47 protein-coding genes, 1 tRNA gene and 1 pseudogene are annotated in these 50,112 nt (G+C 53.8%); 36 read left to right on the forward strand and 13 right to left on the reverse strand.

Going from position 1 to position 50,112, the window contains the following annotated elements:
- Positions 1-19 precede the first annotated feature (19 nt).
- Positions 20-105: transfer RNA gene (locus tag GKAS_RS08225), tRNA-Leu, on the forward strand.
- Positions 106-143: 38 nt separating this feature from the next.
- Here GKAS_RS08225 and GKAS_RS24805 read toward each other — a convergent pair.
- Positions 144-383, reverse strand: a complete 240-nt coding sequence (locus GKAS_RS24805; RefSeq protein ID WP_035893408.1) for a DUF1435 domain-containing protein — start codon at positions 381-383, stop codon at positions 144-146.
- 230 nt (positions 384-613) lie between these two features.
- Here GKAS_RS24805 and GKAS_RS08235 point away from each other — a divergent pair, with 230 nt between their 5' ends.
- Positions 614-1,678, forward strand: a complete 1,065-nt coding sequence (locus GKAS_RS08235) for a GGDEF domain-containing protein (RefSeq protein WP_035893333.1) — start codon at positions 614-616, stop codon at positions 1,676-1,678.
- A 101-nt stretch (positions 1,679-1,779) separates the two neighbouring features.
- The gene (gene fhuF, locus GKAS_RS08240; protein WP_035893335.1) at positions 1,780-2,568 is read left to right on the forward strand and encodes a siderophore-iron reductase FhuF; all 789 of its coding nucleotides are present in this window, start codon (positions 1,780-1,782) and stop codon (positions 2,566-2,568) included.
- Between the two features lie 36 nt (positions 2,569-2,604).
- On the opposite strand, the gene GKAS_RS08245 is transcribed toward fhuF, so the two are convergent.
- Positions 2,605-3,948: a PTS sugar transporter subunit IIC gene (locus GKAS_RS08245; RefSeq protein ID WP_035893337.1), complete on the reverse strand. Its 1,344-nt coding sequence runs from the start codon at positions 3,946-3,948 to the stop codon at positions 2,605-2,607.
- Positions 3,949-4,288: 340 nt separating this feature from the next.
- Here GKAS_RS08245 and GKAS_RS08250 point away from each other — a divergent pair, with 340 nt between their 5' ends.
- Positions 4,289-4,747 (forward strand): YbaK/EbsC family protein, encoded by a 459-nt coding sequence (locus tag GKAS_RS08250; protein WP_035893338.1) that lies wholly within the window; start codon positions 4,289-4,291, stop codon positions 4,745-4,747.
- On the opposite strand, the gene bglJ is transcribed toward GKAS_RS08250, so the two are convergent.
- From bglJ to pobA, 4 genes are all read right to left on the reverse strand, one after another.
- Entirely contained in the window at positions 4,744-5,418 is a 675-nt protein-coding gene (gene bglJ, locus GKAS_RS08255) for a DNA-binding transcriptional activator BglJ (protein ID WP_072011370.1), read from the reverse strand. The two genes, GKAS_RS08250 and bglJ, sit on opposite strands and share 4 nt — an antisense overlap.
- On the reverse strand, positions 5,379-6,107 hold the full coding sequence (locus GKAS_RS08260) for a helix-turn-helix transcriptional regulator (protein ID WP_035893340.1): 729 nt from the start codon (positions 6,105-6,107) through the stop codon (positions 5,379-5,381). The genes bglJ and GKAS_RS08260 overlap by 40 nt, the downstream gene beginning before the upstream one ends.
- Before the next feature lie 286 nt (positions 6,108-6,393).
- Positions 6,394-7,293 (reverse strand): helix-turn-helix domain-containing protein, encoded by a 900-nt coding sequence (locus GKAS_RS08265; RefSeq protein WP_051910736.1) that lies wholly within the window; start codon positions 7,291-7,293, stop codon positions 6,394-6,396.
- Between the two features lie 3 nt (positions 7,294-7,296).
- Positions 7,297-8,481, reverse strand: a complete 1,185-nt coding sequence (gene pobA / locus GKAS_RS08270; RefSeq protein WP_035893342.1) for a 4-hydroxybenzoate 3-monooxygenase — start codon at positions 8,479-8,481, stop codon at positions 7,297-7,299.
- A gap of 278 nt (positions 8,482-8,759) precedes the next feature.
- Between pobA and GKAS_RS08275 the strand changes: the two genes are divergently transcribed.
- The 15 genes from GKAS_RS08275 (at position 8,760) to GKAS_RS08345 (ending at position 22,294) form a co-directional block, all read left to right on the forward strand.
- Positions 8,760-9,536: a threonine/serine exporter family protein gene (locus GKAS_RS08275; RefSeq protein ID WP_035893344.1), complete on the forward strand. Its 777-nt coding sequence runs from the start codon at positions 8,760-8,762 to the stop codon at positions 9,534-9,536.
- On the forward strand, positions 9,527-10,000 hold the full coding sequence (locus GKAS_RS08280) for a threonine/serine exporter (protein ID WP_035893345.1): 474 nt from the start codon (positions 9,527-9,529) through the stop codon (positions 9,998-10,000). Before GKAS_RS08275 ends, GKAS_RS08280 begins: the two co-directional genes overlap by 10 nt.
- A 114-nt stretch (positions 10,001-10,114) precedes the next feature.
- Positions 10,115-10,654, forward strand: a complete 540-nt coding sequence (gene dnaT / locus GKAS_RS08285) for a primosomal protein DnaT (protein ID WP_035893347.1) — start codon at positions 10,115-10,117, stop codon at positions 10,652-10,654.
- Between the two features lie 2 nt (positions 10,655-10,656).
- Complete coding sequence (gene dnaC / locus GKAS_RS08290; protein WP_035893348.1) at positions 10,657-11,394, forward strand: replicative helicase loader DnaC; 738 nt, start codon at positions 10,657-10,659, stop codon at positions 11,392-11,394.
- A gap of 68 nt (positions 11,395-11,462) precedes the next feature.
- On the forward strand, positions 11,463-11,954 hold the full coding sequence (locus tag GKAS_RS08295; protein WP_035893349.1) for a YjjA family protein: 492 nt from the start codon (positions 11,463-11,465) through the stop codon (positions 11,952-11,954).
- A gap of 185 nt (positions 11,955-12,139) precedes the next feature.
- Complete coding sequence (gene opgB / locus GKAS_RS08300; RefSeq protein WP_035893351.1) at positions 12,140-14,434, forward strand: phosphatidylglycerol--membrane-oligosaccharide glycerophosphotransferase; 2,295 nt, start codon at positions 12,140-12,142, stop codon at positions 14,432-14,434.
- 181 nt (positions 14,435-14,615) lie between these two features.
- The gene (locus GKAS_RS08305; protein ID WP_035893353.1) at positions 14,616-15,257 is read left to right on the forward strand and encodes an EAL domain-containing protein; all 642 of its coding nucleotides are present in this window, start codon (positions 14,616-14,618) and stop codon (positions 15,255-15,257) included.
- Positions 15,254-15,790, forward strand: a complete 537-nt coding sequence (locus tag GKAS_RS08310; RefSeq protein WP_035893355.1) for a helix-turn-helix transcriptional regulator — start codon at positions 15,254-15,256, stop codon at positions 15,788-15,790. Before GKAS_RS08305 ends, GKAS_RS08310 begins: the two co-directional genes overlap by 4 nt.
- 228 nt (positions 15,791-16,018) lie before the next feature.
- A complete protein-coding gene (locus tag GKAS_RS08315; protein WP_035893357.1) occupies positions 16,019-16,513 on the forward strand; it encodes a Csu type fimbrial protein in 495 nt (164 codons plus the stop codon).
- A 2-nt stretch (positions 16,514-16,515) separates the two neighbouring features.
- Entirely contained in the window at positions 16,516-17,271 is a 756-nt protein-coding gene (locus GKAS_RS08320) for a fimbrial biogenesis chaperone (RefSeq protein ID WP_035893358.1), read from the forward strand.
- Entirely contained in the window at positions 17,255-19,468 is a 2,214-nt protein-coding gene (locus GKAS_RS08325; RefSeq protein ID WP_035893360.1) for a fimbria/pilus outer membrane usher protein, read from the forward strand. The genes GKAS_RS08320 and GKAS_RS08325 overlap by 17 nt, the downstream gene beginning before the upstream one ends.
- Positions 19,459-20,427, forward strand: coding sequence for a Csu type fimbrial protein (locus GKAS_RS08330; protein WP_035893362.1), 969 nt, complete (start codon positions 19,459-19,461; stop codon positions 20,425-20,427). Before GKAS_RS08325 ends, GKAS_RS08330 begins: the two co-directional genes overlap by 10 nt.
- Before the next feature lie 107 nt (positions 20,428-20,534).
- Positions 20,535-21,284, forward strand: coding sequence for a winged helix-turn-helix domain-containing protein (locus GKAS_RS08335; protein ID WP_035893363.1), 750 nt, complete (start codon positions 20,535-20,537; stop codon positions 21,282-21,284).
- A complete protein-coding gene (locus GKAS_RS08340) occupies positions 21,281-21,757 on the forward strand; it encodes a hypothetical protein (RefSeq protein WP_035893364.1) in 477 nt (158 codons plus the stop codon). Before GKAS_RS08335 ends, GKAS_RS08340 begins: the two co-directional genes overlap by 4 nt.
- Before the next feature lie 21 nt (positions 21,758-21,778).
- On the forward strand, positions 21,779-22,294 hold the full coding sequence (locus tag GKAS_RS08345; protein WP_035893366.1) for a GNAT family N-acetyltransferase: 516 nt from the start codon (positions 21,779-21,781) through the stop codon (positions 22,292-22,294).
- 27 nt (positions 22,295-22,321) lie between these two features.
- On the opposite strand, the gene tsr is transcribed toward GKAS_RS08345, so the two are convergent.
- Together tsr and GKAS_RS08355 are read right to left on the reverse strand one after the other, a co-directional pair.
- Entirely contained in the window at positions 22,322-23,989 is a 1,668-nt protein-coding gene (tsr, locus tag GKAS_RS08350) for a methyl-accepting chemotaxis protein (protein ID WP_035893368.1), read from the reverse strand.
- Between the two features lie 195 nt (positions 23,990-24,184).
- A complete protein-coding gene (locus tag GKAS_RS08355) occupies positions 24,185-25,195 on the reverse strand; it encodes an Ldh family oxidoreductase (RefSeq protein WP_035893369.1) in 1,011 nt (336 codons plus the stop codon).
- 297 nt (positions 25,196-25,492) lie between these two features.
- Between GKAS_RS08355 and btsT the strand changes: the two genes are divergently transcribed.
- From btsT to GKAS_RS08375, 4 genes are all read left to right on the forward strand, one after another.
- Complete coding sequence (gene btsT, locus GKAS_RS08360) at positions 25,493-27,643, forward strand: pyruvate/proton symporter BtsT (RefSeq protein WP_035893371.1); 2,151 nt, start codon at positions 25,493-25,495, stop codon at positions 27,641-27,643.
- A 108-nt stretch (positions 27,644-27,751) separates the two neighbouring features.
- Positions 27,752-27,955, forward strand: coding sequence for a YbdD/YjiX family protein (locus GKAS_RS08365; protein ID WP_035893372.1), 204 nt, complete (start codon positions 27,752-27,754; stop codon positions 27,953-27,955).
- 10 nt (positions 27,956-27,965) lie between these two features.
- Positions 27,966-28,919 (forward strand): GTPase, encoded by a 954-nt coding sequence (yjiA, locus tag GKAS_RS08370; protein WP_035893374.1) that lies wholly within the window; start codon positions 27,966-27,968, stop codon positions 28,917-28,919.
- Positions 28,920-29,280: 361 nt separating this feature from the next.
- Positions 29,281-29,826 (forward strand): YfaZ family outer membrane protein, encoded by a 546-nt coding sequence (locus tag GKAS_RS08375; protein ID WP_035893376.1) that lies wholly within the window; start codon positions 29,281-29,283, stop codon positions 29,824-29,826.
- A gap of 56 nt (positions 29,827-29,882) precedes the next feature.
- Here GKAS_RS08375 and GKAS_RS08380 read toward each other — a convergent pair whose 3' ends face one another.
- Together GKAS_RS08380 and GKAS_RS08385 are read right to left on the reverse strand one after the other, a co-directional pair.
- Entirely contained in the window at positions 29,883-31,253 is a 1,371-nt protein-coding gene (locus GKAS_RS08380; RefSeq protein WP_035893378.1) for an NAD-dependent succinate-semialdehyde dehydrogenase, read from the reverse strand.
- Between the two features lie 137 nt (positions 31,254-31,390).
- Positions 31,391-33,931, reverse strand: coding sequence for a penicillin G acylase (locus GKAS_RS08385; RefSeq protein WP_035893380.1), 2,541 nt, complete (start codon positions 33,929-33,931; stop codon positions 31,391-31,393).
- A 222-nt stretch (positions 33,932-34,153) separates the two neighbouring features.
- Between GKAS_RS08385 and GKAS_RS08390 the strand changes: the two genes are divergently transcribed.
- Complete coding sequence (locus GKAS_RS08390) at positions 34,154-34,897, forward strand: helix-turn-helix transcriptional regulator (RefSeq protein WP_035893383.1); 744 nt, start codon at positions 34,154-34,156, stop codon at positions 34,895-34,897.
- A 47-nt stretch (positions 34,898-34,944) separates the two neighbouring features.
- Entirely contained in the window at positions 34,945-35,586 is a 642-nt protein-coding gene (locus GKAS_RS08395; protein ID WP_035893385.1) for a LysE family translocator, read from the forward strand.
- A gap of 40 nt (positions 35,587-35,626) precedes the next feature.
- On the opposite strand, the gene GKAS_RS23795 is transcribed toward GKAS_RS08395, so the two are convergent.
- Positions 35,627-35,791 carry a DUF1127 domain-containing protein gene (locus GKAS_RS23795; protein WP_072011371.1) on the reverse strand — a complete coding sequence of 55 codons (165 nt, stop codon included), beginning with the start codon at positions 35,789-35,791 and terminating at the stop codon, positions 35,627-35,629.
- Positions 35,792-35,969: 178 nt separating this feature from the next.
- Between GKAS_RS23795 and GKAS_RS08400 the strand changes: the two genes are divergently transcribed.
- Positions 35,970-37,382 (forward strand): aminotransferase-like domain-containing protein, encoded by a 1,413-nt coding sequence (locus GKAS_RS08400; RefSeq protein WP_035893387.1) that lies wholly within the window; start codon positions 35,970-35,972, stop codon positions 37,380-37,382.
- Positions 37,383-37,472: 90 nt separating this feature from the next.
- Here the strand turns inward: GKAS_RS08400 and GKAS_RS08405 are convergent, their stop codons facing one another.
- Entirely contained in the window at positions 37,473-38,402 is a 930-nt protein-coding gene (locus GKAS_RS08405; protein ID WP_035893389.1) for a 5'-nucleotidase, read from the reverse strand.
- 221 nt (positions 38,403-38,623) lie between these two features.
- Between GKAS_RS08405 and hsdR the strand changes: the two are divergent.
- The 5 genes and pseudogenes from hsdR (at position 38,624) to GKAS_RS08430 (ending at position 45,928) form a co-directional block, all read left to right on the forward strand.
- Positions 38,624-41,054 (forward strand): annotated as a pseudogene (hsdR, locus tag GKAS_RS08410) (EcoAI/FtnUII family type I restriction enzme subunit R).
- 74 nt (positions 41,055-41,128) lie between these two features.
- A complete protein-coding gene (locus tag GKAS_RS08415) occupies positions 41,129-42,598 on the forward strand; it encodes an N-6 DNA methylase (RefSeq protein WP_035893391.1) in 1,470 nt (489 codons plus the stop codon).
- Positions 42,598-44,328 carry a restriction endonuclease subunit S gene (locus tag GKAS_RS08420; protein WP_035893392.1) on the forward strand — a complete coding sequence of 577 codons (1,731 nt, stop codon included), beginning with the start codon at positions 42,598-42,600 and terminating at the stop codon, positions 44,326-44,328. Before GKAS_RS08415 ends, GKAS_RS08420 begins: the two co-directional genes overlap by 1 nt.
- A 214-nt stretch (positions 44,329-44,542) precedes the next feature.
- Positions 44,543-44,881 (forward strand): endoribonuclease SymE, encoded by a 339-nt coding sequence (symE, locus tag GKAS_RS08425; RefSeq protein WP_035893394.1) that lies wholly within the window; start codon positions 44,543-44,545, stop codon positions 44,879-44,881.
- A 126-nt stretch (positions 44,882-45,007) separates the two neighbouring features.
- Positions 45,008-45,928 (forward strand): DUF5655 domain-containing protein, encoded by a 921-nt coding sequence (locus tag GKAS_RS08430; RefSeq protein ID WP_035893396.1) that lies wholly within the window; start codon positions 45,008-45,010, stop codon positions 45,926-45,928.
- Between the two features lie 52 nt (positions 45,929-45,980).
- On the opposite strand, the gene GKAS_RS08435 is transcribed toward GKAS_RS08430, so the two are convergent.
- Positions 45,981-46,925, reverse strand: a complete 945-nt coding sequence (locus GKAS_RS08435) for a TauD/TfdA dioxygenase family protein (protein ID WP_035893398.1) — start codon at positions 46,923-46,925, stop codon at positions 45,981-45,983.
- Between the two features lie 144 nt (positions 46,926-47,069).
- On the opposite strand from GKAS_RS08435, the gene GKAS_RS08440 reads away from it, so the two are divergent.
- The 5 genes from GKAS_RS08440 (at position 47,070) to GKAS_RS08460 (ending at position 50,026) form a co-directional block, all read left to right on the forward strand.
- On the forward strand, positions 47,070-47,312 hold the full coding sequence (locus GKAS_RS08440) for a DUF2164 domain-containing protein (protein ID WP_035893400.1): 243 nt from the start codon (positions 47,070-47,072) through the stop codon (positions 47,310-47,312).
- The gene (locus GKAS_RS08445; protein WP_035893402.1) at positions 47,309-47,779 is read left to right on the forward strand and encodes a GNAT family N-acetyltransferase; all 471 of its coding nucleotides are present in this window, start codon (positions 47,309-47,311) and stop codon (positions 47,777-47,779) included. Before GKAS_RS08440 ends, GKAS_RS08445 begins: the two co-directional genes overlap by 4 nt.
- A gap of 77 nt (positions 47,780-47,856) precedes the next feature.
- Positions 47,857-49,008, forward strand: a complete 1,152-nt coding sequence (locus GKAS_RS08450) for a double-cubane-cluster-containing anaerobic reductase (protein ID WP_035893403.1) — start codon at positions 47,857-47,859, stop codon at positions 49,006-49,008.
- Between the two features lie 8 nt (positions 49,009-49,016).
- Complete coding sequence (gene yjiL, locus GKAS_RS08455) at positions 49,017-49,778, forward strand: putative 2-hydroxyacyl-CoA dehydratase activator YjiL (protein ID WP_035893405.1); 762 nt, start codon at positions 49,017-49,019, stop codon at positions 49,776-49,778.
- Entirely contained in the window at positions 49,775-50,026 is a 252-nt protein-coding gene (locus GKAS_RS08460) for a putative Se/S carrier protein (RefSeq protein WP_035893406.1), read from the forward strand. Before yjiL ends, GKAS_RS08460 begins: the two co-directional genes overlap by 4 nt.
- Positions 50,027-50,112: the final 86 nt, after the last annotated feature.

A 50,112-nucleotide genomic window follows, 5' to 3' on the forward strand; every position in this document is an offset into this window, starting at 1 on the left:
AAGAAACGAGATAATCTGTGCGAAGGTGGCGGAATTGGTAGACGCGCTAGCTTCAGGTGTTAGTGTCCTTAGGATGTGGGGGTTCGAGTCCCCCCCCTCGCACCAGACTCCTCGTTCCCTCTCTGATTTTCCCTTTCCTGCATTCATCCCATTAGCTTTAAATTCATCGTAATCAATACAAGACCGCCAACAAATGCAATGCATGATGGCAGTAGTACAAAATGTCGCAAACGACGATGCCAGATCATCGCTCCGCTCAGCAGCAGCCCACACACGATCATCCCACGCCATACATCGACGGATAGCCCCATCGTACTGAGAATGGCGATAGCTCCCCCAGAAATCAGTCCTCCCCAGCCACTGCCTAGCGTTCTTTGCAACATGATTGCGCCCACATAAATGATAATGATTACCAATATCATATGACATTTTTTGTTATTTGTCTGCTTATAAGCTAAGGTTTCATAATCATTAATGACATGTATATTGTATGGTGATAACGTGTACAAAAATATCATGTCTAATATAAAGAATTTGCGCGCTTTTACTCATGCTTTATTCTTGTTTTTGATGCACTTACTTATATATTAAAGGCTGACTACAACATTCAACAATGACTGTACAATCCTGGCGCACCCTGCGTGCGCAAAAATATCAGCTAACGTTCCGGCTATTTTTGTTTTTGAATCTGGTCTCGTCGACGCTCTCTGTCTTCAGCCCGATTTATGACGTTAATATTTTTCCTCTACCCGCAATGCTGATAGCGGTGGGCAGCTGCGTGCTGCTAGTGTGGAATTGGCGATATGCCAGTATCCGGCCGAATCTACCAATAATTTCGGCTGTATTCGGCTGCCTGTGGGGCTGGCATATTTTAAGTAAAACTTTGGTACTCGCTTTACCAAATGACAATTTTCAAATGATTGCGCTATTTAGCGTGATATTTGTCGGAACAATTGCGTTTTCAAATAATATCGTTGCTTTCACCCTACATTCGTTGCCAACATTTATTGTTTGCCTGATAACAAGCCCAACAAATGAGTGGTGGAGGATGGCTTACTGTATGGCGCTACCATTAATAGGTATTGCTATTCAGCACGTCATTCAGCGACGAAACGATAAGTTTGCTCAAGGATTGATGTATAAACTGCTGGAAGAGCGGGAGACCCTGAATGGTCTGAGCATGCTCGACCCGCTTACTGGGCTCTATAACCGTCGTGGGTTTCAGTTCCGCCTGGACTCGCTGATGTCTATCGGGGAGGCACGGCACTCCGTCCTGCTGCTGGATATCGACCATTTCAAGGCCTATAACGATCACTACGGCCATATGATGGGTGACCAGGCTCTGATGCGCGTTTCAGCGGCTATTCGTAACGCCGTTCGCTCAAGGGATATTGTGACGCGCTTTGGTGGTGAAGAGTTTATGGTGGTTCTACCGCATTGTGATGTTGATACCGCCATGCAAACCGCTGAGCGCATTCGTCAGCAGGTGTACGACCTCCGTATTCCACATATGTTTAACGCAAGCGTCGCCACACACGTCACCATCAGCATAGGGGTCGCGCCACTGGAAGATAGCAATATCGAACTGGCCATGCAGAGAGCGGATAAAGCGCTGTATGAGGCGAAGAACATGGGCCGCAACAACATCCTGACCTACGAGCAGGCTCCTGCCGTTTAAGTTCACAAAAAGCCAGCGCAAGAGACAAACTTCTTGCGCTAACTTTTATCTATAGCTAGGATTGCTAATCATTATCATTTAGATTTATAACTAGCTTATCTATGGCCTATCGCTCCGCACCGATTGCTGATGACCTTATCTGGCGCACACCGCTTCCTGCAAAGGAAAGCACGTTCGCTGAGTCGGTGCGTGCCAAGATAACTGAACTGCGCCCGCATTTGCTGGAACTGTTCCGCCTGGATGAAACGGCGCCTGATTGCGCCAAAACGCTCAATGAATGGGCTAAGCCAACGGAGTTAAGTTCGTTGCTGGCGGTGTATTCCGACCATATTTATCGAAATCAGCCCACTCAGCCACGAGAAAATAAACCGCTGATTTCCCTCTGGGCGCAGTGGTATATCGGCCTGCTGGTCCCCCCTTTAATGCTCGCGCTGCTGACGGAAAAATCAGCCCTGTCGCTTAGCTCTGATAACTTCCACGTTGAGTTTCACGAAACGGGCCGTGCAGCCTGCTTCTGGATTGACGTTGAACCCGACCTGCGCATCAGCCAGAAGCCCGCCATCGACCGCATGGATGACCTGGTCATTCAGGCATTAATGCCGGTGGTCCAGGCGCTGGAAGCCACGGGGGACATCAACGGCAAGCTCATCTGGAGCAATACCGGGTATCTGATTAACTGGTATCTCGGTGAAATGAAAACGTTGTTGGGTGAAGAGCAGGTTAACGAGCTACGCCAACGCTGCTTCTTCGCCAAAACGTTGGGTGATGGTCAGGACAACCCTTTATGGCGCACCGTCGTATTACGTGACGGGCTTCTGGTACGTCGTACCTGCTGTCAGCGTTACCGCCTCCCGGACGTTCAACAGTGCGGTGACTGCACGCTGAAATAAATAACGGGGCTTTCGCCCCGTTATTTATTTACTGTCTTAAGCAGCCTGCTCGCTCTCTTCAGCCGCACGCTGTGCTTCTTCATTCTCCTGTTCTAACAACTGTTTTTCATACACTTTGAAGAACGGATAGTAGATAACCGCGGAAACGCAGGCCAACAGCACAACCAGAATCGCTGCACGGAAGTCCCAGCCTAATGCCCATGCACCACCAATCGGTGCAGGAGCAGTCCACGGTACAACGGAAATCACACGACCAATCAGATCCAGCTTCATCGCCGCCCAGGCCAGAATGGCGTTGACCATCGGCGCCAGCAGGAACGGAATAAAGAACACCGGGTTCATCACGATTGGGGTACCAAAAATAACCGGTTCGTTAATGTTAAACAGGCTTGGCACCACGCTCAGACGGCCAATTGAACGCAGGTGTGCTGAACGGCTACGCAGATAGCAGAACACCAGCCCCATCGTTGCACCGGAGCCCCCGACCACGATAAAGAAGGTCCAGAATGCTTCCATGAAGATGTGCGGCAGCGGAGCTCCCTGTGCCAGCGCAGTCTGGTTCAGACCAAGGTTGGTCAGCCAGAACATTTGCAGCATACCAGAGACAATTGCCGCCCCGTGGATCCCTGCAAACCACAGCAGGTGACCAATCAGTACAGCCAGCAGAATGGCCGGTAAGGAGTCCGCAGCAGAAACCAGTGGTTTGAATACGGACATGATGGCCTGTGGAATCAGCATATCGAACTGGCTCTGGATAAACAGGCTCAGCGGATACAGCGTCAGTACCACGACCAGTACCGGAATCAAGAGATCGAAAGAGTTTTTGATCATCGGCGGCACCTGATCCGGCAGACGGATCCCGATGTTGCGAACTTTCAGAAAACGCATCATCTCCACGCAGTAGACAGCAACCAGGATCGCAGTAAAGATCCCCGTTCCGCCCAGGCTGTCGACCGGCAGATGGCCGCTAGTTTTTGGTGCCGCAACCAACAGGAATGCCATGATAGACAGCATTGAACACATGAACGGATCGAGCTGGTTGCTCTTTTCGTAGTGTTTGCCGAGGTTATAGGAGATAGCCGCACAGATATAGATAGACATAATGCCCATCGTCATGTCGAACGGCGTCAAAATACGGCCTTCAAACTCTTTAGCAAGATCTAACCACGCCCGGGCAAAGCCCCAGGTGGTGTCGGGAGAAAACGGCGGATAGGCGAAAACCAGCAAAAATGATCCTACAATCATGAATGGCATCGCAGAAATAAAGCCATCACGAATCGCCATAACGTGGCGCTGAGAGGAAATGCGTCCCGCAACCGGACTAACGTAATTTTCTACAAAGCGAAATATCAGATTAAATGCAGCGTGATTAGCAGACATAGCAGCCCTCCTGACAGGCTTTAGACGTAAGCACAGCAACAACGATTTTGCCGAAATACAACTGGGCATACTGTGAAGCATCAGGAGTTACGGGTCTGCGACCAGCAATGATGATGTTCGTATAGATACAGTTCATACACGGCTCTTATTATAGATACAAAGGAAGTTACCTCTGCAGTATCAATCGCCTGATGAAGAACAGCAACCGGTTACAGTAACCGGTTGCATTGATTGTGAAGGAGATCCAAAAAACAAACAATTTTTGCACAACTTCGTCCGTTTATTTACAACCAAGGTAGCTTTATGACAGAGTGACTCGCCGAATTTTGAGGAGAGCACCATGAGCCTGCAGTCTGTCAGAGATTTCTTTGCCGAGCATGCGCCCGACATCAACATCATCGAGCTTGAGCAAAGTACAGCGACCGTTGCGCTTGCCGCTGCTGCTCATCGCGTTGAGCCAGGACAAATTGCCAAAACGCTTTCTCTGAAGGTGAAAGATCGTGTGATTCTGGTCGTTGCTAAAGGTGATGCCCGCCTGGACAACAAGAAACTCAAAGAGACCTTTGGCGCAAAAGCACGCATGTTGAGCAGTGATGAGGTGGTTATCCTGACGGGTCACCCCGTCGGTGGCGTGTGCCCATTTGGTCTCGAAAACCCGCTGGATGTTTACTGCGATGTTTCCCTGCAACAATACGACGAGGTCCTCCCTGCCGCAGGTGCCATTCATAGCGCGGTACGTATCTCACCGGAAAGAATGGCCAGCCTTACCGCAGCAACATGGGTTGATGTGTGTCTTTAGCAAGCCGATGGCGTAACGGCAGTGTTGATATCGTGAAGAGAGACCAACAGATCGGCGGCGCTCAGTAGCTCAATATCAGAATTCACCCCCAGCTTACTCATCGCATTAAATTTATGCGCGCGGATAGTTTTGATATTCCGACCCAGCTGCTGAGAAATGTCCATCAACGAGTATCCATAGGTCATGTAACGCAGAATCAAATTCTCGGTTGGGCTAAGAACATGATTTCTGCGTATGGAAAAGTGCAGCTCGATGTCGTCAGAGGACTCTTCTTTTTCCATCAGTACTGCCAATATGCGTTGTTGCAGTTCACTCAACGTATCAGACTTGCTCAAAATACCGTGCATATAGGTTGGCGACAGGAGCTGAATAAGCGAGGCCTCCTCATTATCATCAGCCAGAATCAAGCGCTTCATTGCCGGATAATTCTGAGCAATATCCCCCATGGCCTGCAAACCTTCAATACGAAGCTCACGGGTTCCAGAAAGACAGCACATCACGGCATCAAACCTGTTTTGCTCTGCCGCCTGCTTAAATTCGGTAATAGTGCGAAAAAAATGGAAAATAATATGCTGTCTATGAGAAGACATTAATAGATGACGTAATCCGACTGCTGTCATAATGCACGGTTCTATGATAGCAATGCACTGCTTCCCGGCGCGCTTTTCCATTCGATTTGTTCCCCATACGCTGAATAGAGGTTGAGTTCCTTCATACCCTGATTGCTGTTGAGCCAGGCATACATTTCTGCGTTACTCCGTAAAGAAAGGCGACGCATCGCACTATTCTTTTGCGCACTCACTGTCTTATTACTCTTTTTCAGCAAAGTGGCGATCTGATTAATACCCCATCCCTTTGCGAGTAGACGCAGAACCTTTCGCTCAGAAAGCGTTAGCATGGCTAATCGGTTGCTATCGTCTTCGATATCGGCATCGTCCTGGCTTAGGATCAGCAGGGACTCACTCACGCCACCGGCATACAAACTGCCCTGCTGAATAGCTTTAATCACGCGCTCAACGGACTCTGAATCAGAAAGCAGCGTACTTTCCGGTCGCATTAAGAACTCAACGGCCAACGCGTAGTGTTGCCGGCTGATCATAAATATCCAATGAATATCACGGTATTGTGAGAGCAGCGTATAATATTGCTCATAGAGACTACGCGGATTGCCGATGTCTCCGGAGAAATCAACAATAACAACATCGGTACGACGAAGCTGAAGCAGCGTTAACTGCTCTAGTGATAGGCAAAAATTGAGTTCGTAATCAGGAAAATTCATTTGCATGATGCTTTTCAGCCCGGATTGCATAACCGGTATCTTGCTGATAATCACCGCAAACTTGCAGTACTCTGGCAACATATAACCTCCGTATCCTTTCGAAGATTCATTTCCTGAATATATTTTAATTTAAAACAAAAGATGTATTCATAGGAAATGAACGAATCCATTTCGATTTCCTGTAAATAGCGGCATACTGCTGATGGTAACGATCCGATGAATCATACCGCTGCATGATATTACTGATGTGAGATATTTTGCTAACTAACATGATTAGCTATATGAGTATAATCCTGCAATTCTAAACAAGTAACTTAGAAAATATTAACGTGCCTATAAGAAAAATTAAATAATCACGAGTATATGCCTATTTCGGCTGTACCATTCTCGTCTTAAATTCTTTAGGCGTCATCCCACCTCGTTTGCGGAAGAAACGAGAAAAATAAGTAACATCAGTAAAGCCTAAATAATCAGATACTTGAGTGATTGTCATGCTGGTGTACTGCAGGCTTCGTTTTGCTTCAAGCAATAGGCGTTGGTGTAAAACACTCAATGCGCTGGCTCCATGAAACTCGCGACATAAGCAGTTCAAATGCGTCGTGGAAATACGCAGCTTTTGCGCATATTCAGCTAACGATAAGTGCTCCCGATAGTGGCTCTCAATCAATCGACTGAACTGACGTAACACCTGTCGCTTTCGCTCGCTTTTATCCTCTGCCATTACGCCCAGCGTTCCCTGCCGATTAAGCCAGACCAGCAGAGCGCTTAAAAGCGAGTAGAGCATCATCTCACGTGCATCATGGTCCTGAATGTATTCATCTAAAAGCGTGGAGAACACGGAGCGAATATGATGGCTGGAGCGCTTAACGGGAACGCAGTCAGGTCGGCTCAGAATGTCCAGTTGTCGACCAAACTGTGCCTCCAGGCGGTTTAACAGCGGCAGTGCCAGAGAAAGTACGTAGCCTTGTGTTCCCGGCGAAAAACGAAAACCGTGCACACAAAGTGCGGGGATAACCTGGATAGAAGACTCATTAACCACTCGGCGAACGCCCTCTATCTCAATTTCAGCCTGTCCTTTATGTAGATAAAGCAGTTGCACCAGCTCAGCATGCTGATGCACGCGGATATGCCATTCATAAAGACTGCTACGTTTAAGAATTGACTCACAATGCAACAAATCAGGTGTCGGCCAGCCAATATGCTCACCATAAAGCTTAAAAACCGGCACTGCATCCGGCAGCTTTGCATCGACACCCGTTCGTTTCATTCTTTACTCCACCCGCTCATAAGGTAGACCGACATAATTTTCGGCAATGGTCGTCAGGCCGGCTCGCGAACCCAGGTAGTACTGACGATCGGCTTCCTGCATTTTTCTATCAAACGCACTCTTATCCTGAAAATCGTGCAGCAAATGCGTCATAAACCAGCTAAAGCGCTCGCCTTTCCATACCCGGTTCAACGCCAGTTGAGAGTAGCAGCTGAGCAGATCGGTACGCCCATGTTGATAGTACTGGCGCAAAATTCGCCACAGGTAATTGACATCTGAAACGGCAAGATTCAGCCCTTTTGCCCCGGTTGGCGGTACGATATGCGCCGCGTCGCCCACGAGGAACATTCGCCCATACTGCATAGGCTCCACAACATAGCTGCGCAGCGGGGCAATGCTTTTCTCAAGTGAGTGACCAGTCACTAACTTTTTCCCCAGTTCCTCCGGCAGGCGCCGCTTTAACTCCTCCCAGAAACGTTCATCAGACCATTGGTCAACGCTCTCGGTTAGCGGCACCTGCAGATAATAACGGCTTCTAGTTAGTGAGCGCTGACTACACAATACAAACCCGCGTTCGTGGTGCGCATAAATCAGCTCAGAATTAACCGGTGGGGTATCGGATAACAACCCCAACCAGCCAAACGGCCAGATGCTTTCGTATTCACGCAGGATGTCTCGCGGAATGCTTTGACGAGAAACACCGTGGAAACCATCGCAACCCGCCACAAAATCACAATCCAGACGGCAAAGCTCACCGTTTTTCACAAAGGTGACAAATGGCTTATCACTTTTAAGGTCATGTAATTCCACCTGCTCAACGCCATAAATCGTCTGCGCTCCGCTGGCCTGTCGCGCTTCCATCAAATCGCGCGTGACCTCCGTCTGCCCATAAACCATCACGCTCTTGCCGCCGGTCAGCTCACTCAGCGGTACCGGAATACGCTGTCCCGCAAACAGGAACTCGACGCCATGATGGACCAACCCTTCGGTATCCATACGGCGGGAAACGCCCGCTTCACGCAGTAGCTCAACGGTACCGTTCTCCAGAATCCCGGCACGAATGCGACCCAATACGTATTCAGGCGTCTGACGTTCCAGGATAACGGTTTTTATACCGGCGTTATGTAACAGTTGACCTAACAGCAGCCCTGAAGGCCCAGCACCGATAATGGCAACTTGCGTGTTCATGGGAGACCTCACATTCTGGTTAATTATTTGTTTATTTTGTGTATCAATAAAGTTTCAGAATGCATTTTTGATAAGTCAGTGCGGAAAAAGAAGGCCATAATCCGTTCAAAAATTGCACTTTTGAACAGTTTTACGAAAGTGTGGGCAATATCAACTCTCAGACAAAAGCGGTGTGCCGCTGAATTTTTGCACATTACTTGATCCTGACCGGATAGCCCTCCCGCGCTCTTCGGGTAAAAGTAGGTCATGACACAGGCGTACTCGATACCAGGGCCATTATGGAAGTAGATCAGTCAGAACAACGCATCGTTACGCGGCTATGCATTCAATGCGGTCTTTTTTTATTGCAGCATGGGGCGGAAAGCGCCCTGGTCGAAGAGCTATCAACGCGCCTGGGACGCGCACTTGGTATGGACAGCGTCGAAAGCGCAATCTCGTCGAACGCCATCGTGCTGACGACGATTAAAGACGGGCTATGTCTGACCTCTACGCGCAAAAATAGCGACCGCGGCATCAACATGCACGTGGTAACCGAAGTGCAGCACATCGTTATTATGGCCGAGCACAAATTGCTGGACCATAAAGATGTCGGCAAGCGCTTTGCGCAGATTAAGCCGCTGCGCTACCCGCGCTGGCTGGTTGTACTGATGGTTGGCCTCTCCTGCGCCTGCTTCTGCAAGCTCAACAACGGCGGCTGGGACGGCGCGTTCATCACCTTCTGCGCCAGCACCATCGCCATGTATATTCGCCAGCTACTCACGCACCGTTCGATGCATCCCCAGATTAACTTTGGCTTGACCGCCTTTGTGGCCACCACGGTATCGGGGCTTATGCTGCAACTCCCCGCATTCCACCAGACCTCAACGGTTGCCATGGCGGCGAGCGTGCTGCTGCTGGTGCCGGGTTTTCCGTTGATTAACGCCGTCGCCGACATGTTCAAAGGCCACATCAACACCGGTCTGGCCCGCTGGGCGATTGCGAGCTTACTCACGCTCGCCACCTGCGTTGGCGTGGTGATGGCCATGACCTTATGGGGGCTTCGCGGATGGGTGTGATTCATTTTATTTACTTGCTGGCGCAGGATGCGTTGCTGTCAGCCATTCCTGCCGTCGGGTTTGCGATGGTCTTTAACGTCCCGCAGCGCGCTCTGCGCTGGTGTGCGCTACTTGGGGCTATCGGCCATACCTCGAGATTTGCCATGATGACCGCCGGGTTTAATATCGAATGGGCCACCTTCCTGGCGGCGATGCTGGTAGGCAGCATCGGCATTCAGTGGTCACGCTGGTATCTGGCGCATCCGAAAATCTTTACCGTCGCTGCCGTCATCCCCATGTTCCCGGGGATATCGGCCTATACCGCGATGATTTCTGCTGTAAAAATCAGCCACTTTGGCTATTCCGAAGATCTGATGATCATGCTGCTGAGCAACTTCCTTAAGGCATCATCCATCGTCGGCGCGCTCTCCATCGGGCTATCCATTCCAGGGCTGTGGCTCTACCGCAAGCGTCCGCGGGTGTAAGGAAAACGGCGGTACGGGAAGTGCCGCCCATCGCGTACCTTGTGCTACTATGTGCAGTATTACGGCGGTTATCCCGCCCCCTTCCCGTTGTTTTTTCAGTATTGAGATTGTGTTATGTCTTCTCGTATTTTAACGCCTAACGTGATCGGAATTGACGCTTTCGTCGCCGATCCTGCAGCGATTCTTGCGCAAACACAGGGCGGCGCGCTCGCCGTGTTTGCCAATAATCAGCCTGCGTTCTATGCCATTACGCAGGAACGTCTGGCGCAACTCCTGGCGCTGGAAGAAAAGCTATCCCGACCGGGTAGCGACGTGACGCTGGACGCACAATTTTTTGAAGAGCCGACGCCAACCCCGATTGCGGTTCCAATGGGGAAATTTGCGATGTACGCAGGCTGGCAGCCCGATGCCGAGTTCCTGCGCCTTTCCGCGCTGTGGGGTATCGCTTTAAGCGAGCCCGTTACGCCGGAAGAGCTGGCCGCTTTCGTCGCCTACTGGCAGGCTGAAGGGAAAGTGTTCCATCATGTACAATGGCAGCAAAAGCTGGCGCGCAGCGTACAGATGGGCCGAGCCAATAATAACGGCCAGACGCGCCGTGATATCAACACCGTCAGCGAGCCTGACAGTCATATTCCACCGGGTTTCAGAGGTTGAGCATGAAAGACGTTGGTGAATTAATGAAGCGCCTGCAGAAAATGATGCCGGCGCATATCGAACCGGCATTTAAAACCGGCGAAGAACTATTGGCCTGGCAAAAAGAGCAGGGCGAAATCCGCGCCGCAGCGCTGGCGCGTGAGAACCGCGCCATGAAAATGCAGCGCACTTTTAACCGCTCTGGTATTCGTCCGCTGCATCAGAACTGTTCATTTGATAACTACCGTGTTGAAAATGAAGGCCAGATGAACGCGCTGGCAAAAGCGCGACAGTACGTGGAGGAGTTCGACGGTAATATCGCGAGCTTTATCTTCTCTGGCAAACCGGGAACCGGAAAAAACCATCTTGCCGCAGCCATCTGTAATGAGCTGCTGCTGCGTGGAAAATCGGTGCTGATCATCACCGTTGCCGACATTATGTCGGCGATGAAAGAAACCTTCGGCAATCGGGAAACCAGCGAAGAGCAGCTGCTAAGCGATCTCAGCAATGTCGATCTGTTGGTGATCGATGAGATCGGCATGCAAACCGAATCGCGGTATGAAAAAGTGATCATCAATCAGATTGTCGATCGACGCTCTTCGTCTAAACGCCCGACCGGCATGCTGACGAACAGCAACCTTGATGAAATGAATAAGATGCTGGGCGAGCGTGTGATGGACCGCATGCGTCTTGGTAACAGCCTGTGGGTCATTTTCAACTGGGACAGTTATCGCAGCCGCGTCACTGGCAAAGAGTATTAAGATAAATCCGGCGAATGATAGGCGTATACTCATCACGCCAACTTTTAATAGCACACACGAGTACACCCATGAAATCAGTAAAATCGATGCTTTGCCGAGTTATTATTGCCAGCGCGTTTGTTTCAACCGCTGCGGGCGCCGTATCGTTAAATGATCTGAGCAGCGCGGCTACCCAGCTTACCGGCGGTAGCAGCACGTCGCAGACTGGCGGCACGTCTCTCTCTTCGCTCACCAGCCTGCTTAACGGCGGTAGCCAGTCTCTGAGCTCCAGCAGCATGAACAATGCCGCCGGGATCATGGGCTACTGCGCGAAAGAAAAACTGGCTTCCGTGACCAACGTGGACAACGTGAAAAACCAGGTACTGGATAAACTGGGCCTCAACACGCAGGCAGAACAGAAACAGGATACCGGCTATATGGACGGTATTCAGGGTCTGCTGAACGCGAAAGATGGCCAGAAACTGGACCTTGATAGCCTGGGCAACACCGAACTGGGCAAAAAAGTGAAAGCAAAAGCCTGTGATTTTGTACTGAAACAAGGTGTTAGCTTCATTTCTTAATATTATCTCTGCGGCGAGCGCCCGCTCGCCGCAAAATTACCTGCACAAAAAACGCTCATTTCTAAACCAATTCCGAATAACAGCACACTTTCGCTACGATAGAATTGCAGACAGATGACGGCACAATTACATTGTGAAGTTAATTTCTGTTCAGCCAGCACATCTGGCGCAGTTGAGGACGTGTAGTGTCAGAGTTGTTATCCCTCGTACTTTTTCTTGCTTCCATTGCAATCTATGCGTGGAAAGCGGGACGAAATAAATGGTGGTTTGCCGCTACCTTAACGGTACTGGGCCTGTTTGTGGTCCTGAATATCACCCTGTACGCCAGTGACTATTTCACCGGTGATGGGATTAATGACGCCGTTCTCTACACATTAACAAACAGCCTGACGGGCGCTGGCGTTGGGAAATATATCCTGCCGGGTGTTGGCCTTGTAGTTGGGCTTGTCGCTGTCTTCAGCGCGCTCGGTTGGGTGCTTCGCCGTCGTCGACATCATCCTCACCATTTTGGCTACAGCCTGATAGCGCTGGTTCTGGCCGTCGGCTCGGTGGATGCCAGCCCGGCGTTTCGCCAGATTAGCGAACTGGTGAAATCCCAATCACGCGACGGCGACCCTGACTTCTCGGCCTACTACAAAGAGCCATCGAAAACGATTCCTAAGCCGAAGCTGAATCTGGTTTATATCTACGGCGAAAGCCTGGAGCGAACCTACTTCGACGATGAAGCCTTCCCCAACCTGACGCCTGAGCTGGGTGCGCTAAAAAATGCGAGCCTCGATTTTAGCCACACCATGCAGTTGCCCGGAACCGACTACACCATCGCCGGTATGGTCGCTTCACAGTGTGGCATTCCGCTGTTTGCACCGTTCGAAGGCAACGCCTCCGCCTCGCTGTCGAGCTTCTTCCCGCAGAATATCTGCCTTGGCGATATCCTGAAAAACTCCGGCTACGAAAACTACTTCGTGCAGGGTGCCAACCTGCGCTTTGCCGGAAAAGATGTGTTCCTGAAGTCGCACGGCTTTGACTATCTGTATGGCGCAGAAGAGCTGAAAACCACCGTCGCCGACCCGAGCTATAAGAACGACTGGGGCTATTACGATGACACCGTGCTGGATGAAGCATGGAAGAAATTCGAATCGCTCTCCCGTGAAGGCAAGCGCTTCTCTCTGTTTACCCTGACCGTGGATACCCACCACCCGGACGGCTTTATCTCACGCACCTGCAACCGTAAAAAATATGAGATCGGCGGCAAAGCGAACCAGTCGTTCAGCGCAGTAACCTGTAGCCAGGAAAACATCGCGGAATTCATCAATAAGATCAAAGCGTCGCCGTATTTTAAGAACACCATTATCGTCGTCTCTTCTGACCATCTGGCGATGAAAAATACCGCCTGGGATTACCTCAACAAGCAGGACCGTAGCAACCTGTTCTTTGTAATTCGCAGCGACCAGCCGGACGAGCAGGACGTGCTGGCAATGAAGCGCAATACCATGGATAACGGCGCGACGGTGCTGGATCTGCTCGGCGGCGATAACTTTATCGGCCTTGGCCGCAGCAGCCTTTCTGGGCAGTCGCTCTCGGAAGTATTCCTCAATATGAAAGAAAAGGTGCTGGCCTGGAAGCCGGACGTTATTCGCCTGTGGAACTTCCCGAAAGAGATCAAAAATTTCTCTATCGATACCCAGAAAAACATGATTGCGTTCTCCGGCAGCCATTTCCGTCTGCCGCTGCTGCTACGCGTTTCGGATAACCGCGTTGAGCCGTTGCCGGAAAGTGAGTATTCCGCACCGCTGCGCTATCAGTTGGCAGATTTCGCCCCGCGCGATAACTTCGTCTGGGTCGACCGTTGCTACAAAATGGGCCAACTGTGGTCGCAAAACCTGTCGCTCTCTACCGACTGGTGCGTATCTCAGGGTCAGCTTGGCGGCGAGCAGAAAGTGCAGCACGTTGATAAAACGCAGTGGAAAGGCAAAACCGAGTTTAAAGACACGGTGATCGACATGGTGCGCTACAAAGGTAACGTCGACTCGCTCAAAACCGTCGATAACGATATTCGCTATAAAGCAGACAGCTTTATCTTCAACGTCGCGGGCGCACCGGAAGAGGTGAAAACCTTCAGCGGGATTTCTCGCCCTGAATCATGGGGGCGCTGGTCTAACGCCCAGCTTGGCCAGGAAGTGAAGATTGAATACCAGCACCCGCTGCCGAAGCGTTTCGACCTGGTTATTACCGCCAAAGCTTTCGGTCCAAATGCCGATAAGCCTATCCCGGTCCGCGTCGGTAACAGCGAGCAAACGCTGACGCTGGGCCACGACGTCACCACCACCACCCTGCACTTTGATAACCCTGCTGACGCCAACACGCTGGTGATTGTGCCGCCCGACCCGCAGTCAACCAATGAGGGGAATATCCTCGGCCATTCACCACGTCAGTTGGGGATTGGCATGGTCGAGATTAAGGTGATTAACGCCGAAGGGTAAAATCAGTGCACTTTCATAGGGGGCATACCGCCCCTTATGAAAGCATATAAAGCTTTATATCATTTATATACCAGTTCAAATAACCATATAAATTCAATTTATATTTATAAATATACCAACAAAATAAGATTATCTAGCATTTACCAACACACAAATTATTGGTAAACATTGCTGCGTAATCATGCTCACAGGGTATAAATTCGAATCCATTCGCTTCTTAGATGATGAAAATATCGTCGCCTGGGAAGTCCTTTCCACCGCACCGTCGCAAATTAACCTTGAGCATTTTTTCAGCACAATGGCGCTGGAAGCCAGGATCACGCTTTTCTTTGCCCAACTGAAGCACGTGCTCAGCACTCCCGCTTCTGGCAAGTACTACCTGAATGCCAATGCCGATGTTCTGCTTACGCCCGATTTTTTACAGCGCCTCAGCGAACAGCGCAGCACGCTCGAGAACATTGCAATTGAGCTGACTGACCTGGAGCAACTGCCCCAGCTTTCACCGGCTGAAAGCCAGCAGCTCCGCATGCGTATTGCCGCACTGCGAGAAATGGGTATCGCGGTCTGGGCTGATGATGTTCATGACGACATTCTGCCCTGCCTGGTCGAACAGGATTATCGCTTCTCTGGGGCCAAAATCGATAAACATGCGTTCTGGACAAGTCGCGAATGCAAAGAGCCGTTTCTCAAACTTGCCCGGTTATGCAAAAACATAGCCGATGAAGTCCTTGTCGAGGGAATTGAAACCCTTGCCGACTATCAATTAGCCCGAGATTCACATGCTAATTATGGCCAGGGATTTTTATGGAATAAATCGTCATGATGTACCCACCGTATCAACTGGTTATCTTGAGCAACAACTATTTCCTCTGGCTTGGTTTAAAGCATGCCCTGCCTTTTATGATTAACCCTGCCCCAACGCCCCAATGGTTTAATCTAGAGAACGATGACAGCGTATTTAAATTACGCGAGAAGATCCTCAACGATAATAGCGAATCAAAATGGCTGATCGTGACCGAGCACAATCGGGTAGAGGAAGTTCAACAATGTCTACCGCCGGAACGGGCTTGCGTCTTCAGCGACAAGCTCTCGCTAAAAATGATGAGCCAGCAGCTTAAAAAACCGGAGTTTCGCCGAACGCTACGCAGAGAAGCACCGCTAACGCACGCTGAAATCCACGTTTGCTTGTTGATAATCATGGGATATTCACCCTCAGACATTGCCAATATGCTGCATAAATCACCGAAGACAATTTATACCCATCGCCGCAATGCGATGACGAAATTTCACTGTAATTCGCTGGCTGAATTACATCGAAAAATTCGCATAATGAATAACAGTTCACTGCATCAGTAATGACTTAAAGAAATCATAAGCAATGAGAAGTAAAGATTACCACGGCGTTTCCCGACGGAAATAAACCGGAAACGTGCAATGAACATTTTAATTACATTATTCGGAATAGGCTGAGATTTAACGGATAAAAGTATCCTTCTGTAGGGGCTGATTTTAGTATCTGCGCGAATACCATTCAGAAATATGCTTATTCCATGACTGCATCAATTTATCTATTGGAGCTTATCTATGAAAAAGATGCCTATCGTCATTTTCAGCTTGTTTTGCATTATTCCGCACGCCGCGCTGGCAGACAGCCCTGCTACCGCAACCATGCATGTTTCGCTGGAAGTATTGAAGTCCTGTACGCTGCAGACCAACGATCTGAATTTCGCCAGTCACGGTTCTGACGAATCCAGTGAAATCAATACCTCCACCCAGCTTAGCGTGCTGTGCACCAACGGTACGCCGTTTACCCTTTCAGCGGCAAGCAGCGATAGCGAAAGCGACGGTACCTTCTGGCTGAAACCTGAAGACAGCAGCGTTGGGGCACAAAACATCGCCTATAAACTTTATGCTGACGAAAGTAAGAAAACGCCGGTGAACGCCAGCGGAGGAATTGAAGGCACCGGCACTGGGCAAACACAATCCGAAACCATTGTCGGCGTTATTGAGGCGGGCGCACTGACCAACGCCAAAGCCGGGTTGTACAGCGATGATGTCACCCTGAATCTGGTGTATTAAACATGCGCCGTTTCTCTCTCTTTGCCCTATTCTGGCTGGCCATTCTTTCCTTGTTCACCCACTACGCGCACTGCGCCACCCTACAGGTAGCGCCGGTGATGCTGAATCTTACGGCCTCCCAACGCGCCGGCGCGCTGTATCTCACCAATACCGGGGACCAGGCTATTCATGCGCAAATTCGTGTCTACGACTGGACGCAGTCCTCAGGAAAAGATGTCCTGACGCTGACCAATGAAATCGTCAGTAGCCCAGCGGTGACGTCGTTAGCGCCTGGGCAGCGCCAGTTGGTACGCATTGTAGTTCTCAATCCCGTTGCCCATCCTCAAGAGCAGAGCTTTCGCCTGCTGGTTGATGAGCTTCCCCGCGACCACCTCAACGCCCTCAGTCAAAACGGCGTCCATTTCCTTTTGCGTTACTCCATACCGCTCTTTATCGCTCCACAGGAACCCACCAAAGTAGACGAAACGGCGCAACTCTCCTGCCAACAGGAAAACCAGGGCGTGTGGTGTCAGAACACGGGCAATAGCCATATCCGTATGAGCAACGTCCAGGCCATTGCCGATAACGGGCAGGTCGTCGATACGCTCTCAGGTCTGGCAGGGTATGTGCTTCCAGGAAAACAGTTTGCGCTGCCGTTCAAACGCAGCCACCGCGATTCGCTCTCCTCTCTGCGCGCTTATCTGAATGAACATACTCAAGCCAGTCAGCTCAGCGTGCATCCTGCTGCTGTGGTTAATCGCAATGCCGCTCCACGCTGAGCCGCCCGCTGAATCCACGCAGTATCTCTCCATTACCGTTAACCGCTATCTGTACGACGGGCTATGGCCCGTCCGTGTAGACAACGGCGCGTTGTGGATGAGCGCTGAGGATGCCGTCAGGCTGGGAATATCAGCGCCGAAAGCGAACGCGTCGTGGATTAATCTTTCGACGGCAAAGCACATTCATGTCAACTACGATAGCCTACAACAACAGCTAGCCCTGACGCTTCCCGAAAGCGAACTCACCCATGTCCAGCACCTGGACGCACAGCCAAATCATGCCCGCGATGCGCTCCCTCAGGCCGAGGAGATGGGCAATCTCACGCTGGATTACTCGCTCTATTCCAGTGAAACCGCCACGCTCAAGCAAACCAGCTTACAGAGCCAGCTCCAGACCTCCGGTTGGCTTCCGGGTCAGCTCAGCAACAGCACAAATAGCCGTTTTCAACGCGGAGACAATGCAGAGGCAGCCACGCATACCCGGCTCATGACAACCTGGCAGTATGATTTCCCCACCTGGCTCGCCAGCATAGCCATTGGCGATAGCGTGACGACAGGGGTGAGCTGGAGTCGTCAGGTGCGATTTGGCGGGCTGCATCTGGCACGAAATTTTCAACTCGATCCGCAGCTGAATACCGCGCCACGCACGGCGTTCAGCGATAGCGTCGCGCTACCGTCTACGGTCGATTTGTATATTGATGGGCTGCAACAAAGCCATCAGCAGGTGACGCCTGGGAACTACATACTCAATACGCTCCCTACCTTCTCAGGTAGCGGCCAGGCTCAGGTGGTGATCACCGATATAAACGGTCAGCGCCGGGAAGTTACGCTCGATTTATATGGTGCGCCAAATATGCTGGCACAGGGTATCAGCAGCAGTTCGCTGGATATCGGTTGGCTGCGTCAACGCTATGCCGAGCGTTCAAACGACTACGCCGCCTCACCCATGCTGGATGCGGGCTGGCGCTACGGCCTCAACAACAGTCTGACCCTCAGCGCCCACACCGAACAACACCGTGACGTACATAATCTGGGCGCGTCGGGAGACTGGCTGCTCTCTCCACTCGCGGGCATTGTCAGCAGTCATCTTGCGGGCAGCCAAAGCCCGCAGGGAGAAGGCGTAAAGTGGGGGTTCGGCTACCAGTGGAACGGACAAGGGCTAGGGCTTGCCGCCAGCACCAGCCGCAGCAGCGAGCAATGGACGGATATTGCGCGTCTTTCCGGTAGCCTGCCGGTGAGGCGCACTGACAACATTTGGCTCAGCCAGACGCTGTCAGGTTGGGGAACGCTAGGAGCAGGATGGGTGCGACAGGATAGCGCACGTTACCTGAATGCCAGTTGGTCAAAATCCTTTAACAACCGCGTCTCCACCACGTTCGCTTTTACGCATGCGCTGAGCTCTGGCGACAAAACGATTCAACTGATGCTATCGGTTCCGCTTGGCCGTAAAGACACGGTTTCACTGCAGATGAGCAATCAATCAACGCGCGCGGACTATCGCCATCAGCCGGATTATCAGTCAGGCGGCTGGTCATGGCAGGTCAGCCAGAATAACGCCAGCACCCGACAGCAGCACGCTGACCTTGGCTATCTGAGCCAATACGGCGAGTGGCATGTGGGTATGGACCGCGATAATCAAAGCAATAATCGCTACCTCAGCGGAGAAGGTTCCTTCATATTGCTGGACTCACACCCCTACGCCTTACGCTACAACCGCCAGGGAATTGCGCTCATCACCACCGATGGCATCAGCGGTGTCCCCATTGCGGTCGAAAACCGTCCGGCTGGCAAAACGGATGACAACGGCTTCTTACTGCTGACGGATTTGCCCCGTTATCAAAAGAGTAAAATTTCGCTCGACCCGCTGGATTTGCCGCCTGAAGTCGTCACGCCGCTGACGGAAATGCGCGCAACGCCCGGGCAGAGTGAAGCCGTAAAAGTCGATTTTCAGGTTCATCGCTCATCTCTGGTCAGTGCCCAGGTTGTGGATCAACAGCACAGGCCACTGCCCGTCGGCAGCCTCGTCACCTTTGGCGATCACCAATCCATCGTCGGTCGCGACGGCTTTATCTGGCTGGAAAGCCCACCGATGCCTGGCGCACTGCAAATCCAAACCCCATCAGGGCGCTGTGAAGTCGCCCTCCCCGCGGTAGAGGGCAGAACAACAATCAATCTGGGAACCTTGCTGTGTCATTAAAAATCCCCCTCGCCTTAGTCCTTCTCCTTTGCGCGGGTTTTCTGTGCCGCCCCGCTCACGCCTCAAATTGCTGGATAACCCAGGGGGAAACCTCCGCATTTGGCACGCTGGTCACCGGCAGCGGCAGCACGACGCACGCGAACGTTAAATTCAGCTGTTATGCCGATTATGGCGAAACGCGTTACTTTAAGGTCTGCCTGAGCAGCCTAGATACCTCGCCGTTTAAAATGACCTCAAACGGCGATGAAGAAGGTAAGCAATACACGATACTGTTTCGCCTCTACAGCGCGCTTGATACCAGCCAGGAACTGACCTCACAGGCATCGGGACGCGCGCTACAAACCTCGCTGACGGCGGAGGGAAACCAGGTCGTCAGCGGGACGTTTCCACTGCTGGCGTCCATACCGGCCGGGCAGAGCAACCTGCCGGTACGCAGCTATTTTAACTATACGATGGGCTTGAGACTGACCTGGAACAGCGCAACGAGCACAGCTTCGCTGCCCGGCTGTCAGGATGGCGAGAATGAAGGGGAAGCCATCGACAACTCGTCCAGCGCCAGTGCTACGCTGTCTGACAGCTGTTTTATCCAGAGCGTGACGCCGCTCGATTTCGGTACAGTCAACAGCACCTCACTGATGTCACGCATCTCCTCAACGGCCACCATTCGCTCCCGCTGCCCGGTCGGCACGCATTACTCATTGGGGATAAGCGCAGGTGAACACGCTTCAGGGAGCCAGCGGCAGCTCTGTAACGATAGTCATCAGTGCCTACAGTACGCGCTGTGGCAGGATGCTGGCACAACCATACCGTGGGGAGAGCAGACGGGCAGCAACACGCTGGAGGTCACGCACGAGGACGGAAACGTGCAGAACTTCACCGTCTACGGCACCGTGCCTCCACAAACGCTGAGTGGCACTGGCCTGTTCAGTGACGACGTCGTGATTACGCTTACTTATTAATCAAAAATTGGGCGAGCCGGATCAATGTTACCGATAACAAATCAAGCTAAAATGTCTATACCTACGTTAACGTCGTTTTTTTACCCGATCCGGATCGCCTGAAAACCATGAAATATCTGCTCGCGAACGTCCTCGTTTATGACAACGAGGATGGTTCACTGACATTACAAAACGATCCCGACCCGGAAAGCCAGGTGTTAACCTGTACGGCGCAAACTATCCTCAATCTGCTGATTGCCCACCACGGCATGGTGGTCGAACGCGAAACGTTCCTTGAACAAGTCTGGGACGAGCGCGGGCTGCGTGGTTCCAGCAACTCGCTCAATCAGTACATCAGTATTTTGCGTAAGATTTTCGCCACGCTGGTGCCCGACAGCCTGTTTATTGTCACCGTGCCAAAAGTCGGGTTTATGCTCAGCGCGGATGTTACTCTCACGCCGCTCACTCCCCTCCCGGCGCCACCGGTGTTAACGCGTGAAAAAGCCCCCCGTCCGAGAAAATGCACCGCCGTATACGCGATAGTCACCCTCATCGTACTGGCGCTTTGCAGCACGGCGATCGTCTGGAAAAACCGGCAACAGCAGGCCGATCTCTATTTGTTAGAGCATATCGGCAACTGCCCAGTCTATACCCTCGCGCCGCTGGCGGATGTCTTCAGGGAGCAGGCTAAAAAGCTTATCGCGCAGATTCAAAAAGACGGGGCCTTTTCCTGTCTGAATCACTCCATTTTTTATGCCCATATTCAGGAGCCTTTACTGTATGGCGATGAAGGCCGCCTGGTGCTCTCCCAATGCTCCCAGTTTCTCGGCAAAGCCAGCGCCTGCCAGACGCTCTATTACTACGAGTGGCAAAAGTGAAAAAGCACAAACGACTCTTCGGCTTTATCTTACTTAACCTGCTGATTATCCTTGTGACGTCACTGTGGGTAGGTAGCACCACGCGCCTCTCTATGACCTGTCAGGGCAGCCTTACCTATAAAGACAGCCATCAGGACAACCATTTTTCATTTGAAGGAATGGTGGTCATGCACTTCGCGCCGGATGGCACCGGCTATATCAACATGAACGGCGAAGTATTTAACGATGGGCAACATGCTAAAGTTTCGCGCCAGGAGAGCTTTGACTGGCACTACGTACATGAAACGTTTTACGAACTGCACATCAAGCAACTTGAAAAGCTTGGTCACGACAACGTGCCAGCGGGAGTCTTTGAAAAATACGCGCTGGGTATTACCCCGGGCCAGAAACGGCTGTTGAGCATCCGCAAAACACCGGATAATGCGATGATTATCAGTAATTTTTATTCGCCGATTCTCGTTTGTGCAGGTTAACGGCGGGCTATACTTCCTTCCATGATAAATACCGTTCGCCCGACAACCTCTGCGGATATTCCCGCACTACCTGTAATTGAACGCGCCGCCGGGCAGCGCTTTCAGCAGGCGCCCGGACTACAATGGATTGCACAAGGTCCCGTCATTTCTGTGGATTGCCATCAGCATTACGCGCAGCAAAAGATGAGCTGGGTGGTAGAGCACAACGATCAACCCTGTGGTTTTCTGCTAGCACAAGCGCAGAGTTCAACGCTCTTTATTGTCGAAATATCCGTGCATCAGGCCTGTCAGGGATTGGGGTTAGGCCGCCAGCTTATAAGCTATGTCGCCGCACAGGCTAAGGCACAAGGTTTCACGTCGCTGACGCTGACGACCTTCCGGGATGTGCCCTGGAACGCGCCGTGGTATGCCCGAATGGGGTTTGAGATACTGCAGGAAGACTCGCTGAGTACCGCGCTTCGGCAGAAACTGATGCAGGAAGTGGCGCACGGCATGGCGTATGAATCACGCTGCGCCATGCGCCTGATGCTGAACTAATGCGCCCGGACAGAGGCGCATGTTATATCAGAAGGTTTCCCAGTTTTCCCCGGTATCGGTCGCTGCGGCTTTACGCAGGCTGCCAGCTACCGGCGCATTCACCGCGCTGACGGGTTCGCGTGCGGCGCTTGCCTGGCTTTGCTGGATACGGAATACGGCAACCGCCTGAGTCAGTCGGCTGGCCTGTTCTTCCAGCGCGGCGGCGGCGGCGGCGGACTCTTCCACCAGCGAAGCGTTTTGCTGAGTCACACGATCCATTTCCGATACGGCCAGACCCACCTGGTCGATACCGCGGCTCTGTTCATCCGATGCGGAAGCAATTTCGCCCATAATATCGGTCACGCGGGTCACCGCGTTAACGATTTCATCCATGGTTTCGCCCGCGCTTTCTACCAGCGTAGAACCGAGGTCGACGCGGTTTACCGAGTCTTCAATCAGACTCTTAATTTCCCGCGCTGCCTGGGCGCTGCGCTGCGCCAGGTTACGGACTTCACCTGCGACCACCGCAAAACCGCGCCCCTGCTCACCGGCGCGTGCGGCTTCCACCGCGGCGTTCAGCGCCAGAATGTTAGTCTGGAAGGCAATGCCGTCAATCACGCTGATAATATCGGCAATTTTCTGCGAACTGGCGGTGATATCACGCATGGTTTGCACCACGTTATCCACTACTTTTCCGCCCTTCTGCGCGGTTTCCGACGCGCTCAGCGCCAGATGACTCGCCTGACGGGCGTTTTCGGCGTTCTGCTTCACGGTCGCGGTCAGCTCTTCCATACTCGCTGCCGTTTCCTCCAGAGAAGCCGCCTGCTGCTCGGTACGTGAAGAAAGGTCGTTGTTACCCATGGCGATCTCGCTCGCGCCGCTGTAAATCGCGTCGGCCCCCTGACGAACTTCGCCCACGGTACGTGCCAGCTCGCCCTGCATATGACGCAGAGAATGTGCCAGCTCGCCCATTTCGTTGTCGCTTTCCACGTCGATGCGTTTGACCAGGTCACCGCCCGCAATGTGGCGAATGCTGTCGATTAAACGATTCAGTGGTGCGATAAGCGTTTTACGTACGCCAAGCCAGACGGAGATAATCACCGCCAGTACGGCGATCATCACGCTGAACAGGATCCACATGGCCTGAGTGTAAGAGGCGTTGCTGTCGTTGACCGCCAGATCGTACAGGCTGTCGTTCTGCTGCAGATAGTTGACGTAAGCCTTCTCAAAACCGTCCTGATAGCCCTGGGTCGGCTGGTCAAAGAAGTCGTTGATTTTACCGGCACCCAGCAGCTTGATGAGCTCGGCCAGCGCGCCGTGGTAAATATCGTAGTTACGCTGAATTTCCAGCGCCGCGGCTTCGCTTTGACGCGGGTCACGCGGCATCGCTTCGTACTCAGCCCAGCGTTTTTCCGCTTCTGACAGCGATTTCGTGGCAATCTGCATCAGTTCAGCAACGGTGGAACCGCTGCCGATATTGTTCTGATCCATCATGTATCGGATCCCGGCGCGGTTCAGGGTGTTACGGGTTTGCAGCAAAGCCACCCAGCTCCCATTCAGCCCTGACTGCTGCTGACGCACGGTTTGCAAAATGGTGAAGTTCTCTTTGTCGTGCTTTAAAGAGTTAAAGAACAGGCCCCCTGATGCCAGCTGTAACAGGCCAAACAACACCAAAACCAGCACAAGGCTAGTGACGATTTTTATACGTTTTAACATGTTTCTCTTTCCTCCGGACGAATAACGAGTTTTCGGCGTGGAAAAGAAAAACTTTATAGAAATTGTGACTATTAATACGGGTAGTGGCACGATTTTGCATCAGTGGTCGGTATTCCCCGGGGTCGGCGTAAACGCCTCGCCCGGGCTACAGAAACATGGTAGTCCGGCCAGGCGGAGCGCCGCCGGGGAGACTCGTTATCCGCGCAGCGCGCAAATCTCATCGTACAGTCCGCGGGACACTTCCAGCCCCTGCTTCTCACTTTGCTCACGCGCCAGATAGCGTCGCTCGCCCGGCAATCGTGCGCCCTGTGATTGCATGCCGCTAAACAGCGTCTCGGCGCGCGCCAGATGCGCCTCGGCCTCACCGCCCAGGAAACGCTGCGGGTCCAGCGCCAGAATCAGCTCACCGCCGTACGGCAGGCCGCCCGCGCCGTTATCCCACGCCAGCGATTCGGCGCTGGTCATATCGCCAATCAGCGGACCGGCGAACAGCTCCACCATCGCCGCCAGCGCCGAGCCCTTATGGCCGCCGAAGGTCAGCATCGCCCCGTCCAGCACCGCCTGTGGATCGGTGGTCGGCTGACCGTCGCTATCAATTCCCCACCCTTGCGGAATCGCTTTTCCCGCCCGCTGATGCAGCTGAATCTCACCGCGCGCCGCCGCGCTGGTCGCCATATCAAAAATAAACGGCGGCTTTTCGCCGCGCGGCCAGCCAAACGCAATCGGGTTGGTGCCAAACAGCGGCTGGGTGCCGCCCGCCGGGGCCACCCACGCGTGGCTTGGCGTGCAGGCATAACCCACCAGCCCTACGTCGGTCAGCGGTTCCACGTCGGCAAACAGTGCGGAGAAGTGCACGCAGCGGTTAATCGCCAGCGCCGCAATCCCGCACTGGCGGGCCTTTTCAATCAGGAGAGGCAGCGCCTTTTCATAGGCGCAAAGCGAATACGCCCCGTTGGCATCCGCCTTCACGATTGCAGGTGCCTGGTCGACGACCGTTGGCTCCGCATCCGGCGACACCTTACCTTTGCGCAGGGTTTCCACAATGCCCAGCAGTCGCCACAGGCCGTGCGAAGCGCAGCCGTCGCGTTCGCCCGCGGTCACGTTGCGCGCAATGGCATCGGCATGAGGGGCTGAAAACCCGTTTGAAATGAGGACGTCGAAAGCCTGTTGGTAGGCATCCTTGAGCGCGATGTTGATAGTTGTCATTGTTGTTCTCCATATTGTAGGGCTGGCGTATAGGGTAGACGGATGCGAGAAATTTAATCAGCTTAACATAGTGATATACATCACATTTTCACCGTTATCCCGTCACGATAGAAACCACTCACCGTCATTTCTGACCGCTTAGCCATCGCTTTCAACCGCTCACCCATTTACCCAACTTTACGCGCGCGTATCTCTGGCAAGCTTGTCATCAGCATAACGGTCAATACCTCCTCAAACCAAACTCAAAACAACGGCAGCTTCGGCTGATTATTCATCCTATTAGAACCAGGTTTTACTATGGATACGAAAAAGCTATTCAAGCACATACCCTGGGTGATTCTCGGAATCATCGGTGCATTTTGCCTCTCGGTCGTCGCCCTGCGCCGCGGTGAGCACGTCAGTGCCCTGTGGATCGTCGTCGCGTCGGTTTCTGTTTATCTGGTGGCGTACCGCTACTACAGCCTGTACATCGCCCAGAAGGTGATGAAGCTCGACCCCACGCGCGCGACGCCAGCGGTCATTAACAACGATGGCCTGAACTACGTGCCGACCAACCGCTACGTGCTGTTCGGCCACCACTTCGCCGCTATCGCCGGTGCAGGCCCGCTGGTTGGGCCGGTGCTGGCCGCGCAGATGGGCTACCTGCCGGGTACGCTCTGGCTGCTGGCGGGCGTGGTGCTCGCGGGCGCGGTGCAGGACTTTATGGTGCTGTTTATCTCCACACGCCGTAACGGTTCGTCGCTGGGCGAAATGGTCAAAGAAGAGATGGGCCGCGTGCCGGGCTCCATTGCCCTGTTCGGCTGCTTCCTGATTATGATAATCATCCTGGCGGTGCTGGCGCTGATCGTGGTGAAAGCCCTGGCAGAAAGCCCGTGGGGCGTGTTTACCGTCTGCTCCACCGTGCCGATTGCGCTGTTTATGGGTATCTACATGCGCTTTATCCGCCCGGGCCGCGTCGGCGAAGTGTCGGTGATGGGTATCGTGCTGCTGGTCGCCTCTATCTACTTCGGCGGCGTGATTGCCCACGACCCGTACTGGGGCCCGGCGCTGACCTTTAAAGACACCACCATCACCTTCGCGCTGATTGGCTACGCCTTTATCTCTGCTCTGCTGCCGGTATGGCTGATTCTGGCACCACGCGACTACCTCGCGACCTTCCTGAAAATCGGCGTTATCGTTGGCCTGGCGCTCGGCATCGTGATACTCAACCCAGATCTGAAAATGCCAGCCGTGACCCAGTACATCGACGGTACCGGTCCACTGTGGAAAGGCGCGCTGTTCCCGTTCCTGTTTATCACCATCGCCTGTGGCGCCGTTTCTGGCTTCCACGCGCTGATCTCCTCCGGCACCACGCCGAAGCTGCTGGCGAACGAAAACGATGCGCGCTTGATTGGTTATGGCGCGATGCTGATGGAGTCCTTCGTGGCGATTATGGCGCTGGTTGCGGCGTCCATCATCGAACCGGGCCTCTACTTCGCGATGAACACGCCTCCGGCGGGCCTCGGCATCACCATGCCAAACCTGCATGAGATGGGCGGCGAGAACGCGGCGCTAATTGCCGCACAGCTAAAAGATGTGACCATTCACGCTGCCGCCACCGTCAGCTCCTGGGGCTTCGTGATTTCGCCAGAGCAGATCCTGCAAACCGCGAAAGACATCGGCGAGCCTTCCGTATTGAACCGCGCAGGCGGCGCGCCAACCCTGGCGGTGGGTATTGCGCACGTGTTCCACAAAGTGCTGCCGTGGGCGGATATGGGCTTCTGGTACCACTTCGGTATTCTGTTCGAAGCGCTGTTCATCCTCACCGCGCTGGACGCCGGTACCCGTGCGGGTCGCTTTATGCTGCAAGATTTGCTCGGTAATTTCGTGCCGTTCCTGAAGAAAACCGACTCGCTGGTCGCTGGCGTGGTTGCGACGGCAGGCTGTGTCGGTCTGTGGGGTTATCTGCTGTATCAAGGCGTAGTCGACCCACTGGGCGGCGTGAAGAGCCTGTGGCCGCTGTTCGGTATCTCTAACCAGATGCTGGCCGCCGTGGCGCTGGTGCTTGGTACCGTCATCCTCGTGAAAATGAAACGCAGCAAGTACGTGTGGGTGACCATCATTCCGGCAGTATGGCTGCTGATCTGCACCACCTGGGCGCTGGGCCTGAAACTGTTCAGCACCAACCCGCAGATGGAAGGCTTCTTCTTCATGGCTAGCCAGTACAAAGAGAAGATTGCTGCTGGTGGTGAACTGACTGCACAGCAGATTGCTAACATGAACCACATCGTTATCAACAACTACACCAACGCAGGCCTGAGTATTCTGTTCCTGGTGGTGGTGTACAGCATCATCTTCTACGGTTTCAAAACCTGGATGCAGGTGCGCAATAGCGATAAACGTACCGACAAAGAAACACCGTATGTGCCAGTACCGGAAGGCGGCGTGAAGACCTCTTCACATCACTAACCTCTATGCCGGATGGCGCTGCGCTTATCCGGCCTACAAAAAGTGCATTAATGTAGGCCGGATGAGGCGCTAGCCGCCATCCGGCTTTATTCATATCTGGAAGAGACAATGTTTGGTAACTTAGGTCAGGCAAAAAAATACCTCGGTCAGGCGGCAAAAATGCTGATTGGCATTCCGGATTACGACAACTACGTCGAACATATGCAGACCAACCATCCGGATAAACCGTACATGACCTACGAAGAGTTCTTCCGCGAGCGCCAGCAGGCGCGCTACGGCGGCGATGGAAAAGGCGGCATGCGCTGCTGTTAAAGGAGACATCATGGCACCGATTGCAGTTACCCTACTTACCGGTTTCCTCGGCGCGGGCAAAACCACCCTGCTGCGCCACATCCTCAATGAACAGCACGGCTTTAAAATTGCCGTGATTGAAAACGAATTCGGCGAAGTCTCCGTCGACGATCAGCTAATTGGCGACCGCGCCACGCAGATTAAAACCCTGACCAACGGCTGCATCTGCTGCACCCGCTCTAACGAACTGGAAGACGCGCTGTTAGACCTGCTCGATAACCTCGACCAAGGCAACATCAGTTTCGACCGCCTGGTGATTGAATGTACCGGTATGGCCGACCCCGGCCCCATCATCCAGACCTTTTTCTCCCACGAGGTGCTGTGTGAACGCTATCTGCTGGATGGCGTAATTGCGCTGGTCGACGCGGTGCATGCCGACGAGCAGATGAACCAGTTCACCATCGCCCAGTCGCAGGTTGGCTACGCCGACCGTATTCTGCTGACCAAAACCGACGTCGCCGGTGAGGCCGAAAAGCTGCGCGAGCGTCTGGCCCGCATCAACGCCCGCGCGCCGATTTACACCGTCACCCACGGCGATATCGACCTGAATCTGCTGTTCAACACCAACGGCTTTATGCTGGAAGAGAACGTAACCTCGAAGCCGCGTTTCCACTTTATGGCCGACCAGCAAAACGACGTGTCGTCGATTGTGGTCGAACTGGATTACCCGGTGGATATCAGCGACGTCTCCCGGGTGATGGAAAACCTGCTGCTGGACTTCGCCGACAAGCTGCTGCGCTACAAAGGGATGCTGTGGATTGACGGCGAACCGAACCGCCTGCTCTTCCAGGGCGTACAGCGTCTGTACAGCGCCGACTGGGACAGGCCGTGGGGCGATGAAGCGCCGCACAGCACGCTGGTGTTTATTGGCATTCAACTGCCGGAAGCAGAAATTCGCGCGGCATTCGCCAGCCTGAAAAAATAGCCCGTAGCCCTGCCTGAATCACGCCCCCTCCGCCCGGAAGGGGTAATTAAATGCGTAGAAATGTAAATATCCATTTTTATTCATGACAATTGGAATACTTTTGGAAACTATTAGAAAGACAATTAATTCACTGCCAACCAATATCCCCCGCTCCGTTCAAGGTACGTTTAGCCAAAAACTAAACGGGCGCTAAACATCAAAACGCTAATCATTGACGCTGGTAAAAACAAACAGACAAGCAACAAAAAAATACCATGCCCACTACAATTCCAGTATTAAAAATCGACATGAGTCACATTTGCAGAAGTAAAATCCAGTTGTTAAGGTGTCCTCAGATTAATTTTATGACGAGGAATAAACCATGAAAAAGCTTAATATCCTGCTCCTTTCCGCTCTGACCGCCGTATCCGGTTCCGCACTGGCGATGGGCGGTAGCCTTGAGCAGGGTAAAAACTTTACCAACCTGAATCTGGAAATGGGTAAATCCTCATCCGGCCTGTACGCAGAAAGCAACTGGCTGAAAAACACCGACGACGGCACCCAGACCGGCGGCGTGGGCGCAGGCTATAACCTGGAAGTCGGCCCAGTGATGCTGAACGCAGGCGCGAAAGCTATCTACATCGGCCCGAAAAAAGGCGATAACGGCGTGGCATTCCCTATCGGCGGCGGCGTTAGCGTAGCCCTGACCGACAGCATCCGCGTCTTTGGCGAAGGCTATGCCGCGCCGGAAGGCCTGAACAACAGCGTGAAAAACTACGTTGAAGCCAATGGTGGCGTAAGCTGGTCGCCAATTTCACTGGTCACTCTGAAAGTGGGCTATCGCCACGTCAGCGTTGACGGCAAAGACGGCCGTCCAAACCACACGCTGATTGACGGCGCTTACATTGGCGGCGGCGTAAACTTCTAACGTTACCCACTTCCCAAAAAACCTGCCAGATGGCAGGTTTTTTTTATTGGCTGCCGCTATTGGCGCACTACCACCAGCTTCTGGTTCACAAACTCTTTGATCCCCAGATCCGACAGCTCGCGCCCGTAGCCGGAACGCTTCACTCCGCCAAACGGCAGTTCAGCCGCGGTATCGGTGAGCCAGTTGATGTACACCATCCCGGTCTCAATGCGCGAGGCCATTTTCTTCGCCCGTTCAATATCCTGGCTAAAGACCGCGCCGCCCAGCCCGTAGTGGGAATCATTGGCCAGAGCTACCGCTTCATCATCGCTCTTCACCACGTAAATCTGCGCGACAGGGCCGAAGAACTCTTCGAAATACGCCGGGTTATCGCAGGAAATGTGGGTCAGGATGGTGGGCTCGAAGAAGCTGCCGTCACGCTGCACCGGCTTACCGCCGAGATGCAGCTTCGCGCCGTTTTTCACTGCTTCGTTGACCTGTTTGGTCAGCGTCTCCAGCGCGTCTTTTGACGACAGCGGGCCAAGCGTGGTGCTTTCATCCAGCGGGTCGCCAATTTTTGCCTGCTTAAACGCTTCGGTAAACTTGCTCAGGAAAGCATCGGCAATTTTCTCATGCAGCACAAAACGTTTTGCCGCGGTACAGACCTGCCCGGCGTTGTTAAGGCGGGCATTGACGCCGATTTTCACCGCTTTATCGAGGTTGGCATCGTCCAGCACCACGAAGACATCGTTACCGCCCAGCTCAAGGGTCGATTTCTTAATGTGCTTCGCCGCCTGTGCCGCCACCACGCTGCCCGTTTTTTCGGAGCCGGTCAGCGCTGCACCCTGCACGCGGTCGTCGGCAATAATGTTGGCCACCTGATCCTGCGAGATGTACAGATTCGCCCACGCCCCTTCCGGTGCACCCGCTTCACGCACCAGGTGCGCAAAGACCTCTGCGCAGTGCGGCACAATGCTGGCGTGCTTCGCCAGCACCGGGTTACCTGCTGCCAGGTTCGGGGCCAGCACGCGCATCAGCTGGTAATAAGGGAAATTCCACGGCTCAACGGCCATCAGCACGCCGATAGGATGATGTTCGACCCAGGCCTCGCCGAGCTCGGATTTGTACTTCACCGGCGCGAGAAACTGCTTCGCGTTGTCGGCATAGTAGCGGGCAATTTGCGCGCACAGTTTCACCTCGCCGCGACTTTGGGCGATCAGTTTGCCCGTCTCCTGGCTGGCAATCTTCGCCAGCTCCTCAACGCGGGCATCTATCAAATCGGCTAATTTGTGGAGTACCGGCAGGCGCTGGTCGATATCCCCTTTTGCCCAGTCGGAATGGTAGAGCGCATCGGCCGCTTTCAGCGCCGCTTCAACGTCCGCGTCGGTATGAGAAGGGTATGCTTTGATAAGCTGGTTAGTGGCAGGATTAACTGTCTGGTAAGCCATCGTGAATCTCCTTGTTTTTACCGCTTAGGGTATTAAGGGTAGTCAATCTGGCTGGCTGCGGACGTAAAGTTGGGTATAAACGGAGGTTTCCGAATAGGCATCCCCCGCCGGACAAGACGGGGGATGACAGGAAGAAATTACCGCTTCACCTGTAACACTTCCTGCGATTCCTTATGCGACTCCACCTCTTGCGGGGTTAACCACAGCGATTTACGCCCGAAGGTTTCGTACATTTTTAGCTGGTCGTCATAGTGCTTATCCGCCTTGCCGTCCGGGGCAATAAACCCGCTTTGACCCGGCGCGACCACGTCCCAGGCAAGCACCGGGCTTTTGCTGGCCGACGGCGAGAACACGATCATGTCATTTTCCGTGCCGCGGTTCTGGTATTCCGCCTGATGACGCGCTTCATCCGCTGCCGCCTGCGGCACGCCGAAGAAGTTATTGGCCCGGAAGGTCAGCGCCATCGCCGGCGTTTTCCAGCCGTTCAGGTCGTTGCCGTAGCGCTTTGACAGCGTCTGCCAGGCATCGTCCAGCGCCGCCAGCACCACCTCGTGCTGCGGTTTTCCGCCAAACAGATCGACCGCCTGCGGAATCGGCGACTTCTCGCCCTGCAGCGCTTCGTAAAGGATCTTCGCCCCTACGCTGATGTTCAGCGAGCCGGTTGGCCCGTCCTGCGTCGTCTCATAGCCGCTGGCGCTGTACCAGTCACCGAACGGCTTCGGTACCGCCGTCACAACCGTGCGTTTCAGCATACTGGTCAGCCAGGCGTTGAGAATCGCCGAGCCCGGCTGCTGATAGGTTTTACCGCCTTCGTTGAGCAGGTTGCTGCCATCCCAGCCGGTTAGTTTATCCACCAGCTGGCGACGCGGGTCGCTTACCGGCAGGCTCGCCGTCGCGTCCTTGAGCGTCGGCAGGAAGAGCCGCAGGTTCAGATCCTGACGGCTGGTTTTGCGGATCACATCCCAGGCCTGATCGGCGGTAAAGCGCGGCTGCTTATCAAGAATGCGGTTAATCTCGGTCACGCGATCCGCGCCGCCCCACAGGAAGGCAAACAGATCGGATGCCGGATAATCTTTTTGCGGTGAGTTGTTCCAGTTGGCGATATAGCCCGACTGCGGGTTATACACTTTCGGGTTCAAATCAAAAGAGAGCAGCCCCTTCCAGTCCCACTTTCCGGTGCCGGGCACCGGCAGGCGCGGGTCGTGGCCCGGCTGGCGGTCAGGATACGCGCCGGTATGCACGTAGCCGATATTGCCGTTCACGTCGGCGTAGTACCAGTTGATGGTCAGCGCCTGTTTTGCCGCCTGCTGCGTCCACTCCTGCCAGCTTTTGGCTTTCATCTGGTGAGTCCACGCCAGCAGCGATGCCACCTCTTTGCCTTCCCACGCGCGCGCCTTGGCGTAGGCCGTTTGTGTGGCTGGGTCGGTTTTCATCACATTTCCGTGCAGGGTGCGCCAGACGGTGAAGGTCTCCGGCTGGTCGTCTTTGACCTTAATGGTCTCTTCGCGACTGAGCATTTTCACCCACTGACCGTTATGCTGGTAATAGCCCGGTTTATCTTTCGACAATTTTTCGGCAAAGATGTCGACATCATCGCCGAAACCAGCAGTAGAACCCCAGGAAATCGTGCCGTTGTGACCAAACACCAGGCCAGGATAAGCAAACGGCGTATTGCCGGTGACGTCGTAGCCCGCGCCGTGCAGGCCAATGCCGTAGGTATAAGCAGGCGCGTACCAGCCGAACTGCGGGCCGTTGACCATAATAGCTTTTGCATCCTGCGCTTTGTTTTTACCAATTACCCACATATTGCTGGTCGTTGGGTAGCCCGCCAGCCCGTTGGCCCCGCTCTGCGCAAACTGCGCGGCGATGGTTTCCCGGTTTTGTCCCGCCGTCAGCGCCAGCAGTGCGCCGTCTGCGCCTTTTGCCGGCCGGTCGAGCATCGGTGCCGGCAGGTCGTAGCGCGGAAGCAAGGCCGCCGTTTGCGTATTGTTAAGGTCGAACTTGAGCGGATAGTGGCTCTCCTTAGGGGAAATGGTCGTTGGCGCGGAAGGGTTCACCAGCCATTTTAACTGGTCAAAGACCGCCATCCCCTGCTGCTTACCGTATTTGTCTTTTAGCGCCGTCAGCAGCGCCAGGTTATCAATTTCGCTGGTACTGTCAGAGAATCGGTTCGCCATCGTGCCGACAAAAACCATCGCTACATCAAAAGGCTGCCAGTGCTGTGGTGCAAAACCAAAGGTGGAAAACGGTTTTGGCAGCAGCGTGCCGGGGTTGGCGTTCACTTTATCAATCCAGGCGTTCATGCCGTCGGCATAGCCTTGCAGGATGGACTTATCCTCCGGTGCTAGCGCCGCAATTTGCGCCCGGATAGAATCCGGCCAGTAGTTCTGGCGAATCCCCTTATCAAAACTGACGAACGACTTGCCGAGGACTTCAGAGACCGTGCCCTGCGTGCTGCGCCGCGCCATCTCCATCTGGAACAGGCGATCCTGCGCCACCACGTAGCCATAGCCGTAAAACAGCCGATAGGTATCATCGGCGTAAATATGCGGCATGCCGTATTCATCGCGAACAATCTTGACCTCGGTCTGGGCACCTGCCGCCAACGCGGAAAGGCTCCAGGAACACATCAGGGAAGCAGCAACACAGTTCACGATCATACGATTTGTATTTTTCATTGTATCCTCTTGCAGGTGTATGATTAGCGAGTTGATACTAGCTGTGAAGCAACACTTATCTATATGAGGCGAATGATTTCAGCGTGAACTGTGAGTCTGATACCAGTTATTTGATACATTAAATTAGTTAATGTGATCTAAAGAGAATCGTTTATTTTTCACACATCTCCACCCACCTTCCCCTAATGTGGTATAAAAATAAAAAACCGCCGGGGGAAGCGAATGACCACACCACGCGATATTCATCAGACCTTCGCCCGACTGCCGGGGCTTGAACGACGCAGCACCTGGCAGAGCACGCAGGCCTATAAGCGCCACAGTCACCCGCAGCTCTCGATAGGGGCGATTCTCGAAGGTGGAACGCGCTGCGTCTGTGACGGGCAGGAGTATCTTTTGTCACCCGGCGACCTTATCGTTATCCCCGCCAACGCGCCGCACAGCTGCAACCCGATACAAGGAAAGCCGCGCAGCTACCATATGCTCTATATCGACACGCCGCTGCCATTAGCCCGGCAGGTCATTCGCAATGATGCGCTGTTCAGCCTGTATCTCACCGTCGTTGAGCAGATGTCCGCCGACGCGCTGACCACGCTGTTATCCGCTCTTTCCCTGCGAACTGGCGTTGATGAAAAACTGCGTTCCACCAGCCAACATCTGCAGCAGGCGCTACTGGCAAACCCCGTCTCTCCCCCCTCCCTTGATGCGTTCGCCGCACGTTTCTCGCTGCGTAAAGAGACCTTAATCCGGACGTTCAAGCAGGATACCGGCCTGACGCCCGGCAGCTTTCTTAACAACTCGCGCGTGGAGTACGCCAAAGCGCGGCTACGCGCCGGGGACGAGATTGCCGATGTGGCCTACCAGAGCGGCTTCGCCGACCAGAGCCATTTCCACAAAACCTTCGTCAGCTACACGGCCGCCACGCCGCGTCAGTACGCGCTGGGTAGATCAATATCAGACAATAATTAACGCCTCTTCAGGCCTACGCTGACCTCACGCTTTTTATTGAGGTCGCTATGGAACAGGTCACCACACTCTTCCCCCCCGCGTTTCCCGCACTGGCACTCGCGCACTTTATGGCGCTGCTCAGCCCGGGGCCGGACTTCTTTCTGTTGGTAGGCTACGCGCTACGCTTTCGACTGCGCGGCAGCGTGGGCGTTTGCCTTGGCATTGCGGCGGGAAACGGGTTCTACATTCTGCTGGTCGTCATTGGCTCCGGGCTGCTGCGCCAGGCGCCGCTGCTCTTCACCGGTATCGAACTGATGGGCGCCGCGTACCTGCTTTGGGTGGGCCGCCAGTTGCTGAATAGCCGCGCCGGAACACGGGAGTGGCAACATACCGCATCGGCGCTGCCCTCGCTCACCCGACAATTACTGCTGGGGCTGGGCTCTTCACTGCTGAATCCGAAAAATGCGCTGTTCTATCTGGCGCTGATGACGGCGCTGCTCGGCCCGGATGTCACACTGGTACAGCAGGCCGTATGCGGAGTCTGGATGACCGGCGTCGTGCTGCTTTGGGATCTGCTGTTGATCGTACTGATCGCGCTGCCGCAGATTCAGCGACGGCTCGGTAATCTGGTCTGGAAAATTGAACGGGCGGCTGGCGGCATATTGCTAGGCTTCGGCGGCTGGATCTTATGGCAATTTATGTTGAGCTAAAACGCGGACGGGCGACGTGTCAGGCACGTCGCCCGTATTTTTAACCCACTTCATCACGGCGCAGCCCAACGTCTTTCAACTGCTCATCGCTCATTCGCCGCAATACACGACGTGTTTGCTGCAAATGCCACCATTTTTTCATAAAGCGCCACAGTTGCACAAAGCCGATAAACGGCTGTTTTGCCCGGTTCTCGTGAAATTCCATACTTTGCCTCCTCACCTTGCCAGAGGCTTTATCTTCGCGGATTTCCGGTCCTGCAATACAGATTCAAAAAATACTTTTCTTTAACATACAGATTCGCTAAAACGATATCTGCGTGCGGTTTTTATCGCCTGACTGTACTGGTTTTCTCATCTGTATGGCGATCACTGGGGATACAGCAATGACGCGTTACCAACATCTGGCCAACCTGCTGGCCGAGCGAATTGAACAAGGGCTGTATCGCCACGGCGAAAAGCTGCCCTCCGTGCGCAGCCTGAGCCAGGAGCACGGCGTCAGCATCAGCACCGTACAGCAGGCTTATCAGACGCTGGAACAGCGCCAGCTGATCACCCCGCAGCCGCGCTCCGGCTACTTCGTCGCGCCGCAGAAAGCCCAGCCGCCGGTGCCGCCGATGTCACGCCCGGTACAGCGCCCGGTGGAGATCACCCAGTGGGATCAGGTGCTGAACATGTTGGATGCCCGCAGCGATAAGTCGATCATTCCTTTCGGCGGCGGCTCACCGGACGTCACCCAACCCACCCTAAAACCGCTGTGGCGCGAGATGAGCCGCGTGGTGCAGCACAATCTCAGTGAGGTGCTGAACTACGATGAGCTGGCCGGTCGCCGCGAGCTGCGCGAACAGATCGCCCGCCTGATGCTCGACGGCGGATCGGTGGTCACCGCCAACGACCTGATCATCACCAGCGGCTGCCACAGCGCGCTGTCGCTGGCGCTGCTGTCGGTGTGCCAGCCGGGCGATATTATCGCCGTGGAATCCCCAACCTATTACGGCACCATGCAGCTGCTGCGCGGCTTAGGACTGAAAGCCATTGAGATCCCCACCGATCCCAACACTGGGATCAGCATCGAAGCGCTGGAACTGGCGCTGGATCAGTGGCCGATCAAAGGGGTGATCCTCGTCCCCAACTGCAACAATCCGCAGGGTTTTATCATGCCCGACGCCCGCAAGCGCGCGGTGCTGAGCCTTGCCCAGCGCTACGATATCGTGATTTTTGAAGATGATATTTACGGCGAACTGGCCACCGACTACCCGCGCCCGCGCACCATCCACTCATGGGATATCGACGGCCGGGTGATGCTGTGCAGCTCGTTTACCAAAACCATCGCCCCCGGCCTGCGCATTGGCTGGATAGCACCGGGCCGCTACTACGACAAGCTGCTGCAAATGAAATACGCCGCCAGCGGCACCAACGTGCCGTCGACCCAGCTTGCCGCCTCGAACTTTATCCGCGAGGGCCACTACCACCGCCACGTCCGGCGGATGCGGCAGATCTACCAGCGCAATATGGAGATCTACACCTGCTGGCTGCGTGAGTTTTTCCCCTGCGGGATCTGTGTGACCCGCCCAACCGGCGGTTTTATGCTGTGGGTGGAACTGCCTGAGCAGGTAGATATGGTGTGCGTGGCGAAGCAGCTGTGCCGGATGAAAATCCAGGTGGCACCGGGATCGCTTTTTTCGGCGTCGGGGAAATACAGGAACTGCTTGCGGATCAACTGCGCGCTGCCGCCGATCGACAAGCACCGCGAGGTGATGGTGCAGCTGGGGGAGGCGGTGAAGGTGGCGATGGAATAATCCCATTGGAACGCCCTCATAATTTTTATATATGAAAGCTAATGGTAAAGAGCCCCCGTAAATACAGGGGCATTCTATTATATTGGGTTATTACTTTTTGTTCGTTACTCCAAACGGTATATGTACAGAAGGTAAAACAGATGCTGAGGGCTCAAGATGAAGTCGCTGGTCATCAAAGAACATATGTGGCTGCATAATTTCAAGAATTTTATTCTTTTCTACCCCGCCCATAAAGAATGCTTCATTTACATTAATACCCCATGTTCTCATAGTATTAATCATTCTTTTATGCGATGGTGCATTTCTGGCTGTTACAATTGAAATACGTAAAATACGCCTATAGGTAGGGTCTTCTTTTTCTAAATCTTCCTCCATCTTCTGGATACTAGATATACGTTGAAGGAAGTCTTTTAGCGGCCCAGGGTTATGCGTTTCATTTACATGTGTCTCTTCATAATTATGAAAATCCGCAAGCACATGGCTTTTTTGGTATACAGCTTCCGCAGAATCATCTGCGATAACTCCATCAAAGTCGAATGCAATTCTGAGCTCATGATCCTGAACGTCATCCTTAATATTCCCCTTAAGAATCTGACCCGCAGGATATCCGGCCATTACAGCCTGATTAACATCTTGAGAATTTGCGGAGAGAAATAACTCAATATCCAACGCCGGGATATATTTATGTGGAGACTGACCTTGAAGGAAAACAGCCCTAGTTATGCCCAACCCATAACTTTCGATTGAATTCATTACCCTCAACCCGGTATCTGGATCATTCCTTGATAAAAGGATAACTTCTACGGGAGGATTACTTTGGTTAATTTTATTCAACGTTAAAAGACGTCTAATGAAAGGAAACGCGACTCCTTTCCCTAAGAGTACATCTTGATTTTCCCGTTGAAATTTTCTGTATTCATCTTCCCCTTGAGTTCGAAATATTTCATCTGACTCATCTAAATCAAAAAGCGCGCTTGATGCAAGACCTATAACTAATCGTGACGATAGATCATAAGGCATAAAATCAACCTCCAAAATAGAAACATTACCTTATCTATTATTACAGCATATGTAGATTGGCAAAACACTAGCCGGATGGCATATATCAATATAACTCTCAGCATCGTTAAATGTATAGTTAATTGCAATCGACAAATAACGTGATCTATATCACTTAAATTTATCCATTATATCTTTTTTTAGGTAAAATCAGAACCATCCGATTCTATCGAGAGCGCCCAATGGCTGACCTGAACCTGAGTACCCTGACGGAAGCAGACATCATCACCAAATGCGTTATGCCCGCGATCCTTGATGCTGGCTGGAACGACACAACGCAAATCAGACAAGAGGTCAAACTCCGGGACGGTAAGGTCATCGTGCGCGGCAAAGTCGCAGCGCGCAGAACGGTGAAATCCGCCGATATCGTGCTGTATTACAAGCCGGGCATTCCGCTGGCGGTCATTGAAGCCAAAGCCAACAAACACGAAATCGGCAAAGGAATGCAACAAGGCATAGAGTACGCACGCCTGCTGGACGTTCCTTTTGTCTTTGCTACCAACGGCGACGGCTTTATCTTCCGCGATGCCACGGTTGCTGACGGCGAATTAATGGAAAAACCGATTACCCTCGGCGAATTCCCTTCTCCCTCGCAATTGTGGCAAAAATACTGCGTCTGGAAAGGTTACACCGAAGCTCAGCTCCCTGTGATTACTCAGGACTACTACGATGACGGCAGCGGCAAAGCGCCGCGTTATTACCAGTTACAGGCCATCAATAAAACCATTGAAGCCGTCTCCGCCGGGCAGAACCGCGTTCTGCTGGTGATGGCGACCGGCACGGGGAAAACCTATACCGCCTTCCAGATTATCTGGCGCTTATGGAAAGCGAAAAGTAAGAAGCGGATCCTGTTCCTCGCCGATCGCAATATTCTGGTCGATCAGACCAAAAATAACGACTTCCTGCCGTTTGGCACGGCGATGACCAAGGTCACCGGGCGCACCATCGACCCGGCATTTGAAATCCACCTCGCGTTGTACCAGGCCATCACCGGCCCGGAAGAAGATCAAAAAGCCTTTAAACAGGTAGAGCCGGATTTCTTTGACCTGATTGTGATCGACGAATGCCATCGCGGCAGCGCTTCCGAAGACAGCGCCTGGCGCGAAATCCTCGACTACTTCAGCGCTGCCACGCAGATTGGCTTAACCGCCACGCCGAAAGAGACCCATGAAGTCTCCAGCACCGATTACTTCGGCGACCCGGTGTATATCTACTCGCTCAAAGAAGGCATCGAAGACGGCTTCCTTGCCCCCTACAAAGTGGTGCGCGTCGACATCGACGTCGATCTCCAGGGCTGGCGCCCGACCAAAAGGCCAGACGGATAAAAACGGCGAGCTGATCGACGACCGCATCTACAACCAGAAAGATTTTGACCGCACGATGGTGATTGATGAGCGCACCGAACTGGTGGCGAAAACCATTACCGATTACCTCAAGCGCACCAACCCGATGGATAAAACCATCATCTTCTGTAACGACATCGATCACGCGGAGCGGATGCGCCGCGCGCTGGTCAATCTCAACCCGGAACAGGTCAAGAAGAACGACAAGTACGTGATGAAAATCACCGGCGATGACGACATCGGCAAAGCCCAACTGGATAACTTTATTAACCCCAAAAAAGACTATCCGGTTATCGCCACCACCTCCGAGCTGATGACCACCGGCGTGGATGCCAAAACCTGCAAACTGGTGGTGCTGGATCAAAACATTCAGTCGATGACCAAATTCAAGCAGATCATCGGCCGCGGCACCCGTATCGATGAACGCTACGGCAAGCTATGGTTCACCATCCTCGATTTCAAAAAGGCCACCGAGCTGTTCGCCGACGAACGCTTCGACGGCATCCCGGAAAAGGTGATGGACACCACGCCGCAAGATATCGCCGACCCGGACTCCGATTTTGAAGAGCAGTTCGACGAGCACGATGAAGAGGTTGAGGACGTTGTTACCGGTGCCGATGAAGATCCCGCGCCGTATACCGTCACCGGTACAGACGATGTCGGCCCGCTGCCGGAAGACGACGAGAACAAAGTGCGCAAGTTCCACGTCAACGGCGTGGCCGTCGGCGTGATCGCCCAACGCGTGCAGTATTACGATGCCGACGGCAAGCTGGTCACCGAATCCTTCAAAGACTACACCCGCAAAACGCTGCTCAAAGAGTACGCCTCGCTGGATGATTTCACCCGCAAGTGGCAGGACGCCGAGCGCAAACAGGCCATCATCAAGGAGCTGGAGCAGCAGGGGATTATCTGGGAAGTGCTGGCGGAAGAGGTCGGTAAAGAGCTCGACCCGTTCGACATGCTGTGCCACGTGGTGTATGGTCAGCCGCCGTTAACCCGCAAAGAGCGGGCGGAGAACGTGCGTAAGCGCAACTACTTCACCAAATACTCCGACGCCGCGCAGGCGGTGCTGAATACGCTGCTGGATAAATACGCCGACGCGGGCGTGCAGGAGATAGAGAGTATTCAGGTGCTGAAGCTCAAGCCGTTCGACAGCATGGGTACGCTGCCGGAGATCATTAAAAGCGGATTCGGCGACCGTAACGGGTATAATCAGGCCATCAGCGAGCTGGAGAGCGAAATCTACCACTTACCGCCCCGCTCAGCGTAACCACTCCCCTTTTGCGCCTTCTGCTGCCACCGCGTAGCAGAGGGCCTTATTGTTAATGAAACATGGAACACATCATGTCAATCAGCTCAGTTATCAAATCATTACAGGACATTATGCGCAAAGACGCCGGTGTGGACGGCGATGCGCAGCGCCTCGGCCAGCTCTCCTGGCTGCTGTTTCTGAAAATCTTTGACGCTCAGGAAGAGGCGCTGGAACTGGAGCAGGATAACTATCAGTACCCTATTCCGCAGCGCTACCTGTGGCGCACCTGGGCGGCGAACGCCGAAGGCATTACCGGTGATTCCCTGCTGGAGTTCGTCAACGACGACCTGTTCCCGGCGCTGAAAAACCTCACCGCGCCTATCGATAAGAACCCGCGCGGCTTTGTGGTCAGGCAGGCGTTCAGCGATGCCTATAACTACATGAAAAACGGCACCCTGCTGCGTCAGGTGATCAACAAGCTGAACGAAATCGACTTCACCAGCGCCAGCGAACGCCACCTGTTCGGCGACATCTACGAACAGATCCTCAAAGATCTGCAATCGGCGGGCAATGCCGGTGAGTTCTATACCCCACGCGCCGTCACCCGCTTTATGGTCGATCGCGTCGATCCGAAGCTTGGCGAGTCGATTATGGACCCGGCCTGCGGCACCGGCGGCTTCCTCGCCTGCGCGTTCGATCACGTGAAAAATAAGTACGTGAAGAGCGTGGCCGATCACCAGACGCTGCAACAGCAGATCCACGGCGTGGAGAAAAAACAGCTCCCGCACCTGCTGGCGACCACCAATATGCTGCTGCACGGCATCGAAGTGCCAGTGCAGATCCGTCACGACAACACCCTCAACAAGCCGCTGTCGTCGTGGGATGAACAGCTGGATGTCATCGTCACCAACCCGCCGTTCGGCGGCACCGAAGAAGACGGCATCGAGAAGAACTTCCCGGCAGAGATGCAGACTCGTGAAACGGCGGATCTGTTCCTGCAACTGATTATTGAAGTGCTGGCGAAAAACGGCCGTGCGGCGGTGGTGCTGCCGGACGGCACGCTGTTTGGCGAAGGCGTGAAAACCAAGATCAAAAAGCTGCTCACAGAGGAGTGCAACCTGCACACCATCGTGCGTCTGCCGAACGGCGTGTTTAACCCGTATACCGGGATCAAAACCAATCTGCTGTTCTTTACCAAAGGCCAGCCAACCAAAGAAATCTGGTTCTACGAGCACCCGTACCCGGCGGGCGTGAAGAACTACAGCAAAACCAAGCCGATGAAGTTTGAAGAATTCCAGGCCGAGATCGACTGGTGGGGCAACGAGGCCGACGGCTTCGCCAGCCGCGTCGAGAACGAGCAGGCGTGGAAGGTCAGCATCGACGAGGTGATTGCCCGCAACTTCAATCTCGACATCAAGAACCCGCACCAGGCGGAAACCGTCAGCCACGATCCGGATGAACTGCTGGCGCAGTACGCCAAGCAGCAGCAGGAGATCCAGACCCTGCGCCACCAACTGCGCGATATCCTCGGCGCGGCGCTCTCCGGTAAGGAGGCCAACTGATGGCGGTGGAAAAACTGATTGTCGACCATATCGATACCTGGACCACGGCGCAGCAAACCCGCTCCACGGCGGGGCGCGGCAGCTCGGGTAAGATCGACCTGTATGGCATTAAGAAGCTGCGCGAGCTGATTCTGGAGCTGGCGGTGCGCGGCAAGCTGGTGCCGCAGGATCCGAACGATGAACCGGCGTCGGAACTGCTGAAACGCATTGCGGCGGAAAAGGCCGAGCTGGTGAAGCTGGGGAAAATTAAAAAACAGAAGCCGCTGCCAGAGATTAGCGAGGAAGAGAAACCGTTTGAGCTGCCGGAGGGGTGGGAATGGGTGCGGCTGGGAACCTTATTTAACTCAATCCAGAGCGGAGGAACTCCAAGCAAAATCAACCCTGCATTTTGGGGAGGGGATATACCTTGGGCCAGCGTAAAAGACCTAGGCTCTTCGCAATATATTTCGAAAACCCAAGACTATATTACAGAGGCAGGTTTGTTATCTGGTAGTAAATTAGCTGATTCTGGAGATGTATTAATTTGCACTCGTATGGGATTAGGAAAGATTGCTATTGCTTCTTGCCCAATAGCATTTAACCAAGATTTAAAATCGGTAAAGCTCACAAGTAGTATTATTCCTGATTTTTTCTTTAATACCTATTCCACTGTAAAAATAAAAGGTACAGGCACAACAGTAGAAGGAATCAAGCAAGAACAATTGGTGAATTACATCACGGGATTCCCTCCATTTAATGAACAAAATAAAATTGTTGTTAAAGTTAAGGAGTTGATGTCCCTCTGCGACCAACTGGAACAGGGCTCCCTGACCAGTCTGGACGCTCATCAACAGCTGGTTGAAACCCTGCTAACTACGCTAACCAACAGCCAGAACGCCGACGAACTGGCCGAAAACTGGGCGCGTATCAGCGAGCATTTCGACACGCTGTTTACCACCGAAGCCAGCATTGACACCTTAAAACAGACCATTCTGCAACTGGCGGTGATGGGCAAATTGGTGCCGCAGGATCCGAACGACGAACCGGCCTCTGAACTACTTAAACGTATTGCGCAGGAAAAAGCGCAACTGGTGAAAGACGGGAAAATTAAAAGGCAAAAACCGTTGCCACCGATTAGTGATGAGGAAAAACCGTTTGAACTGCCGGAGGGGTGGGAATGGGCTCAATTACAAGATATTTGTCATAAAATCACCGACGGAGAACATTCAACGCCTCAACGTTCAACATCGGGACATTATTTACTTTCAGCAAGAAATGTTACAAACAACGGAATTATGCTAGATGATGTAGACTTTGTTCCTACATCCGTTTTCAATAAAATCAGGGAGCGATGTGATCCTAATATTGGTGATATATTGATTTCATGTTCCGGTAGCATTGGTCGGGTAGCCCTAGTGGATAGAGACGATGAATACTCAATGGTTAGAAGTGCGGCAATGATACGCCCAAATAAAAATCTTTATATTCATTTCATTGAGAACGTTCTGAAATCACCATTATTACAGTATCAAATGGTTAATCGCTCAAAAAAATCAGCACAAGCCAATCTTTTTCTTGGTTCAATTAGTGCTCTTACAATACCAATCCCTCCATATTCAGAACAAGTAAAGATATGTGAAATAATTAGTGAGCTATTTTCTTATAGTGTTCAGCTTAGGACTAAAATAAGCATATCCCAACAAACCCAGCTCCACCTGGCCGACGCCCTCACCGACGCCGCCATAAATTAACCCGCCCGCAGAAACCAATAAAGCGGCTAAATAGCCGCTTTATTCCCATCACCAGAAATAATCCATCCCCGCATCCCGCCATTATTTTCATTCATTTTCAGCTGGACTTTCCTTCTATTCCCTGATGATATGTACAGGTATTTTTCGCGAGGCGCCCGTGCTGGAACACGAGCGCCTCGCTAATCACAATCACTATTTTCAAGGAATAGCCATCATGACTACCCCGCATTCTATTGCAGAATTCACCGATCCAGAAGTCTCCCCGGCAAATAACCGCATCGCCACCGTCAGTTATGCGAGCCGCTACCCGGAATACACCCGCATTCCCGCCATTACCCTGAAAGGCCAGTGGCTGGAAGCCGCCGGTTTTACCACCGGCAGCAAAATGGATATTAAGGTGATGGAAGGCTGCATCGTACTGACCGTGAAGCCACCGGAACCAGCGCTGATGCAGTCGCTGCATCAGGTCTGCACGTTGTCGGCGCGTAAGCAGCGTCAGGTGCAGGACTTTATCGGCGTCATTGCCAATAAGCCGCGCAAGCGGAAAGCCTGAGACCCGTCGCCCGGCAGTCTTTCCGCTGCCGGGCTTGCACTATTCCTCACAGCCAAAAGCCCGAATTCCTCTTTTATCTCTTCCCACTCCACGTATGATGGTGCGAATAACCTTCAGGAGGGATCCATGAGCGATATCCAGCTTTTCCGCCTTGGTGCCGGGAAAGTACAAGAACTGCCGGGCAAAGCCGCGGCCATTGAAAAAGATCTGCAAACGCTGATCGAATCCCATATGGAAACCTTCCTCGGCGTCCGCTTTCTCGACACCGAATACAGCACGGGAAAAACGCACCGTGGGCGGATTGATTCCCTCGGCCTCGATGAAAATAACTGCCCGGTGATTATTGAATATAAGCGCCACAGCAATGAAAACGTCATTAACCAGGGGCTGTTTTATCTCGACTGGCTGCTCGACCATAAAGCGGAATTTCAATGGCAGGTAATGGAGAAGATGGGTAAAACCACGGCCGAAGCCATCGACTGGTCCGGCACGCGGTTAATCTGTATTGCCGCCGATTTTAATAAATACGATGAACATGCCGTGCAGCAGATTAATCGTAATATCAGCCTGATTCGCTACAAGCTGTTTGCCGATGACCTGTTGATGCTGGAGCTGGTTAACGCCGTGGTGGAAAACAGCGCCCAACAAATCACCATCGATGCACCGACCAGCAACGGCAAGCGCCATACCCGCACGCAGCGCGAACAGCTTTCCTCTGCCTCTCCCGCGCTGCTATCGCTTCACGAGCAACTAAAAAGCTTCGTGCTGTCGCTGGGCGATGAAGTACAGTTTAAAGAGCTGAAGCTGTATGACGCCTTCCGCCGCATTCGCAATTTTGTTTGCGTCGCGGCCTATCCCGTCACCGACCCACATTTGCGGCTATGGCTGAAGCTCAACCCGCAGCATATCCAGTTAGAAGAAGGCTTTAGTCGGGACGTCACCAATATTGGCCATTGGGGCACCGGCGACGTTGAGCTGATTGTGCGTAATGAACACGATCTGGATAAAGCCAAACTGCTGGTCGAGAAAGCCTATCAGGAAAACTGATCCCTCCCGGTTTCGCGTGGTGTTGGCATCACTCCAACGCCACCTTCCACATTCACGACGCCGCGCTAACCGCGCCTTCCCCATTCGCCGCATCCTGCGGTTTTGACACCGTGCGGCTTTTACTGCCATCCACCCCAACGGCAATCTCCCCTTCCACCGTCACCCGGCGCACCACGCGCGGCTGGGTGCCGTAGTCGTTGACCGCGTAGTGTTGGGTGCTGCGGTTATCCCAAATCACCAAGTCGCCCTGCTGCCACTGCCAGCGCACGGTGTTGTCAAGGCGGGTGATGCGGTTTTGCAGCAGCTCGAATAACTGTGCGGACTCCCGCGAGCTGAAGCCCACCAGCCGTTTGACAAAGTGCCCGAGTAACAACGCACGTTCGCCGCTGACCGGGTGGACGTGCACCACCGGGTGTTCAGCTTCCCATACCGAAGAGACAAACACCTTCTGGTGATGCGCCAGGCGGTGGCTTTCAACGACAACGCGTTCAGCGCCGTAGTCATAGTCGTTGCTGTGCACCGCGCGCAGGGTGTCGACGAAGCGCTTAAGCGTCTCCGGCAGCTGTTCGTAGGCGCGGGCGGTGTTGGCCCACACGGTGTCGCCGCCGTATTCCGGGATAGTGACGCCGCGCAGGATGGAAATTTTCGGGAAGGCGTCAACGAAGGTGACGTCGGTGTGCCAGGAGTCGGCGCGGCCGCCGCCTTTCGAGGCGTCGAGTTCGAACAGTTTGGTGCCTTCCGGCGCAGGGACGGTGGGATGGGCGACAATCTTACCGAAGCGCGCGCCGAAGGCCTGATGCTCGGCATCGGTCAGGTGTGCCTGCTGGCGGAAGAACAGCACTTTGTATTTGACCAGCGCCGCGTCGAGCTGGGCGAAGGTGTCGGCATCCAGGTCGGCGGAAAGGCGAATGTCGCGGATCTCCGCGCCGATATTGCCCGCCACGCGGCGAAGATTTAATAAAGGAAAATCAGTATCAGCAGTGTTCACAGCAGTCATGATGGCGCCCCTTTAACATCGTCAGAAGCCCGAATATAGAAATATTCCAGCGGGTCACAAAGTCGAGTTTGTGATATTGATAGGTCGCAGATGGGATTGCATTATTCGGCATTGAGCCGCCCCGGGGAAAATACAGGAGCCACAATGACCACGGAAATCACCCTTACCCCCGCCGAGCGCGAGAAGCTGCGCGATCGGCTGACCGACTACTGCGCCAAACAGTTCGACCTCGAGCTGGAGCAGTTCGACGCGGAGTTCTTTATCGATTTTATTATCGAGAATCTGGGGCCGGCCTTTTACAACGCCGGGATTGATGAGGCGATTCGCACCCACTTTGCGTGGAGCGAGCGCATTCAGGAAGAGATGGAACTGAAGAAAATTCTATGAGTTCACAGCACATTATTCGTTCTTTACGCGACCATCCCGAGCAGATGGAGGCGGTTATCGCCTATTTCCAGCAACAGTGGGCGTCGGAAGAATCGATGATGGTTTACGACGACGCGCTGCGCCGCACGCCGGGGGCGAAAAATCCGCTGCCGCAGTGGTACTGGTTGCAGGACGGCGATCGGATCATCGGCTGCGCGGGGTTGATTGCTAACGATTTTATCAGCCGCGGCGAGCTGTATCCGTGGCTGTGCGCGCTGTACATCGAGCCGGAATACCGTCAGCAGGGGTTGGCCCGCCGGCTGATTGAGCATATCGCCCGGCACGCCCACACGCTGGGGTTTAGCCAGCTGCATCTGTGCACCGACATCGACGGGTTTTACGAGAAATCAGGGTTCATATTTAACGGGTTAGGCTACCATCCGTGGGGAGAATCTTCCCGGGTTTACAGCCGAGAGCTGGGGGTATGATCAACAAAACCATATTTTAAATATGGGTATAATGGCGACTTATTTTATCGTCTCCCGTGTTACGGGGAAGGAAAATCATGTCGCTTATCACCGATCTACCCGCCATTTTCGATCAGTTCTCCGAAGCCCGCCAGAAAGGCTTTCTTACCGTTATGGATCTCAAAGAGCAGGGTACGCCGCTGGTCGGCACCTACTGCACCTTTATGCCGCAGGAGATCCCGATGGCGGCGGGCGCGGTCGTCGTGTCGCTGTGCTCTACGTCGGATGAAACTATTGAAGAAGCGGAGAAAGACCTGCCGCGCAATCTGTGCCCGCTAATCAAAAGCAGCTACGGCTTTGGCAAAACCGACAAATGCCCCTACTTCTACTTCTCCGATCTGGTGGTCGGTGAAACCACCTGCGACGGCAAAAAGAAGATGTACGAGTACATGGCCGAGTTTAAGCCAGTGCACGTAATGCAGCTGCCGAACAGCGCCGCCGACGCGGCTTCCCGCGCGCTGTGGAAGACGGAAATCCTGCGTCTTCAGCAGGCGGTTGAAGCACGTTTTGGCACGCAAATTACCGAAGCATCGCTGCGCGAGGCGATCGCCCTCAAGAACCGCGAGCGCCGGGCGCTGGCCAATTTCTACCGCGTCGGGCAGCTCAATCCACCGGCGTTAAGCGGCAGCGACATTCTGAAAGTGGTGTATGGCGCAACCTTCCGCTTCGATAAAGAGGCGCTGATTGATGAGCTGAACGGCATGGCCGAGCGCGTGCGTCAGGAGTGGGAAAACGGCAAACGGCTGGATGCCCGCCCGCGCATTCTGATCACCGGCTGCCCAATTGGCGGAGCGGCGGAGAAAGTGGTGAAAGCCATCGAGGACAACGGCGGCTGGGTGGTGGGCTATGAAAACTGTACCGGCGCGAAGGCCACCGAGCGCTGCGTGGACGAAGACGGCGACGTCTACGACGCGCTGACCGATAAATACCTCGCCATTGGCTGCTCGTGCATCTCACCCAACGACCAGCGCCTGACCCTGCTCAGCCAGATGGTTGAAGAGTATCAGGCCGACGGCGTCGTCGACGTGATTTTGCAGGCCTGTCATACCTATGCCGTTGAATCAATGACCATTAAACGCCATGTACGCCAGCAGCACAACATTCCCTATATCGCCATCGAGACCGACTACTCGACCGCCGACATCGGCCAGTTGAGTACCCGTGTCGCGGCGTTTATTGAAATGCTGTAGGAGCGCTTGTGACGTTTTCAATAGGTATTGATTCAGGCTCCACTGCGACCAAAGGCATTTTGCTGGAAGACGGCGTGATTCGCCGCCGCTTCCTCGCACCCACGCCGTTTCGCCCCGCCGATGCGATTGTTGAGGCATGGGAAACGCTGCGCGCCGGGCTGGAAGTGCGGCCATTTTTGACGCTGACCGGTTACGGCCGCCAGCTGGTTAATTTTGCCGACAAGCAGGTGACGGAAATCTCCTGTCACGGGCGCGGCGCACGGCTGCTGCTGCCGGAAACCCGTACGGTGATTGATATCGGCGGTCAGGATAGCAAAGTGATCCAGTTGGATGACGACGGCAACCTCACCGATTTCCTGATGAACGACAAGTGCGCGGCAGGTACCGGGCGTTTTCTGGAAGTGATATCGCGCACGCTGGGGGCCAGCGTCGAGCAGCTTGATGCGCTGACCGCAGGCGTGGAGCCACACATGATTACCAGCATGTGCACGGTGTTTGCCGAATCCGAAGTAATTAGCCTGCGCTCCGCGGGCGTCCCGCCGGAGGCGATTCTGGCGGGGGTGGTTAACGCGATGGCGCGACGCAGCGCCAACTTTATCGGCCGACTGTCGGCACAGTGGCCGCTGCTGTTTACCGGTGGCGTTAGCCACTGCGCGGCGTTTGGGCGGATGCTGTCAGCGCACGTGAACATGCCGGTGCACACGCATCCCGACGCGCAGTTTGCCGGGGCGATTGGCGCGGCGATGATTGGGCAACGGGCGAGAAAATGACGGAGTATCTGTTTTTGTTCCACTCGACGCTGGGCGTGGTGCAAACCCGCAAGGCGCTCCAGGCCGCAGAGATATCCTTCCGGGTGGCGGATATTCCGCGCCAGCTTCGCGGCGGCTGCGGGCTGTGTATTTATCTGCATTGCGAGGAAGGCAGCGAGCTGCGCTGGGTGATGCCCGGCGCAACGGAGAGTATTTATCGCTGCGGCGAGGGGGTCACGTTGTTGCATACGTTCCCGGGCAATGAATAACGACTGAGATGTGCCCCCTCTCCCTTTTTAAGGGAGAGGGTTGGGGTGAGGGTTAGTTCACGGTAGCAGACAGAATTTAGGCATCC

Source organism: Kluyvera ascorbata ATCC 33433 (genome assembly GCF_000735365.1).
In the GTDB taxonomy this organism is placed as follows: domain Bacteria; phylum Pseudomonadota; class Gammaproteobacteria; order Enterobacterales; family Enterobacteriaceae; genus Kluyvera; species Kluyvera ascorbata.

Bases quoted from the DNA above. Each gene is read 5' to 3' on its own strand.
- tsr (WP_035893368.1), bottom strand. From the start codon at position 23,989: ATGTTAAAACGTATAAAAATCGTCACTAGCCTTGTGCTGGTTTTGGTG.
- yjiA (WP_035893374.1), top strand. From the start codon at position 27,966: ATGGCACCGATTGCAGTTACCCTACTTACCGGTTTCCTCGGCGCGGGC.
- bglJ (WP_072011370.1), bottom strand. From the start codon at position 5,418: ATGGAAAAGCGCGCCGGGAAGCAGTGCATTGCTATCATAGAACCGTGC.
- GKAS_RS08265 (WP_051910736.1), bottom strand. From the start codon at position 7,293: ATGAAACGAACGGGTGTCGATGCAAAGCTGCCGGATGCAGTGCCGGTT.
- GKAS_RS08460 (WP_035893406.1), top strand. From the start codon at position 49,775: ATGACGGAGTATCTGTTTTTGTTCCACTCGACGCTGGGCGTGGTGCAA.
- GKAS_RS08430 (WP_035893396.1), top strand. From the start codon at position 45,008: ATGAGCGATATCCAGCTTTTCCGCCTTGGTGCCGGGAAAGTACAAGAA.
- GKAS_RS08395 (WP_035893385.1), top strand. From the start codon at position 34,945: ATGGAACAGGTCACCACACTCTTCCCCCCCGCGTTTCCCGCACTGGCA.
- GKAS_RS08310 (WP_035893355.1), top strand. From the start codon at position 15,254: ATGATGTACCCACCGTATCAACTGGTTATCTTGAGCAACAACTATTTC.
- GKAS_RS23795 (WP_072011371.1), bottom strand. From the start codon at position 35,791: ATGGAATTTCACGAGAACCGGGCAAAACAGCCGTTTATCGGCTTTGTG.
- GKAS_RS08335 (WP_035893363.1), top strand. From the start codon at position 20,535: ATGAAATATCTGCTCGCGAACGTCCTCGTTTATGACAACGAGGATGGT.
- GKAS_RS08295 (WP_035893349.1), top strand. From the start codon at position 11,463: ATGAAATCAGTAAAATCGATGCTTTGCCGAGTTATTATTGCCAGCGCG.
- GKAS_RS08380 (WP_035893378.1), bottom strand. From the start codon at position 31,253: ATGGCTTACCAGACAGTTAATCCTGCCACTAACCAGCTTATCAAAGCA.
- GKAS_RS08405 (WP_035893389.1), bottom strand. From the start codon at position 38,402: ATGCCTTATGATCTATCGTCACGATTAGTTATAGGTCTTGCATCAAGC.
- GKAS_RS08415 (WP_035893391.1), top strand. From the start codon at position 41,129: ATGTCAATCAGCTCAGTTATCAAATCATTACAGGACATTATGCGCAAA.
- GKAS_RS08280 (WP_035893345.1), top strand. From the start codon at position 9,527: ATGGGTGTGATTCATTTTATTTACTTGCTGGCGCAGGATGCGTTGCTG.
- GKAS_RS08375 (WP_035893376.1), top strand. From the start codon at position 29,281: ATGAAAAAGCTTAATATCCTGCTCCTTTCCGCTCTGACCGCCGTATCC.
- GKAS_RS08345 (WP_035893366.1), top strand. From the start codon at position 21,779: ATGATAAATACCGTTCGCCCGACAACCTCTGCGGATATTCCCGCACTA.
- GKAS_RS08435 (WP_035893398.1), bottom strand. From the start codon at position 46,925: ATGACTGCTGTGAACACTGCTGATACTGATTTTCCTTTATTAAATCTT.
- GKAS_RS08320 (WP_035893358.1), top strand. From the start codon at position 16,516: ATGCGCCGTTTCTCTCTCTTTGCCCTATTCTGGCTGGCCATTCTTTCC.
- GKAS_RS08260 (WP_035893340.1), bottom strand. From the start codon at position 6,107: ATGTTGCCAGAGTACTGCAAGTTTGCGGTGATTATCAGCAAGATACCG.
- GKAS_RS08450 (WP_035893403.1), top strand. From the start codon at position 47,857: ATGTCGCTTATCACCGATCTACCCGCCATTTTCGATCAGTTCTCCGAA.
- GKAS_RS24805 (WP_035893408.1), bottom strand. From the start codon at position 383: ATGTTGCAAAGAACGCTAGGCAGTGGCTGGGGAGGACTGATTTCTGGG.
- pobA (WP_035893342.1), bottom strand. From the start codon at position 8,481: ATGAACACGCAAGTTGCCATTATCGGTGCTGGGCCTTCAGGGCTGCTG.
- GKAS_RS08275 (WP_035893344.1), top strand. From the start codon at position 8,760: ATGGAAGTAGATCAGTCAGAACAACGCATCGTTACGCGGCTATGCATT.
- GKAS_RS08445 (WP_035893402.1), top strand. From the start codon at position 47,309: ATGAGTTCACAGCACATTATTCGTTCTTTACGCGACCATCCCGAGCAG.
- GKAS_RS08235 (WP_035893333.1), top strand. From the start codon at position 614: ATGACTGTACAATCCTGGCGCACCCTGCGTGCGCAAAAATATCAGCTA.
- symE (WP_035893394.1), top strand. From the start codon at position 44,543: ATGACTACCCCGCATTCTATTGCAGAATTCACCGATCCAGAAGTCTCC.
- GKAS_RS08400 (WP_035893387.1), top strand. From the start codon at position 35,970: ATGACGCGTTACCAACATCTGGCCAACCTGCTGGCCGAGCGAATTGAA.
- dnaC (WP_035893348.1), top strand. From the start codon at position 10,657: ATGAAAGACGTTGGTGAATTAATGAAGCGCCTGCAGAAAATGATGCCG.
- dnaT (WP_035893347.1), top strand. From the start codon at position 10,115: ATGTCTTCTCGTATTTTAACGCCTAACGTGATCGGAATTGACGCTTTC.
- GKAS_RS08355 (WP_035893369.1), bottom strand. From the start codon at position 25,195: ATGACAACTATCAACATCGCGCTCAAGGATGCCTACCAACAGGCTTTC.
- GKAS_RS08385 (WP_035893380.1), bottom strand. From the start codon at position 33,931: ATGAAAAATACAAATCGTATGATCGTGAACTGTGTTGCTGCTTCCCTG.
- GKAS_RS08325 (WP_035893360.1), top strand. From the start codon at position 17,255: ATGCCGCTCCACGCTGAGCCGCCCGCTGAATCCACGCAGTATCTCTCC.
- GKAS_RS08390 (WP_035893383.1), top strand. From the start codon at position 34,154: ATGACCACACCACGCGATATTCATCAGACCTTCGCCCGACTGCCGGGG.
- btsT (WP_035893371.1), top strand. From the start codon at position 25,493: ATGGATACGAAAAAGCTATTCAAGCACATACCCTGGGTGATTCTCGGA.
- GKAS_RS08245 (WP_035893337.1), bottom strand. From the start codon at position 3,948: ATGTCTGCTAATCACGCTGCATTTAATCTGATATTTCGCTTTGTAGAA.
- GKAS_RS08440 (WP_035893400.1), top strand. From the start codon at position 47,070: ATGACCACGGAAATCACCCTTACCCCCGCCGAGCGCGAGAAGCTGCGC.
- GKAS_RS08420 (WP_035893392.1), top strand. From the start codon at position 42,598: ATGGCGGTGGAAAAACTGATTGTCGACCATATCGATACCTGGACCACG.
- GKAS_RS08305 (WP_035893353.1), top strand. From the start codon at position 14,616: ATGCTCACAGGGTATAAATTCGAATCCATTCGCTTCTTAGATGATGAA.
- fhuF (WP_035893335.1), top strand. From the start codon at position 1,780: ATGGCCTATCGCTCCGCACCGATTGCTGATGACCTTATCTGGCGCACA.
- GKAS_RS08365 (WP_035893372.1), top strand. From the start codon at position 27,752: ATGTTTGGTAACTTAGGTCAGGCAAAAAAATACCTCGGTCAGGCGGCA.
- GKAS_RS08250 (WP_035893338.1), top strand. From the start codon at position 4,289: ATGAGCCTGCAGTCTGTCAGAGATTTCTTTGCCGAGCATGCGCCCGAC.
- GKAS_RS08315 (WP_035893357.1), top strand. From the start codon at position 16,019: ATGAAAAAGATGCCTATCGTCATTTTCAGCTTGTTTTGCATTATTCCG.